This is a genomic window from Thauera sp. DNT-1 (genome assembly GCF_055393985.1).
In genome coordinates, this window is the sequence record NZ_AP043752.1 from 1913104 (window position 1) to 1969537 (window position 56434).

Genomic DNA, 56434 nt, shown 5'->3' on the forward strand with positions numbered 1-56434 from the left:
GCCGATGCCCTGGGCGACCAGGCCCGCGAAGTAGCGCTCGAGCTTGATCGCCTCGCGCCCGATGATGAAGGCGCGGTGCACCACCAGCGCGAACAGCGCCACCACGGTCAGCACGCCGGCGAAGCCGAGTTCCTCGGCGATCACGGCGAGCAGGAAGTCGGTGTGCGCCTCGGGCAGGTAGAAGAGCTTCTCGACGCTGCCGCCGAGGCCGACGCCGAACCACTCGCCGCGCCCGAAGGCGATCAGCGAATGGGAGAGCTGGTAGCCCTTGCCGTAGGCGTCCTGCCAGGGGTCCATGAAGCCGAAGATGCGATCGCGGCGGTAGGGCGAGGTCCAGATCAGGATCACGAAGCCGATCACCGCCACCACCGCGAGGAGCACGAACACGCGCACGTTCACGCCGCCGAGGAAGAGCACGCCGAAGGCGATCGTGGTGATCACGACGAAGGCGCCGAAGTCGGGCTCGCGCAGCAGCAGGAAGCCGACGAGCAGGATCACCGCCATCATCGGCACGAAGCCCTTCACGAAGCTGCCCATGACGTCGAGCTTGCGCACCGTGTAGTCGGCGGCATAGAGCGCCGCGAAGATCTTCATGAGCTCGGAGGGCTGCAGGTTCACCGGCCCGAGCGAGAGCCAGCGCTGTGCGCCATTGACCTCGCGACCGATGCCCGGGATGAGCACCACCACGAGCAATACCACCCCGGCGACGAAGAGCGCCGGGGCGAGCTGCTGCCAGCGCGCCATCGGCAGCTGGAAGGCCATCAGGCCGAGGCCGATGCCGACAGCAAGGAAGACTGCATGGCGCAGGAGGAAATAGTGCGACTGGTAGGCCGTGAAGCGGCTGCCCTCGGCGATCGCGATCGATGCCGAATACACCATGACCAGACCGAGCAGCAGCAGGCCGACCGCGGCCCAGATCAACAGCAGGTCGAGTTCGCGCGCCGGCGCCCCCTGGCGCCCGAGGCGCCCGCTCGCCGCGCGCGCCGGATCGGCCGCGCCACCTTCGCGCTGGAGCAGGCCGGTGAGGGTGCTGGCGAACTTCATCGCGGCTTCACTCCGGGCAGGCGACGCACCGCAGCGACGAACACCTCGGCGCGGTGGGCGTAGTTGCGGAACATGTCGAGGCTGGCGCAGGCGGGCGAGAGCAGGACCGCGTCACCCGCCTGCGCCCAGGCATTGGCGCGCGCCACCGCGGCATCGAGGTCGGGCACGCGCTCGATCGCCACGCCGCATCCCGCCACCGCCTGCTCGATGCGGCCGGCGTCGCGACCGATCAGCAGCAGCGCGCGCGCCTTGCCGGCGAGCACGGGGGCGAGCGGCGAGAAGTCCTGACCCTTGCCGTCGCCGCCGGCGATCAGCACCACCGGGCAGTCCATGCCGGCGAGCGCCGCCACCGTCGCGCCGACGTTGGTGCCCTTGGAGTCGTCGTAGAAACGCACGCCGTCGGCGCGCTCGGCGACCAGCTCGACCCGGTGCGGCAGTCCGCGGAAGGCCTTCAGCCCGGGGATCAGGATCTGCGGCGCAATACCGAGCCCGCCCTCGCAGAGCGCGAGCGCGGCGAGCGCGTTGGCGGCGTTGTGGCGGCCGGCGAGCGGCAGCTCGTCGAGGGCGAGCAGGCGCTCGCCGCCGCGCAGCAGCCAGGCGCGGCCGTCGAGGTCGGCCAGACCGTAGTCGGTGTCGCTCGCCGGCGCCGCGGTGCCGAAGCGGATCGTGCGCCGGCCGGGCAGCGCCATGGCCGCCACGCGCGCGTCCTCGCGAGCGAGCACCTGCACGCCCTCGCCCTGGAAGATCGCCGCCTTGGTGGCGGCATATTCCTCGAGGTCGGCGTAGCGGTCGAGGTGGTCGTCGGTGACGTTGAGCACGATTGCCGCCTCGGCGTCCAGGCCCCGCATGGTCTCGATCTGGAAGCTGGAGAGTTCCAGCACCCAGCACGCGGGCAGCGCGGCGCCGATCTCCAGGCGCTCCATCAGCACGTCGAGCGCCGCCGGGCTGATGTTGCCGGCGGCGACCGCGTCGATGCCGACCGACTGCGCCAGCGCCGCGGTGAGCGCGGTCGTGGTGGTCTTGCCGTTGGTGCCGGTGATGGCGAGGATGCGCGTCTGCGCGCGCACGCCGAGCTCGTCGAGCGCCTGCGCGAGCAGGCTCATCTCGCCGGTAAGCGGCAGGCCGCGCCGACGCGCCTGCGCGGCGACCCCGACGCGCGGGTCGAGCCCGGGGCTGAGCGCGACCAGATCGACCCCGTCGAGCACCTCGTCGCCGAAGCTGCCCATGAAGATCTCGGCCAGCGGCGCGTCCGCCTTCAGCGCGTCGACCCCGGGCGGGACGGCGCGGCTGTCGGCCACGCGCACGCGCGCCCCGCGCAGGGCGCACCAGCGCGCCATGGCCAGGCCCGATTCGCCGAGCCCGAGGACGAGGACGTGTTTTCCGGTGAGTGCGCTCATCGCAGTTTCAGCGTCGACAGCCCGAACAGCACCAGCATGATGGTGATGATCCAGAAGCGGACCACGACCTGGGTCTCCTTCCAGCCACCCAGTTCGTAATGGTGGTGCAGCGGCGCCATGCGGAAGATGCGCTTGCCGCCGGTGGCCTTGAAGTACAGCACCTGCACCATCACCGACAGCGTCTCGGCGACGAACAGGCCGCCCATGATGAAGAGCACGATCTCCTGGCGCACGATCACCGCGATCGTGCCGAGCGCGGCACCGAGCGCGAGCGCGCCGACGTCGCCCATGAAGACCTCCGCCGGGTAGGCGTTGAACCACAGGAAGCCCAAGCCCGCGCCGCAGATCGCGCCGCAGAACACCGCCAGTTCGCCCGCGCCCGCCACATAGGGCACGCCGAGGTACTTCGAGAAGCCGACGTGACCGGCGACATAGGCGAAGATCGCCAGTGCCGCGGCCACCATCACCGTCGGCATGATCGCCAGGCCGTCGAGGCCGTCGGTGAGGTTCACCGCGTGGCTGGTGCCGTTGATGACGAAGTAGGTCAGCGCGATGAAACCGAAGATGCCCAGCGGGTACGCAATCGCCTTGAAGAAGGGCACGATCAGTTCGGTTTCGGCCGGGATGTCTGCGGTGACTCCGAGATAGATCGCCGCGGCGAGCGCGATCGCCGAGGTCCACAGGTATTTCCAGCGGCTCGCCAGCCCCTTCGGATCGCGATGCACGACCTTGCGCCAGTCATCCACCCAGCCCACGGCGCCGAAACCCAGGGTCACCAGCAGGGTCACCCACACGTAGGCGTTCTTCAGGTCGCCCCACAACAGGATGGTGACGCCGATCGCGATCAGGATCAGCGCGCCGCCCATCGTGGGCGTGCCGGCCTTGGTGAGGTGCGACTTGGGGCCGTCGTCGCGCACGGCCTGGCCGATCTTCTTGGCCGCGAGCCAGCGGATGACGGCGGGGCCGGCGATCAGCGAGATCGCCAATGCGGTGAGAGCGGCGAGCACCGTCCGCAGCGTGATGTAGCCGAAGACGTTGAAGCCACGAATGTCCTGGCCGAGCCAGAGAGCGAGTTCCAACAACATGTCAGGAGCCGGTTTCCGTTGAAGGGGCCGGATTGTGCACTGCCGCAAGCGCATCCGCCACCCTTTCCATGCGCATGAAGCGCGAGCCCTTCACCAGCACCACCGAGTCCGCATCCAGGCGCGGCACGAGCGCCTTGACCAGCGCCTCCACCGAAGTGAAATGGCGCGCGCCCTCGCCGAAGTTGTGCGCCGCCACCGCGCTCATCTCGCCGAGCGCGAAGAGGCCGTCGATGCCCTTGCTCTTCGCATAGCCACCGACCTCGTCGTGAACCTGGGCGCTGGTCTCGCCGACCTCGCCCATGTCGCCGAGCACCAGCCAGGTATGGCCCGGCATGGCGGCGAGCACGTCGATGCCGACGCGCACCGAATCCGGATTGGCGTTGTACGAATCGTCCAGGATCAGCGCGCCCCGCGGCCCGGCACGGCGTTGCAGGCGACCGCGGGTGCCGGCGAAACCCGCCAGTCCCTCGGCCACCGCCTCGAGCGGAACCCCTGCCGCGAGGCAGGCCGCCGCCGCGCCGAGCGCGTTGCGCACGTTGTGCAGACCCGGCACCTGCAAGGCGAAATCGATCTTCCCTTGCGGGATGTCGAGTTCGAGCCGCGAGCCGAGGCCGCGCAGGGTACACCGCGCGGACACGTCCGCCGGATGGTCGATACCGAATGTCACAATCGGCCGCCCGGCGTTGAGCGAACGCCAGTAGCCGGCGTGCGGATCGTCGGCGTTGATCACCGCCACGCCTGCCCCGCCCAGGCCTTCGTAGATCGCGCCCTTCTCGCGCGCGACCTCGTCGACCGAGCCCATGCCCTGGAGGTGGGCGCGCTGGGCGTTGTTCACCAGGGCCACCGTGGGCTGGGCGAGCGCGCTCAGGTAGCCGATCTCGCCGGGATGGTTCATCCCCATCTCGATCACCGCGGCGCGATGGAAGTCGCGCAGTTCGAGCAGCGTGAGCGGCATGCCGATGTCGTTGTTCAGGTTGCCGCGCGTAGCGAGCACCGACTCCTCGCCGAAGCCGTCGCGGCTCGCCTGCACGCGCAGGATCGCGGCACACATCTCCTTCACCGTGGTCTTGCCGTTGCTGCCGGTGACGCCGATCAGGGGCAGCGCGAAACGCGCCCGCCAAGCCGCCGCGAGCGTGCCGAGCGCACGCCGCGTGTCGTCCACCACCAGCAGGGGCAGGCCGGCATCGGCCTTGCCGGCGCTCCAGGCGGCATCGACCATGGCCGCGGCGGCGCCCGCCTTCGCCGCATCGGCGACGAAGTCGTGGCCGTCGAAGCGCTCGCCGCGCAGGGCGACGAAGAACTGCCCGGGCGCGAGCGCGCGGGTATCGGTACCGACGCTGTCGAAGCGCCCTTCCCCGGTCGCCCGCGCACCATGGCAGGCGAGTGCGCGCGTGGCGTCGTGCAGGCTCATCATCGGCCATTCTCCCTTGCATGCCAGGCGGCGAGCGCGCGCTTCGCCTGCTCCAGGTCCGAAAAAGGCAGGCGCTGGCCGAGGATTTCCTGGTACGGCTCGTGGCCCTTGCCTGCGATCAGCACGACGTCGTCGGCCCGCGCCTCGCCCACCGCGCGGGTGATCGCCTGCGCGCGGTCGACCACGCATTCGGCCGCGGCGCCGGCGCCGGCGGCAATGGCCTCGACGATGCGCTGCGGATCCTCCGAACGCGGGTTGTCGCTGGTGATCACCACGCGATCGGCGATCGCGCTGGCGATCTCGCCCATCATCGGGCGCTTGCCCGGGTCGCGGTCGCCGCCGCAGCCGAACACGCACACCAGGCGGCCGCGGCGGCTATGCACCGTGCCGCGCAAGGCTTCGAGCACCTTGGCGAGGGCATCGGGCGAATGCGCGTAGTCGATCACCACGAGCGGCTCGCACACCCCGCCGACGAGCTGCATGCGCCCCTGCGGCGGCGCCAGCCGACCGAGCACCGGCGGCAGCTCGTCGAAGGCGATGCCGCGCGCCAGCAGCGCGCCCGCAACCGCGATCAGGTTGGAGACGTTGAAGTGCGCCACCATGCGCACGCCGATCTCGGCCTCGCGCCCCTCCCAGACGAGGGTGAAGCGCAGTCCTGCGGGCGCCGCCTGCAGGCGATCGGCGCGCAGCACGCGCGCGCCGGGCACCGCGTCGGCGTTGGCGGCGTAGAGGGTGCATGCGATCACCGCGCGCCCCTCGACGACGAGCCGGCGCGCCAGCGCCAGGCCCCAGGGATCGTCGATGTTGATCACGCAGGCCGACAGCTCCGGGCGCTCGAACAGGCGCGCCTTGGCCGCGGCGTAGGCTTCCATGGTGCCGTGGTAATCGAGGTGGTCGCGACTCAGGTTGGTGAAGATCGCGACGTCGAACTGCGCACCATTGACCCGCCCCTGGTCGAGCCCGATCGAAGACACCTCCATCGCCGCGGCCACCGCCCCCTGGTTGCGGAAGCGCGCAAACCAGCGCTGCAATTCGAGCGCGTCGGGCGTGGTGTTGAGCCCTTCCTCGAGGGCGTCGGGGAACCCGCAGCCGAGCGTACCGACGATGCCGCAGCGCTCGCCGAGTTCGCCGAGCGCACGCGCGAGCATCTGCGAGACGGTGGTCTTGCCGTTGGTGCCGGTGACGCCGGCTAGCCAAAGCGACTGCGAAGGCCGGCCGTGGAGTTCGTGGGCAAGGTGCCCGGCGAGCTCGCGCAGGCCACGCACGCCGAAACCGGGCACCGCGAGCGCGGGCGCGCAGAATCCGTCGCCATCCTCCCACAACAGCGCGGCGGCGCCATGCACGACTGCATCGGCGAGGAAGCGGCGGCCATCGGTGCGCTGGCCGGGCCAGGCCGCGAACACGCAACCCGGGCCGGCCTTGCGCGAATCGGCGGTGATGTCGTCGGCGTGGACGCCGAGCGCACGCAGTCGATCGAGCACCGCGAGGGCTTGCATGGCGCTCACATGCTCTCCCGGCTGCTGCCTTCGCTCGCTGCCTCGTCGCCGCCGCGGCGAGCGAGCTGGAGCGGGGTCAAGGGCATGTCGGGGGCGACGCCGAGCGTGCGCAGCGTGCCTTCGGTGATGCGCGAGAACACCGGCGCGGCGACCGTGCCGCCGTAGTGCTGGCCTGCGGAAGGCTCGTCCACCATCACCGCGACCACGATGCGCGGATCGCTCGCCGGGGCGAAGCCGACGAAGGACGAGATGTACTTGCGCGCATAGCGGCCATCCTCGAGCTTGTGCGCGGTACCGGTCTTGCCCGCCACCGTGTAGCCGGGCACCTGGGCGCGGATCGCGGTGCCGCCGGGACCCGCCGCCATCGCCAGAACGGTGCGCATCTGGCGCGCGGTGTCGGCCGAGAACACGCGGCGCCCGGAACTCGGCGTGCCGTCCACCCGGGTCAGCGACAGCGGCACCAGCTCGCCCTCGCGCGCGAACACGAGGTAGGCACGCGCCATCTGGATCAGGCTCGTCGAGATGCCGTGCCCGTAAGACATCGTCGCCTGCTCGATCGGCCGCCAGGTCTTGGCGGGACGCAGCCGCCCGGAAGTCTCGCCGGGGAAGCCGAGGTTGAGCGGGGTGCCGAAGCCGAGCTGGTCGAAGAGGTGCCACATTTCCTCTGCGCCGAGCTGCTGCGCCATCTTCACGGTGCCGATGTTGGAGGACTTCTGCACCACCTGCGCCATGGTGATGACGCCGTGGCGCTTGGTGTCGGAGATGGTCGCGGTGCCGATCGTCATGCGGCCGTTGCCGGTATCGATCGGGGTATTGAGTTTGACCTTGCCGCGCTCGAGCGCGAGCGCGGCGATGAAGGGCTTCATCACCGAGCCGGGCTCGAAGGCGTCGGTGAAGACGCGGTTGCGCAGTTGCGCGCCGGTGAGGTTGGCGCGATTGTTCGGGTTGAAGGTCGGCGCATTGACCAGGGCGAGCACCTCGCCGGTGCGCACGTCGAGCACCACCGCAGCCGCGGCCTTGGGCTTGTGCTCTTCCATCGCCTCGCGCAGGGCGGACCAGGCGAGATACTGGATCTTGCCGTCGATCGACAGCGCCACCTCGTCGCCATCGCGTGGCGGACGGATCGCCTCGACGTCCTCGACGATCTGGCCGCGGCGGTCCTTGATCACCCGGCGCGCGCCGGCACGGCCCGACAGGCGCTTGTCGAAGGCGAGCTCGATCCCCTCCTGGCCGCGATCTTCCAGATCGGTGAAGCCGAGGATGTGCGCCATCACCTCGCCACCCGGGTAGTAGCGACGGTATTCCTTTTCCTGGTGGATGCCGGGCAGGCGGAGGTCGGCGACGGCCTGCGCCACCTCCGGCGGCACCTGGCGCTTGAGGTAGACGAAGTCGCGCCCCGCGGCGAGCCTGGCGTTGAGCTCGCCGACGTTCATCTCGAGCAGGCGCGCGAGCTCGCGCACCTGCGCCGGCTCCAGCCGGGCATCGGCGGGCAGGGCCCAGACCGCGCGCACCGGCGTGCTCACCGCGAGGATGTCGCCGTGGCGGTCGGTGATGCGGCCGCGGGTGGCGGGGACCTCGAGCACGCGCGCATAGCGCGACTCGCCCTTGGCCTGGAGGAAGTCGTTATTGACCCCCTGCAGGTAGAGCGCACGTCCGACCAGTGCGAGCGAACAACCCATCAGTGCGAGCATGATGATGCGCGGCCGCCAGGCCGGCAACTCGCGCTTGAGCAGCGGGTTGTGATTGAAGGTGACGGCACGTTGCTTTTTCATGATTGAGGCTCCACGACCAGCACCTGCCCTTCGGGCGGCAACTGCATGTGAAGGCGGTCGCGGGCGAGCTTCTCGATGCGACCGTGCGTCGCCCAGGTGCTCTGCTCGAGCTGGAGCTGGCCCCACTCGACCTCGAGCGCCTGCGCGCGCGCCTGCTCGCGCTCGTACTCGCCATGGAGGCGGCGCGCCTGGTGCTGGGAGGCGACGACGCCGAGCGCGCTGGCGACGGCGAGGGCGACGAGGACGGCGTCGATGCGCACCATCAGGGCGCCTCCGTGCGCTCGGCCACGCGCAGCACCGCGCTGCGCGCGCGCGGGTTGGCCGCGACCTCGGCGTCGCTCGGGCGCATCGCCTTGCCGACGAGCTGCAGGCGCGGCGCGGGCAGATCCGCCGCCCTGACCGGCAGCCGGCGCGGCAGCACCGGCGGACGCGACTCGTCACGCATGAAGCGCTTCACGATGCGATCCTCGAGCGAATGGAAGCTGATCACCGCCAGGCGCCCACCCGGCCGCAGCCGGGACACGCAGACGGGCAGCACGCGGCTCAGCTCCTCGAGTTCCTGATTGATGAAAATCCGAAGAGCCTGGAAGGTGCGTGTCGCCGGGTGCTGCCCCGGCTCGCGCGTGCGGACCGCCTTTTCCACGAGCGCGGCAAGTTGTCCAGTGGTTGCGACAGCCCCCCCTGCCCGAGCATTTGCAATCGCCTTTGCAATCGCATGAGCAAACCGTTCCTCTCCATATTCCCTGATGACCTCCGTGATCTGGCCGACGGACGCCTCCGCCAGCCACTCCGCCACGGTCTGCCCGCGGCTCGTATCCATGCGCATGTCGAGGGGGGCGTCGAAGCGAAAGCTCATCCCGCGCGCAGCGTCGTCCAGCTGGGGCGAAGACACCCCGAGGTCCAGCAGCACTCCATCCACCGCCTGCACGCCCAGGCGCGCGAGCTCGTCGTCGAGCGCGCTGAACGCCGAGTGCACGAGCGTCAGCCGGGCGTCGCCCACCCCCTGCCCGGCAGCGATCGCCAGCGGATCACGGTCGAAGGCGATCAACCGCCCCTGCGGTCCGAGGCGTTGGAGCACCGCGCGACTGTGGCCGCCGCGCCCGAAGGTTCCGTCGACGTAGAAGCCGTCGGCCCGGATCGCAAGCGCGTCGACCGCTTCGGAGAGGAGGACGCTGACGTGGGCATCGGCGAGGTTCACAGCGCGAGGCTCTCGAACCCGGGCGGCAGGCCGGTATTGACCAGTTCCAGCATCGCCTGCTGCTGCTTCTCCCAGCGCTCGTCGGACCACAGCTCGAAGTGCGCACCTTGGCCGACCAGCCAAACCTGCTTCTCGAGCGCGGCGAACTTGCGCAGGGAGGGCGCCACCAGCACGCGACCGGCGGCGTCGAGCGTCTCTTCCTGGGCGAAGCCCACGAGCAGGCGCTTGAGCATCGCCGCCTGCGGATCCAGGCTCGGTGCGCGCAGCACGTGGTCGCGGATCGGATTCCAGGCGGGGACGGGATAGACGAGGCAGCAGCCGTGCGGATGGGCGGTCAGCACCACCTGGCCGTTGTCGACGGCCAGGGCATCACGATGCCGCGCGGGAATCGCAAGGCGTCCCTTCGCATCGAGATTGAGCGCCACCGCTCCCTGGAACATCGAACCCCCTGACGGCTTCGGGAAAGCATCGGAACGACACTTTTCCCCACTTTTTTCCACTTGAACCCACTTTAGAGGAAAGGCCATACCGGGTCAAGGCTGCAAGATCGGAATCCCTTTGTTGCACAATGACTTACCGCTCTGCGCCAAGACACGGATAAATCCTGAAAAATCAAGGGAGATGCGCATGGACGTTCGCGCGGCACGCGAAATCGGGCCGCGCAAAGGGCGCAGTGGGAAAAAGTGGGAATGCCGGTGCAATCCGGCCTGCTCGCACTGGCGGATTCCGAGCGGATGGGGGAGAACGCTGCTGCCTTCCGCTCGCAGAGGGGGCATGCGCGGGCGGAAACAGGGGAAGAAGTGGGAAGTCCGCCGATAAGCCGGGTTCTGTCGAACGCCACCGGCGGACCGGTGACATCGGGCAGTCATTCCTCTGGGCGCCACGTCGCCGTGGCGCTCTAGCAGCCTACCCGGGAGCGACGCGAGCCACGCCGATGCTCCCCTATTTGGCCTTGCCCCGGATGGGGTTTGCCGTGCCAGTCCTGTTGCCAGTCCTGCGGTGAGCTCTTACCTGCCGATGCTTGCGCACCGACCCTCAGCTTGCTCGCGCAAGCCGCGGCACCGTTTCACCCTTACCTGTACCCATTGAAGAGCAAGCTCTTCAAAATGGACTCTGCTGCCTTGCGGCAGCGAAGTCCGGGCCATCGGCGGTCTGCTCTCTGTTGCACTTTCCGTCGCCTCACGGCGCCCGGCCGTTAGCCGGCATCCTGCTCTGCGGGGCCCGGACTTTCCTCCACGCACGACGAGGTGCGCAGCGACTGCCTGGCGGACTTCCGGCCCGGATTATACGCGTGCCGGCAGGGCGTCGCCCGGCTTATTTGGTGGCGGGCGCGGGTACGAAGGCGGGCGCGCCGTCCTTGAGGACGAAGCTGCCGACGAGGGCTCCGGGCGGGCGGTCACCCGGATTGTCCCAGTCCTGCACGCGGCACTCCTCGGTACCGGCGAGATACCAACGCGCGCCCTGGTGCAGCGCCCACAGGCCGTCTCCGGCGGCGTAGATCTTCATCTCGACGAGGGTCGCCGAGCCCGGATGGATGCGGATGCGCTTCTGACAGGCGGGCAGGCGCGACACCACCATCGCCTGACGCAACTCGTCATCCCAGAAGAACTTCTGCTCGCGCACCAGGATCAGCGCGTGCTGGTTGCCTTCGATCATGTAGGCGGTGGCGCTGTTCTCGCAACCCGCCAGCACGGCGAGCAGACCGACGGCAGCGAGACCGCGGCGCAGCGCGCGCCCGGCGCCGCCGCGGACGCCGGGCCGGATCGACATGGGCGCGCCCGCATCCCGGGCGCCCGTCTCAAGCATGCGGACGCCCATCTCAGGCCCCTTCCACCAGCTTCCAGCCCACCTGCTCGCCGGCGCGCAAGGGCACCAGCGGGTCTTCGCCCAGGTAGGGGTAGCTCGCCGGCACGCTCCAGGGCTCGCGCCGCAGCGTGATGGTGTCGCTGCTCGGCGCCAGGCCGTAGAAGGCCGGGCCGTTGAGGCTGGCGAAGGCCTCGAGGCGATCGAGCGCGCCGGCGGCGTCGAAGACCTCGGCGTAGAGCTCGATGCCCGCGTGCGCGGTGTAGCAGCCTGCGCAGCCGCAGGCGTTTTCCTTGGTGCTGCGCGCATGCGGCGCGGAGTCGGTGCCAAGGAAAAAGCGCGCGTTGCCCGAAGTGACCGCGGCGATCAGCGCCTCGCGGTGGCTCTCGCGCTTGAGGACCGGCAGGCAGTAGTGGTGCGGGCGGATGCCGCCGGCGAAGATCGCGTTGCGGTTGAGCAGCAAGTGGTGGGCGGTGACCGTGGCGGCCACGTGCGAGCCCGCTGCGCGCACGAACTGCGCCGCCTCCGCGGTGGTGATGTGCTCGAACACCACCTTGAGCCCCGGGAAACGCCGCACCAGCGGCGACAGCGTGCGCTCGACGAAGACGCGCTCGCGGTCGAACACGTCAACCTCCGCCCCGGTGGCCTCGCCATGCACGCACAGCACCATGCCGAGCTTCTCCATGCGTTCGAGCACCGCATAGATCTTGTCGATCGCGGTGACGCCGGCGTCGGAGTTCGTGGTCGCGCCCGCCGGATAGAGCTTGCAGGCGACCACGTGGCCGCTCGCGCGGGCGCGGTCGATCTCGTCCGGCGACAGGTTGTCGGTGAGGTAGAGGCTCATCAGCGGCTCGAACCTCGACCCGCGCGCCGCGGCGAGGATGCGCTCGCGGTAGGCGAGCGCCTGCGCGGTGGTGGTGACCGGCGGCTTCAGGTTGGGCATGATCAGCGCCCGGCCGAAGCGGGCGGCGGTGTGCGGCACCACCGCGTCGAGCGCGGCGTCGTCGCGCACATGCAGGTGCCAGTCGTCGGGGCGGATCAGGGTAATCGATTGCATCGGGGCGTTCCTCGTGTGACCCGCCGATTATAGGCGCTTCGGCGGTGCGCACGGCCGACGCGGGCGTGCATGCGTCACGCCTGCGGCGAATCCTCGCCCTTGCGCTCGAGCGCGAGCGCGTACAAGGCCTTGCGCGGCGCCCCGGTGATCTCGGCCGCAAGCCGCGCCGCCCCCTTCACCGGCAGCTCGGCGAGCAGCAGATCGAGCACCCGGCGCGCCCGCGCATCCACCACCTCGCCGGCCGGCGCGCCTTCCACCACAAGCACGAACTCGCCGCGCAGGCGGTTGGCGTCGGCGGCGAACCAGGCGGCGGTCTGCGCCAGCGGCATGCGCACGATCTGCTCGTGGAGCTTGGTCATCTCGCGTGCGATCAGCAGCTCGCGTGCGCCACCGAGGACCTGCTCCATGTCGGCGACGCACTCGACGATGCGGTGCGGCGCCTCGTGGAACACCATCGCGGCGCGCTCGTCGGCGAGTTCGCGCAGCGCCGCCGCGCGCGCACCGGCCTTCGCCGGCAGGAAACCGACGAAGCGGAAGCCCCCCTCGGCGAAGCCCGATACCGACAGGGCCGCCACCGCCGCGCACGGCCCGGGCAACGGCACCACCGGATGCCCCGCGGCGCGCACCCGCGCGACCAGGCGGGCGCCCGGGTCCGACACCGCCGGCGTGCCGGCGTCGGTGATCAGCGCGACCTGGCGGCCGGCAGCGAGCTCGGCGACGATCACCCCGGCGGCCTCGTGCTCGTTGTGCTGGTGCGCCGCGAGCATGCGCGCGCGGATACCGTGCGCATCGAGCAGGCGCTGGCTGTGGCGCGTATCCTCGGCCGCGACCACGTCCACCGCGGCGAGCACGGCGAGCGCGCGCAGCGTGATGTCATGCAGATTCCCGAGCGGCGTCGCCACCACATACAATGACGGCGTACTGGAGAGCGGACGATCGGGCAAGGGAGCGGAGACGGTCATGGGCGGGAGATCCGGAGGCTGGACGCGCAGCGCGGGCGAGGACGCCCGGGGCGCGCACGCGGGTGAGGACAGTATCGGCGCACGCCCGACGCCGGCGCAAGCGCGCGGCGCCGCTGCCGAGGCGCTCGCCGCCGAACACCTTGCCGCACACGGCCTGCGCGTGATCGCGCGCAACGTGCGCTGCCGCGGCGGCGAGGTCGACCTGGTCTGCCTCGACCGCAGCCACGTCGTCTTCGTCGAGGTGCGCCTGCGCCGCAACAACCGCTTCGGCGGCGCCGCCGAGAGCATCACCGCGGCCAAGCAGCGCCGCGTGCTGATCGCCGCGCAGTGGTGGCTGGGCGGCGCCGGGCGGCGCTTTCGCGACGCAGCCTGCCGCTTCGACGCGGTGCTGCTCGACGCGCTCGACCCGGCGCGCATCATCTGGCTCCCGGGGGCCTTCGATGCCGGCTGATAGCGCGTGCTAGACTCTGGCGCCCCGCAGACGCCGCTTGCCGCATGAACCTGATCGACCGCATCTCGCACCAGTTCGAAGACAACATGCGCGCCTCGCTCGAGGCGCTCGAGCTGCTTGCCGCGCCGATCGCCGGCGCGGTCGAGCTGATCACCGCCAGCCTGCTCGACAGCGGCAAGGTGCTGGTGTGCGGCAGCAGCGGTTCGGCCGGCGACGCGCGCCGTTTCGCCGCTCAGCTGGTCAATGGCTTCGAGCTCGAACGCCCGGCGCTCGCCGCGATGGCGCTGAGCGCCGACAGCTCCAGCCTCGCCCCGATCGCCGGCGACCCCGATACCCAAGCCTTGTTCGCCCGTCAGATCGCCGCCTTCGGGCAGCCCGGCGACATCCTGCTGACCCTGTCCGCCAACCCCGATTCGGCGCGCGTGCTCGACGCCATCCGCGCCGCCCATGAGCGCGACATGCGAGTGATCGCCCTCACCGGCGCCGGTGGCGGGCGCACCGCCGAGACGCTCGGCCCGGCCGACATCCTGCTCTGCGCACCCGCCGAGCGGATTGCCCGCATCCGGGAAATCCACTTGCTGATCCTGCACTGCCTGTGCGACGGTATCGACTGCCTCTTACTCGGAGTGGAAGACTGATGACCCGACCCCAACACGCCGACAGACCGGCGAAGTCCAGCCGGCGCACCCTCCTCCTGGGCCTTTCCGCAGCCATCGCACTGCCCTTGCTGCAGGGCTGCTTCCCGGTCGTCGCCACCGGTGTCGGCGCGGGTGCGGCGATGGTCTCCGACCGTCGCACCAGCGGCACCTATGTCGAGGACGAAGGGATCGAATGGAAGGTGGCGGCGCGCATCCGCGAGCGCCTCGGCGACAGCGTGCATGTCAACGTCACCTCCTACAACCGCAACGTGCTGCTCACCGGCGAAGCGCCCAACGAGACCGTGCGCGGCCAGCTCGATGGCATCGTGGCCGGCGTCGAGAATGTGCGCGGCGTGATCAACGAAGTCGCCATCGCGCCCAACTCCAGCCTCACCGCGCGCGGCAACGACACCTTGATCACCTCCAACGTGAAGGCGCGCATGATCGACTCCGGGGCCGTCTCGGCCCACAACGTCAAGGTGGTGACCGAGGCCAACGTCGTCTTCCTGCTCGGCATCGTCCCCCGCAGCGAGGCCGACGCCGCCGCCGAGGTGGCGCGCACCAGCCAAGGCGTGCGCAAGGTCGTGCGGGTTTTCGAATACATCAGCGACGAGGAAGCCCGCCGCCTCGACAACCCGACCGGCGCGCGCCGCAACTGAGCGCCCCCGACCGGCATCCCTGGCGGCGGCGTCCTTCCGAACGCGCCGCCCGGGATGCGACTTACGCTCCGAGCGCGTCGAGCAGCTTCTGGTGCACGCCGCCGAAGCCGCCGTTGCTCATCACCAGCATGTGGTCGCCGGGCTGTGCCGCCGCAACCACGGCGGCGACCAGCGCATCCAGGCGATCGTAGGTACGCGCGCGTGCGCCCAGCGGGGCGAGCGCCGCGGCCGCATCCCAGTCCAGCCCGTGCGCATGGCAGAACACCAGATCGGCTTCGGCGAGGCTGGCCGGCAACTGCGCCTTCATGACGCCCAGCTTCATGGTGTTCGAGCGCGGCTCGAGCACCGCCAGGATGCGACCCTGCGGTTCGCGCCGGCGCAGGCCGCCGACGGTGAGCGCGATCGCGGTCGGGTGGTGGGCGAAGTCGTCATAGACGCTCACACCTCTTACCGTCCCGCGCAGTTCCAGCCGGCGCTTGATGCCGGCGAAACGCCCGAGGCTGGCGATCGCCTGCGCGGGCGTGACGCCGACGTGGCGCGCGGCGGCGATCGCGGCGAGCGCGTTGTCGCGGTTGTGGCTGCCGGCGAGCGCCATGCGCACCCGGCCCTGCTCGACGCCATCGAGGCGGAACACCGCCTCGGCCTCGTCCGCCCCGGTGCCCACCGTCCATCGGCCGTCGCCGCCGAACCATTCCAGCTCCGACCAGCAGCCACGCTCGATGACGCGCTTCAGGCTGTCCTCGTGGGCGTTGGCGACGATGCGGCCGCTCGCCGGGATGGTGCGCACCAGATGGTGGAACTGGGTCTCGATCGCGCCGAGGTCGGCGAAGATGTCGGCGTGGTCGAACTCGAGATTGTTGAGAATCGCGGTGCGCGGCCGGTAATGCACGAACTTCGAGCGCTTGTCGCAGAACGCGGTGTCGTACTCGTCGGCCTCGATCACGAAGAAGGGCGACTCGGTCAGGCGCGCGGACACGCCGAAGTTCTGCGGCACGCCGCCCACCAGGAAGGATGGCGACAAACCCGCATCCTCCAGCATCCAGGCGAGCAGCGAGGTCGTGGTGGTCTTGCCGTGGGTGCCGGCGACCGCCAGCACCCAGCGCCCGGCGAGCACGTGCTCGGCCAGCCACTGCGGCCCGGACACGTAGGGCAGGCCGCGGTCGAGGATCGCCTCGAGGAGCGGATTGCCGCGCGACACCGCGTTGCCGACGACGTACATGTCGGGCTCGAGGTCGAGCTGGCTGGTGTCGTAGCCCTCGATCAGCCCGATGCCCTGCTCCTCGAGCTGCGTGCTCATCGGCGGGTAGACGTTGGCGTCGCAGCCGGTGACGGTGTGGCCGGCGGCGCGCGCGAGCAGCGCGACGCCGCCCATGAAGGTGCCGCAGATGCCGAGGATATGGATGTGCATGGGGGTTCGCGCTCCGCTAAGCCTTCATCCGGCCGCAACCGGGGGTGTATTACAATGGGCGCGCATTCTACCCGAGGCCCACCATGCCCTCACACGCCCACGTATCACGCAGCGGCGGCCTGCGGCGCGAGATCGCCGCGCTCGCCGCACGCATGATGGCCGAGGACGGCATCAGCGACTTCGGCTTCGCCAAGCGCAAGGCTGCGAAACAGCTCGGCGCCACCGACGCCGACGCCCTGCCCAACAACAACGAGGTCGAGGCCGAGCTGCGCGCCTGGCTTGCGATCTACCAGGACGAGGAGCAGCCGCAGCGCCTGCTCGAGATGCGCAGCGCGGCGATCGAGGTCATGCGCCTGCTCGCCGACTTTCGCCCCTACCTCACCGGCGGAGCCCTCGACGGCACCGCCGGACGCTACTCGGAACTCGAGATCGAACTCTTCCCCGAGAGCACCAAGGACGTCGAGATCTTCTTCCTCAACCAGGACTTCGCCTACGAGCACCGCGAGCCGCGCCGCCCCGCACCGCATACGCCCGAGGCCATCCTCAGCTTCGACTGGGACGACGTGCCGGTGAAGGTGTCGATCTATCCCTCGGCCGCCGAGCGCAGCCCGCGCCGCGGCCAGGATCGCGCCCGCCTCGCCCAGGTCGAGGCCCTGGTCGCCGCGGCGGTGGAGAGCACACGCGACACGGGGTCGCACGCTCCCTGAGGTTTGCCTGCCCCGCCATGCCGGGCACCCTCCTCGGCTTGCAGCCCACGGCGCACGAGCGCAGAATCCGCGCACGGCGCCGGGTCCCAGGCACCCTCCACGCAAGTCCAGATCACAACCCAAAGTGGACAATTTGCCGCGATTTACGGCAAACTTGCATCCATGAAGCGCTCAAAATGCTTGACGACCCATCTTCACCGGGCGCTCGGGCCAGCCCCCCGGCATGACGGGGCGGTGCTTCACGAGGTCGCTTGCACGCATTCCGCCCGTGGTGGCGAGCCATCCCGGCCGAGCGAGTTCGCGCGCGGCCCCCTCAGCACGAAACGTTTCCGCACCAGTCCGCCGCCCGACCGCGGCGGCCTCGGCGTGTGCGCGAAACCCGAACACTGAATCATCCCGATCGTGGCGCCCGTCGAGGCGATCGCGGTCCCGTCCGGAGAACACCATGGATCTGCGCAAGCTCAAGAAACTCATCGATCTCGTCCAGGAGTCCGGCATCTCGGAGCTCGAGGTGACCGAAGGCGAGGAAAAGGTACGCATCGCCAAGCACACCAGCGCACCTCCGGCAACCTACTATGCCCAGGTCCCCCCCGCACCCGCAGCCGCACCGGCGGCCGTCGTCGCCTCCCCCGCCCTGACCGATGCAGAAGACGAGTTGCCCGACGGTCACGTGGTCAAGTCGCCCATGGTCGGGACCTTCTATCGCGCCGGGGCCCCGGGCGCGAAGCCGCTGGTCGAACTCGGCCAGAAGATCGCCACCGGCGACCGCCTGTGCATCATCGAGGCGATGAAGCTGATGAACGAGATCGAGGCCGACGCCAGCGGCGTCGTCAAGGCCATCCTGGTCGAGAACGGTGAGCCCGTCGAATACGGCCAGCCCCTGTTCGTGATCGGCTGAGTCCGCCATGTTCGAGAAGATCCTGATCGCCAACCGCGGGGAAATCGCCCTGCGCATCCTGCGCGCCTGCCGCGAACTCGGCATCAAGACGGTCGCGGTCCACTCCGAGGCCGACACCCACGCCAAGTACGTGCGACTGGCCGACGAGTCCGTTTGCATCGGCCCGCCGCCCTCTGCGCAGAGCTACCTCAACGTGCCGGCCATCATCTCTGCCGCCGAGGTCACCGACGCCGAGGCCATCCACCCCGGCTACGGCTTCCTCTCCGAGAACGCCGACTTCGGCGAGCGCGTCGAGCAGTCGGGCTTCGTCTTCATCGGCCCACGCCCCGAGACCATCCGCCTGATGGGCGACAAGGTCTCTGCCAAGGATGCGATGAAGGCCGCCGGCGTGCCCTGCGTGCCGGGTTCGGACGGCGCACTGCCCGAGGATCCGAAGGAGATCGTCAAGATCGCACGCGCGGTCGGCTACCCGGTGATCATCAAGGCCGCCGGCGGCGGCGGCGGGCGCGGCATGCGCGTGGTGCACACCGAGGCCGCGCTGCTCAACGCCGTCACCACCACCCGCGCCGAGGCCCAGGCGGCCTTCGGCAACCCCGTCGTATACATGGAGAAGTTCCTCGAGAATCCGCGCCACGTCGAGATCCAGATCCTTGCCGACCAGCACGGCAACGCGGTCTATCTCGGCGAACGCGACTGCTCCATGCAGCGCCGCCACCAGAAGGTGATCGAGGAAGCGCCGGCCCCCGGCATCGACCGCAAGACGATCGCCAAGGTCGGCGAACGTTGCGCGGAAGCCTGCCGCAAGATCGGCTACCGCGGCGCCGGCACCTTCGAGTTCCTCTACGAGAACGGCGAGTTCTACTTCATCGAGATGAACACGCGGGTGCAGGTGGAGCATCCGGTGACCGAACTGATCACCGGCATCGACATCGTGCAGGCGCAGATCCGCATCGCCGCCGGCGAGAAGCTCTGGTTCCGTCAGCGCGACATCGAGTTCCGCGGCCACGCGATCGAGTGCCGGATCAACGCCGAGGATCCGTTCAAGTTCACGCCCTCGCCCGGTCGCATCACCAACTGGCATACGCCAGGTGGGCCGGGGATCCGGGTCGATTCGCACGTTTACAACGGCTACACCGTGCCGCCCCACTACGACTCGATGATCGGCAAGCTGATCGCATACGGCGACACTCGCGAGCAGGCGATCCGTCGCATGCGCATCGCGCTCTCCGAGATGATGGTCGAGGGCATCAAGACCAACATCCCGCTGCACCAGACCCTGATGCTCGACCCGCGCTTCAACGAGGGCTGCACCAGCATCCATTACCTCGAGCACAAGCTCACCCACCGCAACGAAGTGCAGGACTGACGCGCGATGTGGATCTCGGTGACCCTGCAGGCCGAGGCCGACAAGGCCGAGGCGCTCTCCGACGCACTGATGGAGGCCGGCGCGCTCTCTGTCTCGATCGAGGACGCCGACGCCGGCACCGAGGCGGAGCGCCCGCAGTTCGGCGAGCCCGGCCACCTGCCCACCGCGCTGTGGGACCACAGCCGGGTGATCGCGCTGTTCGACGGTGCGGCCGATCCGGCCGAGCTCGGCGCGATGCTCGCCGAAGCCGCCCGCGCGGCGGGTTTCGACGCCGTCCCCCCGTTCTCCACCGAGACGGTAGCCGAGCAGAACTGGGTGCAGCTCACCCAGAGCCAGTTCGATCCCATCCGCATCACCGACCGGCTGTGGATCGTGCCGTCCTGGCACGAGGCGCCCGACGCCGACGCGATCAACATCGAGCTCGACCCCGGCATGGCCTTCGGCACCGGCTCCCACCCCACCACCCGGCTCTGCCTGGAGTGGCTGTGCGAGGTGGTCACGCCCGGCTGCAGCGTGCTCGACTACGGCTGCGGCTCGGGCATCCTCGGCATCGCCGCGGCCAAGCTCGGCGCCGGCGCGGTGCTCGGCATCGACATCGACGAGAAGGCGGTCGAGGCCGCGCGCGACAACGCCGCGCGCAACCACGCGGCCGTACGCCTGCAGCACTCTGCCGTGCCGGTCGGCGACACCTTCGATCTGGTCGTCGCCAACATCCTCACCAACCCGCTGTGCGTGCTCGCGCCGGCGATTTCGGCGCGGGTCGCTCCGGGCGGCCGGGTGGCGCTGTCGGGCGTGCTCGAGACCCAGGCCGCGCAGGTCGTGGAGGCCTGGGCACCGCACATCGCACTGCACGTGGGCGCGGCGCACGAAGGCTGGATCCGCCTCGAGGGACGGCGCCCCGGGCCATGATGATCACCCGCTGCCCCGCCTGCCAGACGGTGTTCCGGCTGCGCCCGGAGCAGCTTCACGCACGGGGCGGCGAGGTCCGCTGCGGGCATTGCTTCCACCCCTTCAACGCGCTCGAGCACACGGTCGAGGTTCGCGACGACGGCGCCGCGACCACAGCGGCGCCCCCACCCCCCGCGGCGAGACCGGTGTATGAAGCACGCCCCGATCCGCTGCTCGACTTCGACATCCCCGAGGTTGCCCCCTCGCCGCCGATCCGGGCGCCGCTGCCCGAGCCGGGTCTCGACGACTACGAGGACTGGCTCGCGCCCGCGCACAAGCCCGCGCTGCGCGGCACCGCGATGGACGACGGGCAGACCGGCACGGCCCCCGCCTTCGACGAGGGCGCCGCAGCGGCCCAGCCCTTTCCGGAAGTCTTGCGCAGCGCCCGGCGAGGCCTGCCGATCGACGAGGACGAGGGCGGAACGCCTGCTCGCGGCAGGGACCTCGCCGCGCCCGGGCCCTTCGCACCGACGATCTCCTACACGCCACCGCCGCCCTTCGACGACGATCCGGCCACCGCAATCCCCGGGCTCTCCACCCCCGTGCGCGAATCCGCGCGGGCCGCACCGGAACCCGCCTCCATCCCTGCACACGAGGATGAACAACCCGCCTCGCCTCACGAGCCCGACCTCGCCCGCCTCGACGCCAACTACGGACGCCCGCGCAAGGAAACCCACCCGCTCGTACGCGCGCTCGCGATGCTGCTCGCGGTCGGCTTGTCCGCGCTGCTCGCGGCGCAGGCCACCTATCTGTATCGCATGGAGCTGGCGCGCGCCCTCCCCGGCCTGCGCCCCGTCCTGAGCGAGGCCTGCGCGCGCTTCGGCTGCGGCGTGCCCTATCCGCGCGATGCGGAACACATCGCGATCGAGGCTTCCGACCTGCAGGCCGAACCCGGGCGGCCCGGCTACTACCTGCTGCAAGCCACGCTCAACAACCGCGCGGACTATCCGCAGCAGTGGCCGCATCTGGAACTCACCCTCACCGACGCCGGCGACAACCCGATCTCGCGCCGCGTGCTGCCATCCACCGACTGGCTGCCACCGAGCCAGCCGCACGAAGCCTTCATGGCACGCAGCGCGATCGAGTTGCGCATTCCCTTCGCCGCACCGGCGCTGGCACCGACGGGATACCGGATCTATGCATTCTATCCGTGAGGAGTGAGGCGTAAGGCATCAGGGGTGAGGAGCGGGAGCGAGCGCGCTCGACCCCGCATGCGCCGGGCTCGCGCCCGGCATCCTTCTCAGCGCGAGACGCGGGTGGTGCCGGCGTCGCGCAGCACGCGGACGCGCTCACCGGGGCGGAAGCCTTCGCCCTCGTCGGCCTGCACCACGGCGAGAAACTGGTCATTGTCCAGACGCACGGTGACTTCCACGCCCGCTTGCCGGGTCGCACCTTCCTCCACCGCAGAGCCGGCAAGCCCGCCGGCCACCGCGCCGATGACGGTGGCCACGGCCTGGCCACGTCCGCCGCCGACCGTGTTGCCGGCGATACCGCCGATGGCCGCGCCCGCGACCGAGCCGATCGGCGTCTTCGTTCCCTCGAGCTGCACCGCGCGTACCGCCTCGATGGTGCCGAACTGCACCGTCATCGCGCGCCGCGCCTCGGTGCGCGCATACGTGCCACCCCCCAGTCCCTGGGCGCAGCCGCCCACCGCCAGCGCCGCGATCATCGCGCCGGCCAGGGCGCGCCACTTCATCCCGCTTCGATTCACCATAGATCCTCTCCGAAAGCCTCGCGATAACGCGCCCCGACGTCTGCACGCGAAGGCGCGTAGTTCTGTCCGCCACGCTGGGCGATCTTGAGCGCGCCCATGACCGCGGCCAGGCGCGCGCTCCTGCGCAGGTCCCAGCCCGCGGCGATACCGTGCAGCAGGCCGGCACGGTAGGCGTCGCCGCAACCGGTCGGGTCGACGATCGCGTCCGCCCTCACCGCCGGCACCTCGAACACCTCGCCGCGCCAAAGCACGCGCGAACCTTCCGCTCCCAAGGTCACCACCAGCGCCTCCACCTCGCGGGCGAGCTCCGCTTCGCTGCGCCCGGTCTTCTCGCACATCAGCCGGGCCTCGTAGTCATTGACCGTACAGTAGCGCGCCTGTTGCAGGCATTTCAGTAACGCTTCGCTACCAAGGATGGGCAGGGCCTGGCCCGGGTCGAACACGAAGGGCACCCCGGCCGCGGCGAAGCCGTCGGCGTGGCGCAGCATGCCGTCGGCGCCGTCGGGCGAGACGATGCCCAGCGTCGCACCGGCCGCGGTGCGCACGTCGTTCAGGTGCGAGTGGAACATCGCCCCCGGATGGAAGGCGGTGATCTGGTTGTCGTCGAGGTCGGTGGTGATGAAGGCCTGCGCGGTGAAGGTGCCCGGCACCTCGCGCACGAAGTCCTCGCGCAGCCCGAGCGCGCGCAGGCGCGCACGGTAGGGACCTGCGTCCTCGCCCACGGTGGCGACGATCAGCGGATCGCTGCCGAGCAGCTTGAGCCCGTAGGCGATGTTGCCGGCACAGCCGCCGAACTCCCGGCGCAGGTCGGGCACCAGGAAAGAGACGTTGAGGATATGGATCTGCTCGGGGAGGATGTGATTCCGGAAGCGGTCGTGGAAGACCATGATCGAGTCGTAGGCGACCGATCCGCAGACGAGGATGGACATGGAAGGCAGGCAGGCGGAGGGTGGGCGAAAGCCGGATTATACGCGGCCCCTCCGCCTTCCCCCGCCGCCGCCGGAGCCGCGGCCAGGTCTTCAGTCCTGACCGGGGAGCGCCTCGCGCAGCTTCGCCGCCATCGCCTCGAGCGCCTCGCGCGGCGGGTTCTTCACCGGCCAGGCCAGCGCCATGCCGTCGCCTTCCCAGCGCGGCAGCACGTGGAGATGGAAGTGGAACACGGTCTGCGCCCCCGCCTTCTCGTTGGCCTGGAGCAGCGTCACTCCCTCGCAGCCGGTCACCTTCTTCGCCACGCGGGCGACCCGCGCCGCAGTGCGGAAGGCCGCGCCGGCGAGGGTGTCGTCGAGCGCGTAGATGTTCGCGCGGTGCGGCTTGACCAGCACCAGCATGTGGCCGGGATTGACCGACTGGATGTCCATGATGGCGAGCGTGTCGGCGTCCTCATACACCTTGGACGACGGCAGTTCGCCGCGCGCGATGCGGCAGAACACGCAGTCGGGGTCGTGGTCGGGCGGGGTCGTGCACTGCATGCGAAGTTCTCCTGGGGCCGGATGTGCGTCATCGCATCGTAACCAGCACGTCACCGCGTCGCAACGACGGGTTTCGAGAATGGTCCGCACCCAACAGGACGGACACAGGCCATGCTCCAGCACCTCCAGCCCCGCCAGCAAACCGCCGCGCGCAAGACGCGCAACCTGCACGTCGGCCTCGCCAGCAGCGAGACCGAGATCCTCGAGGCGCAGAAGCTGCGCTACCGGGTCTTCGCCGAGGAGATGGGGGCCCGCCTGCCCACACGCAGTCCGGGCGTCGACCGCGACCTCTACGATCCCTTCTGCGAGCACCTGATCGTGCGCGACGAGGATGCCGGCCGCATCGTCGGCACCTATCGCATCCTGTCGCCCTCCGCCGCACGCCGGGTGGGTGGCTACTACTCCGAGAACGAATTCGACCTCACCCGCCTGCAGCACCTGCGCGGCCAGCTCGTGGAGATCGGGCGCTCGTGCATCGACGCCGACTACCGCAGCGGCGCGGTGATCGCGCTGCTGTGGTCGGGGCTCGCGCGCTACATGCAGGAGAACGGCTACGAATACCTGATCGGCTGCGCCTCGGTGAGCATGGCCGACGGCGGGCACGCCGCGGCCAGCCTGTATAATCGCCTGCGCGAAAAACACCTCGCCCCGCTCGAGTACCACGTCTTCCCGCGCTGCCCCCTGCCGCTCGCGAGCCTGCGCGGCGACCTCGACGCCGAGGCGCCACCGCTGATCAAGGGCTACCTGCGCGCGGGAGCCTGGGTCTGCGGCGACCCGGCATGGGACCCCGACTTCAACACCGCGGACCTGCCCATCCTGATGCCGATCGGCCGCGTGGATGGGCGCTACGCCCGCCACTTCATGGGACGCAAGGACTGAACGCCCCCCGCCACCCCGACCTCGTGCAGGATCGCGCCATGCATGCCGGTGCCGGCACCGCGCCACCAGCCTCCGCGTCCGGAGCAGCCACCCGCGCGGCCGCGGCGCGCGAGGCGCGCGCCGGTGGGCTGCTGCGCGCGACGCGCTGGACCCGGCTCGCCCTGCACCTACTGCAGGGGGTGCTGACGATCGCGACGATCTATCCGCTCACCGGTCGCGACACTCGCGAGGCCCTGCGCCAGCGCTGGTCTCAGGGGCTGCTGCGGGTGCTCGGGATGCGCCTCGAGCACCGCGGCGAGGCAATCGCACCCGGTTGCATGCTGGTTGCCAACCACGTCTCCTGGGTGGACATCTTCGCGATCAACGCGCTCGCCCCCGCCGCCTTCGTCTCCAAGTCCGAGGTACGCGCCTGGCCGGTGATCGGCTGGCTGGCGGCGAAGAACGACACCATCTTCCTGCGTCGCGGCAGCCGTGGCCACGCCCGCATCATCAACGAGGAAACCGCCGCGCTGCTCGACGCCGGGTGCAACGTCGCCATCTTCCCCGAGGGCACGACCACCGACGGCGCGACCCTGCTGCACTTCCACGCCGCGCTGCTGCAGCCGGCGATCGCCTGCGGCCATCCGGTGCAGCCCCTCGCGCTGCAATACCGCACGCCGGACGACCGCTTCAGCCGCGCGCCCGCCTACGATGGCGAGCTCAGCCTGGGCGAGTGCATCGCCAACATCATCGCCGCGCCGCGCACGATCGCGCGCATCACGGTGGCGGCGCCGATCGCCACCGCCGACGGAGCGGACCGGCGCACGCTGGCTGCACGCACGCGCGGCGAGATCGCCACCGCCATCGGCATCGCGCTCGACGCGCAGACCTGAGACCACCGCCGCAGGCTCAGCCCGGGACCTGGAACACCGCGTCGTCCTCGATGCGCAGCGCGGTCAGCTTGCCGCCCCACACGCAGCCCGAATCGAGCGCGATCAGCCCCGGCTCGCGGTAGAAGCCGAGCGCCGACCAGTGCCCGCAGACGATCGTATGGGTACGGCTGAAACGGTCGGGCACGCGGAACCACGGCAGCATGCCCGACGGCGCCTTGTGCGGCGCGCCCTTGGCACTCAGGTCCATGCGCCCCTGCGCGGTACAGAAGCGCAGCCGCGTCATGGCATTGACGATCACGCGCAGACGGTCCCAGCCCTTGAGCCCGTCCGACCAGCGATCCGGGCGGTTGCCCGCGAGGTGGAGCAGGAACTCGCGCGACTTCGGCCCGGCCAGCACCGCACCCACCTCGGCGGCGAGCGCCTGCGCGCGCGTCACCGTCCACCCGGGCAAGAGGCCGGCATGCACCAGCACGTGGTCGCCATGGACCCGCATCAGGGGCTGGAAGCTCAGCCACTCCAGCAACTCGTCGCGGTCGTCCGCCTCGAGCACCTGGAACAGCGTGTCGTCGCTGTCGCGCCGCTTGTAGCCGGCGGCGACCATCAGCAGGTAGAGGTCGTGGTTGCCGAGCACGATGCTCGCAGCATCGCCCAGACCGCGCAGGAAACGCAGCACGCGCAGGGATTCGGGGCCCCGATTGACGAGGTCGCCGACGATCCACAGCCGGTCGACCGCGGGATCGAAGGCGATGCGGTCGAGCATGCGGTCCAGCGGGGCGTAGCAGCCCTGGATGTCGCCGATTGCGTAGTTGGCCATCGATTCCTGCCGCTGCCGGCCGGCGGGCCGCAGCGCATGGAAGGTTGTAGATCGGGGGGCGGCCGTCGCGCCGGGCCGCCCCGGGCGGATCAGACCCGGTAGTACTCCCGGTACCAGGCGATGAAGCGGCCGACGCCCTCGCGCACGCTGGTCGCCGGGGCGAAGCCGGTCCAGGCGTTCAGCGCGGCGGTGTCGGCGTAGGTGGCCGGGACGTCGCCGTCCTGCAGCGGCAGGAAGTTCTTCTGCGCGGTGGTGCCGAGCGCATCCTCGATCGCGGCGACGAACTCCATCAGTTCGACCGGGTCATGGTTGCCGATATTGAACACACGGTAGGGTGCGCTGCCGGTGCCCGGGTTCGGCTGCATCGGATCGAAGGCGGGATCGGGTTCGGCGATGCGGTCAAGGGTGCGGATCACCCCCTCGACGATGTCGTCGACATAGGTGAAGTCGCGCCGCATGCGGCCGTGGTTGAAGACATCGATCGGACGCCCTTCCAGGATCGCCTTGGTGAACAGGAACAGCGCCATGTCCGGGCGGCCCCAGGGGCCATACACGGTGAAGAAGCGCAGCCCGGTGGTGGGCAGGCCGTAGAGGTGGCTATAGGTGTGCGCCATCAGCTCGTTGGCCTTCTTGGTCGCCGCGTAGATGCTCACCGGGTGGTCGACGCTGTCGCTCTCCGAGAACGGCATCTTCGTGTTGCCGCCATACACGCTGGAGCTCGACGCATAGACCAGGTGCTGCACCTTCGCGTGGCGGCAGCCCTCGAGGATGTTCATGAACCCGACCAGGTTGCTGTCGACATAGGCGTGCGGGTTCTGCAGCGAATAGCGCACCCCGGCCTGGGCGGCGAGGTGGATGACGCGGTCGAACTTCTCGGCGGCGAACAAGGCCTCCATGCCGGCGCGGTCGGCCACGTCCATCTTCACGAAGCGGAAGCCCGCGTGCGGCTGCAGCCGGGCAAGGCGCGCCTCCTTGAGGGTGGGGTCGTAGTAGTCGTTCAGGTTGTCGAGGCCGACCACCTCGTCGCCGCCCGCGAGCAGGCGCAGCGTGGTGTGCATGCCGATAAAACCGGCAGCGCCGGTGACGAGGATCTTCATGGAGGAAATTGGCTGGGCGATGGATTGGACAAATTATCGCATGCCCACGCCAGCGCACAGTGTGAACGGTTTCCTTCATCGCGCGCAGGACCGCGGCCGGCGTCCTTGCTTATACTGCGGCGGTCGTCCTCCCCTTCCACCCGATGCTGACCCGCCTGCCCTATACCTTGCTGTGGATCCTCGCCCTGCCCCTGGTGCTGCTGCGCCTGGCCTGGCGGGCGCGCCACCAGCCCGCCTATCTGCGCCACGTCGGCGAGCGCTTCGGGCGCTACCGGACGCGCGCGCCGGTGGGGGTGATCTGGGTGCACGCGGTCTCCGTGGGCGAGACCCGCGCCGCCGAACCGCTGGTGCGCGCCCTGCTCGCCGAATGGCCGGAGCACTCGGTGCTGCTCACCCACATGACGCCGACCGGTCGCGACACCTCGAAAACCCTCTTCCGCGACGAGCCGCGTGTGCTGCGCGCCTACCTGCCCTACGACCTCGGCTGCTTCGCCCACGCCTTCCTGCGCCACTTCCGCCCGCTGTTCGGAGTGGTGATGGAGACCGAGCTGTGGCCCAACCTCCTCGCCGCCTGCCGGCGCCGCCGCATTCCGGTGATGCTTGCCAACGCCCGTCTTTCGGAGCGCTCGGCGCGTCGCTACGCCCGCCTGCCCGCGCTTACCGCGCTCACCCTGAAGGCACTCGCGGCGATCGGCGCGCAGACCGCCGCTGACGCCGCCCGCCTCGCCCAACTCGGCGCGCGCCGAGTCACGGTCACCGGCAACCTCAAGTTCGACATCGCCCCGCCGGCGCCGCTGCTGGCGCTCGGCCGCAGCCTGCGCGAACGCATCGGCGCGCGCCCGGTGCTGCTCGCCGCGAGCACCCGCGAGGGAGAGGAGGCCCTGCTGCTCGACGCCTTCGCCCGCCTGGCGCCGCCCGCGGCCTTGCTGCTGCTGGTGCCGCGCCACCCCCAGCGCTTCGACGAGGTCGCCGCGCTCGCCCGCGCGCGCGGCCTCGCGCTGCAGCGGCGCAGTGCGGATGAAGCGGTGCGTGCGGACGCGCGCGTGCTGCTCGGCGACTCGATGGGCGAGATGTTCGCCTACTACGCCGCCGCCGACGTCGCCCTGATCGGCGGCAGCTGGCTGGCCTTCGGCGGGCAGAACCTGATCGAGGCCTGCGCGGTCGGCACCGCGGTGGTGATCGGCCCGCACACCTTCAATTTCCAGGCGGTGGCCGAGGACGCCGAGCGCGCCGGTGCCGCGGTGCGCGCGCAGGATGCGGAGGCCGGCATGCGCGAGGCGCTGGCGCTGGTCGCCGACCCGGAGCGACGCGCGCAGATCGCCGCCGCGGGGCGCGCCTTCGCGACCACGCACCAAGGCGCGACCGCGCGCAGCGTTGCGCTGCTCACGGCGCTGGCTGCGAGGCGTGAGGCGTGAGCCGTGCCGTTCAGGGCGCGAGCAGTGCGTTGATCGCGCGCACGTCGTCCTCGCCCAGGGTGCCGGCGGCGGCCTTCAGGCGCAACTGCGCGAGCAGAGTGTCGTAGCGCGCACGAGCGAGCTTCTGCAAGGTGTCGGCGAGCTGGGTCTGGGCGTTCAACACGTCGATGTTGATGCGCACGCCGACCTCGTAGCCGAGCTTGTTGGCGTCGAGCGCCGAGGTGGACGAGACGCGCGCGGCCTCGAGCGCCTTCACCTGCGCCATGCCGCTGGTCACGCCCAGCCAGGACTGGCGTGCGGCGAGCGCGGCGCTGCGACGGGCGTCCTCGAGATCGGCATCGGCCTTCATGCGCAGCGCAGCGGCCTCGCGCGACACCGAGGACACCCGGCCGCCCGCAAACAAGGGCACGTTGAGCTGCAGGCCGACACTGCTCACTTCATTGCGTCCGGCCGAGAGTTGCAGGTCGTTGTTGACACCGTGCCGGGCGACGACATCGACCGTAGGCAGATGGCCGGCGCGGGCGCGTTCGACTTCGCGCACGGCGATCTCGCGCACCAGCTGCTGGGCCTGCACGCCGAAGCCGCCGGATTCGGCCGCGGCCACCCAGTCGACGATGTTCTCGGGTTGCGGGCGCTGCAGCGCGACGCCTTCGCGCAGGCCGGCCAGCGCCTCGGGTTGTTTGCCGATGATCTGCGCCAAGGTCTGGCGCGCGACCTCGAGCAGGTTCTGCGCCGCGATCTCCTGCGCCGAGGCAAGGTCGAAGCGCGACTGCGCCTCATGCACGTCGGTGATCGTCACCGTGCCGACCTCGAAGCTGGTCTTCGCCAGCTCGAGCTGCTCGCCGGCCGCGGTGCGCAGCTGCGTCACCGCGGCGAGCGCGTCCTGGGCGTTGAGCACGTTGAAGTAGGCCTCGGCGACGCGCAGCACGAGATCCTGGCGTGCAATGCCGAACTGGGTCTCGGCGAGCGCAGTCTGCAGCTCACCCTGCTTGAACTGCACCCAGTTCTGCCAGCGGAACAGCGGCTGGGTAAGCTGCACGCCGTAGCCGTTGCTGTTGTAGCTGCCTTCACGGGGCGACGCCCCGACCGGCTTGAGCTTGGCGTCGTTCCGGGTGGTGTTGGCGTCCATGCCCACCTGCGGCAGCAGCCCGGCGCGGCCCTGCACCACCTTCTCCTGCCCGGCCTCGAGCTGGGCGCGCGCGGCGGAGAACTTGGCGTCGTTGGCGAGCGCGTCCTGGTACACCTGCATCAGGTCGGCCGCCGCGGCGCCCCCCGCAAACAGGCCCGCCACCAGAACTGCCAGGACTCGCTTCATCGTGCTCTCCGCTGCTGCTGCGCCGCGCTCAATACTGCGGCATGTTGCGATCGACCTCGTTCGCCCAGCCGGCGACGCCGCCGGACAGGTTGGCCACGTTGGAGAAGCCCTGGCGCTCGAGGAACATCGCGACCTGCCAGCTGCGTCCGCCGTGATGGCAGATGACCACCGTCTCGCGGTCGCGTTCCAGCTCCGCGTAACGCGCCGGGACGCTGCCCATCGGCATCGTCACCGAGCCGGGGATCTGGCAGATCTGCACCTCCCACGGCTCGCGCACGTCGAGCAGCAGGGGTGCAGGCCGTCGCGCGTCTTGCAGGCGCTCGGCGAGCATGGTCGGCGTGATCTGCAGCATCGTCGCCTCAGAAGCTGAAGGCTTCGCGCTGGGGCGCGTTCTTGAGCATGGGCACCACGGTCTCGAACACGTCCTCGGTACGGAAGCGGCCTTCGCCCTCGCAGGTGATCAGGCGCGCCTTCATGACCGGCGCCTCGCCGACGAAGGCGAACAGGCGACCACCCACCTTGAGCTGCTCGAGCAGCGACTGCGGCACGAAGGGCAGCCCGCCGGAGACGACGATCACGTCGTAGGGCGCGCGGCCAGACCATCCCTGCACACCGTCGCCGTCGACCACGACCACGTTGTGCACGCCGTTGCGCTCGAGGTTGGCGCTCGCCAGCTTCACCAGCTCGGGCTCGATCTCCATGGTGCGCACCCACTCGGCACGCGCCGCCAGCAGCGCGGCGAACCAGCCCGAGCCGGCGCCGATCTCGAGCACGGTGTCGGACTTGGTGACACGCAGCGCCTGCAGGATCTTGCCTTCGATCACCGGCTTGAGCATGACCTGGCCACAGCCGATCGGGATCTCGACGTCGGCGAAGGCCAGCTCGCGATGCGCGGCGGGAACGAATTCCTCGCGCTTGACCGTCATCAGGAGGTCGAGCACGTCCTGATCCAGCACCTCCCAGGGGCGGATCTGCTGCTCGACCATGTTGAAGCGCGCTTTCTCGAAGTTCATCAGGGGCTCCCGGCGAAATATTAGCACACGCTAATGGATAGCGTTATCCATGAAGGCAAAACCTCGTCATTCTAGCGCAGTTGCTGCGCTGCGATCCGCCGCCGCGCGCTCCTCGTCCGCCGGCTTGACACGGTACCAGGCGGCGTAGAGCGCGGGCAGGAAGAGGATGGTGAGGACCGTGGCGACGGTCAGCCCGCCCATGATCGCCACCGCCATCGGCCCGAAGAAGGTGCTGCGCGACAAGGGCACCATGGCCAGGATGGCCGCCGCGGCGGTGAGCATGATCGGGCGGAAGCGCCGCACCGCGGACTCGACGATGGCCTCCCACTGCATGCGCCCGGCCTCGACGTCCTGGCGGATCTGGTCCACCAGGATCACCGAGTTGCGCATGATCATGCCCGACAGCGCGATCGTGCCGAGCAGGGCGACGAAGCCGAAGGGCTTGCCGAAGGCGAGCAGGAAGGCGGCGACACCGATCAGGCCGAGCGGTGCGGTGAGCACGACGATGATGGTGCGCGAGAAGCTCTTCAGCTGCAGCATCAGCACCGTGAGCACGGTGAGCACGAAGATCGGCATGCCGGCGCCCACCGAGCCGCTGCCCTTGGCGCTCTCCTCGACCGCGCCGCCGACCTCGAGGCGGTAGCCGAGCGGCAGCTGCGCGGAGAGCTCGGCCATGCGCGGCGCGAGCTGGCCCACCACCACCGCGGGCTGGGTGCCGTCGTAGAGCGAGGCGCGCACGGTCACGGTGGGGATGCGGTTGCGCCGCCAGATCACCCCCGGCTCGAAGTCGTGCTCGAGGCGCGCCACCTGCGCCAAGGGCACGCTGCGCCCGCCGCCCACCGGCAGGGCGAGGTCGGGCAGCTGCGACAGGTGCGCGCGCTCGCTCTCCGCACCGCGCAGCACCAGCGCGATGGTCTTGTTGCCCTCGCGGAACTGGGTTGCGGTCATGCCCTGCAGCGAGGTGGCGAGCAGACTGGAGAGGTCCTGGGTGGAGACGCCGAGCAGGCGCGCCTTGTCCTGGTCGATCGCCACCCGCACCACCTTGGACGGCTCCACCCAGTCCATATGCACATTGGAAAGGTGCGGATTGGCGCGCATCGCCTCGGCCACCGCCTGCGCACGCCGGTGCAGCTCGGCCAGATCCGGCCCGCTCACCCGGTACTGCACCGGAAAGCCCACCGGCGGCCCGTTCTCCAGCCGGACGACGATGCCGCGCAGCGGCCAGGGCTCGTCCTCGAAGAGGTGGATCAGTTTCGCGCGCAGCGCCTCGCGCTCGGCCAGGCCGGCGGTGAGGATCACGAGCTGGGCGAAGTTGGTCTGCGCGAGTTGCTGGTCGAGCGGCAGGTAGAAGCGCGGGCTGCCGGTGCCCACCCAGGCCACGTAGTTCTCGATGCCCTCCTGCCTGTCGAGGAAGGCCTCCAGCCGCTTCACCGCGACCTCGGTGGCGTGGTGCGACGCACCCTCGGCCAGGCGCAGGTCGACCAGCAGCTCGGGCCGCGTCGAGTCGGGGAAGAACTGCTGCGGCACGAAGCGGGCGAACACGAACAGCGCGCCGACGAAGATCGCCACGGTGAGCAGGATCACCCCCCAGCGCCAGCGCACGCAGGCGTTCACCAGCGCCCGCAGCCGGTTGTAGAAGGGCGTGTGGTAGATCGCGAACTCGTCGTGCTGCTCGTGGGCATGGAGGTCGCGCTCCGCCATCCGCCGCCCCAGCGCCGGCCAGACCCTTCCGACCACGCGCGCCAGCCGCGAGGGCTGCCCGGCGCGCTTGCTGAAGTCGGGCAGCAGGTAGTAGCCCAGATAGGGCACGAAGAGCACCGCGGCGATCCACGACACCAGCAGCGCGGTCACCGTGACCTGGAAGATCGAGCGCGTGAACTCGCCCACCGAGGACGCCGCCAGCGCCACCGGCAGGAAACCCGCTGCCGTCACCAGCGTGCCCGAGAGCATCGGCATCGCGGTCGAGGTCCACGCGTAGCTCGCCGCCCGCACCCGGCCCCAGCCCTGCTCCATCTTGCTCGCCATCATCTCGACGGCGATGATCGCGTCGTCCACCAACAAGCCGAGCGCGATGATCAACGCCCCGAGCGAGATCTTGTGCAGGCCGATGTCGAACAGGTGCATGAACATGAAGGTGATCGCCAGCACCACCGGGATGATCACCAACACCACCACGCCGGTGCGGAAGCCGAGCGACAGCAGGCTCACCGCCATCACGATGAGCACCGCCTCGGCGAGCACCTTGACGAACTCGTCGACCGCCCGCGTGACCGCACGCGGCTGGTCGGCCACGCGCTCGAGGCGGATGCCGACGGGCAACTGCGCGACGATCTTCTCCACCGCCGCGTCGAGCTGGCGGCCGAGCGCGACGATGTCGCCGCCGCTGCGCATCGACACACCGATGCCGAGCGCCTCCTGCCCCATGAAGCGCAGGCGCTCGGCCGGCGGGTCGGCGTAGCCGCGGCGCACCTCGGCGATGTCGCCCAGGCGCAGGCTGCGCCCGCCGGCGCGGATCACGGTGGCGCGAATCGCGTCTAGGTCCTCGAACTGCCCCGACGGCCGCAGCCAGATGCGCTCATCCCCGGTCTCGAAGAAGCCGGCGCCGGTCTCCGCGTTCTGCCGGGCGAGCGCGCCGACGATGTCGTCCAGGCGCACGCCCAGGGTGGCGAGGCGCGTGTTGGAGATCTCCACGAAGACGCGCTGCGGCTGCTCGGCGAAGAAGCTCACCTTGGCGACGTCCTTCACGCGCAGCAGCTCGCCGCGGATCGCCTCGGCGTGGCGCTCGAGCTCGGCGTGGCTCACGCCCTCGCCGAGCAGGGCGAAGACATTCCCGTAAGTGTCGCCGAACTCGTCGTTGAAATACGGTCCGCGCACGCCGGTCGGGAAGGTGTGGGCGATGTCGCCGATCTTCTTGCGCGCCTGGTACCAGATGTCGGGGATGTCGCGCGCGCGCGTGGAGTCCTTCGCCACGAAGAAGACCATCGCCTCGCCCGGCTTGGAGTAGCTGCGGATGATGTCGGCCTGGGCGATCTCCTGCAGCTTCTTCTCGATCTTGTCGGTGACCTGCTGTTCGACCTCGCGCGCACTCGCCCCCGGCCACTCGGCGCGCACCACCATGACCTTGAAGGTGAAGGGCGGATCCTCGGACTGGCCGAGCCGGGTGTAGGCGAACATCCCGCTCAGCGTGCACACGATCAGGAAGTACAGCACCAGGGAGCGGTGGGTCAGCCCCCATTCGGACAGGTTGAAGCGCCCGCTGCCGATCGGCCCCTCGCCCTTCATGCTCATCGCCGCACGTCCAGCAGCACCGGCGCGCCTTCCTCGACGGCACGCACGCGCATGCCCTCGATCAGCTTGTACACCCCGGCCACCACGACACGGGCCTGCGCCGGCAGGCCGGCGCGCACCACGACGCCGTCCTCGCGCCAGGCGCCGAGCTCGACCGTGAGCGGCCGCACGGCGTCGTCCTCGCCCACCACCCACACCGTGCCGGCATCGGCCTGGCCGGGTTGTCGCGTCACCGCGGGCAGCGGCAGCAGCACGCCGCCGGCCTCGCCATCCGCCGCGGCGAAGGCCACGCTCGCGCTGGCGCCGAGCGCGAGCGTGGCGTCGGCCCCCGGCACCGCGACCCGCACCGCGTGGGTGCGGGTGGCGGCGTCGGCCGCCGGCGCGACCTCGCGCACGCGGCCGGCGTATGCGCGCTCGGGTGCCGCCCATGGGCGCACCTGCGCGGCGCTGCCCGGCGCGATGCGGCCGGTGCGCCCCTCGGGCACGTGGATCAGCACCTCGCGCTCGTCGGGGCGGGCGAGGCGCAGCACCGCCTGGCCCGCCCCGACCACCTGCCCCGGCTCGGCGAGCACCGCGGTGACCACGCCGGCGGCGGGCGCCTCGAGGCGGGCGTAGCCGGCCTGGTTGGCGGCGACCTCGGCCTGCGCGCGCGCCTGGCGAAGGCGCGCCTCGGCGGCCTGCAGCGCGGTGCGACGGGCGTCGAGCAGCGAGGACGAGACGAAGTTGCGCGCCTGCAGCTCGCGTGCGCGGGCGAATTCCGTGCGCGCAAGCGCGAGGTCGGACTCGGCGGCCGCGGCCGCGGCCTGCGCCGAAGCCAGCGCCAGGCGCACGTCCTGCGCGTCGAGCAGCGCCAGCGGCGTGCCGGCGGCAACCTCGGCGCCGACATCGACGAGGCGCTCGACCAGCTTGCCGCCGATGCGAAATCCCAGGTCGGACTCGACGCGCGCCCTCACCTCGCCGGCATAGACCTGCACGGACGGGGGTGCATTGGCGGCAGCGAAGCTGCGAACGAGGACCGCGGGCGGCGGCGGGGTATGGGGTGCGGGCGCGGAACAGGCGGCCAGCACGAACAGGCCGGCCAGCAGCGTCGGGAGGGTGCGGAAACGCATGGAAATCTCGTGGCGATCGGGAGCGCCCCTGCCGACAACCCGCGGACGCGAGGCGAGGCCGCTAGTGTAGCGCCTCGCCCGTGTGGCCATGATCGCCGACGCCCCGCCGGCGCGCGGACCTTGCCCATCGCGGGTCGTTCCCGCCACCCGATCCGGCCTCCGGGAATCCTGAAGTGCGCAAATGGGGCTCTTCGCGGTCGGACGACGCTCAGCGCGACTCGAGCAGCGGCCGGCCGTTGGTCGGCTGGATCGGCCGGCCGTTGCGCGGGTACAGGCGGGCGAAGACGTCGAGCTGGTCCGCGGAGATCGTCACCGGCTGCTTCATCACCACCCACAGCACGTCCTCGGTACACGGCGGCATCGGCAACGAGCCGGTGTAGAGGTAGTGGCCCGGGTCGGCCGGCACCAGCGCCGGCAGGTCGAGCACGGCGTCGGGAACGAACTCGCGCCCGCGATCGAGCGGCAGGTTGTTCCACAAGGTCTGCAGCGCCGGGCTGGCGTCGCCGCCCGCCGACAGCAGCAGCGAGACGATCGCCATGCGGCCGTCATCGGCGCGATGCTGCAGGTAGATCGCCATGTCGTGCGCCATGCCGCCGACGCGATCCTGCGAGGGGCGGTGCAGGGTGAGGCGCTCGAGCGCGTAACGCACCCCACGCACGGTGATGCCCATGCCCTCGCCAACCTCGACCTGCAAGGTGTTGCCGGTATCGCGGATGCGGAAGCCGGTGCGACGGTAGTCGAAGCGCACCGGCGCGAGATCGACCGCGATGCCGTCGCGCAGGTCGATCGGAGACTGCCGCGTGCCCTCCTCGCAGAGCCACCACTCGGGGCGCATGCGGCCCCAGTGCTGCGGACCGCGCTCGCCCTCGTAGCTCCACTCCGGCACCCCCGGGCCGAGGCGGGTGAGCTCGATGCCGGCCGCGCGCAAGGCCTCCTCGCGGGCCGACGCGGCGCGCTCGGGCGGCGCGGGAGTCGCGTCCGGCGATGCCGGCTGCGCTGCGGCGACGCGTTCCGGACCGGCGGGACGCGGGCGCGGCGGCGTCGGTCTTGCCGGCACGGCGGACGCGGCCCTGGCCGGGGACGCCTTCTCGCGTGCGCCCGCGCGCTCCGGCGCGATCGGCCGCTCCGGCGCTGGCGCCGCCTGGCGGGCCGGCACAGCCGCCTGCGGAGCGGGCGCAGCGCGCCCCTGCGCAGGCGGCTGTTCGCGCACCGGCGGCTTGGGGGCCGGCGCGGTCTTCGCCTCGGGCTCGGCCGTCGCCGACAACTTGGGCAGCGGCGGCAGAATGGACTTGCGAGAGGACTCGGGCGCCGCGGCGCCCTGACCGCCAGGCAGGAACTTGGCCGGGATCTCGACGTGGGTCTCGAAGGCGGGGGGCGCCGCGGCGGGCTGCTCACCGCCGGCACCGGTACGCACCACCTCGGCGGAGACGGACTCCGCGCTCGGCTGGCGCACGCTGCCGGACTGCGCGCGCGCAGACTCCGCGGGCTTCGCCGCAGGCGACTGCACGGCCGTGGCGGCGGCCGCGGCAGGGGGCGTCGAAACCGCCGCAGCCGCGGGCGCTGCGGCGCCCCCAGGGGCCGCCACCGCCGCCGGCTGCGCGCTCGCGATCCGGGCCGCCTCGGCCGCCATCTTCTGCAGCTCGACCGCCGAGGGCGGATCGCACACCTCGCGCCACATGCGCTCGTCCACCGTGTTGCGCGCCACCGCGATCGGCGCCTCGGCCGCCACCGGCTCCTCGCGCACGATGTTGTCGTCGGCATCGACATACACCCGCTTGACCGTGGCGAAGCTGCGGTTGCGGCAGTCGTAGCGGTTGAGCGCCTTGATCATGGCATAGCCGGAGCGCCGCGCCTCCTCCGAGGTCAGCACCACCCGCCCCCAGGAGATCTTGGTGCCGGCGTCCGAGCGGAGGACGCTCGCGCGATCGATCTCGATGCGGCGGTCGCGGTCGCTCAACACGAGCTGCCAGTCGGCGGCGCAGACCGCGCCGGCGACATGGGCGAGCAGCACGGCAAGAAGGAGAGGGCGCGGGTTTTTCATCGGCGTCGGCATGGGATGGCGTTCCATCCTGCTAAACGACCGCGAGGGCGGGATCTTGAGCGGCTTGCCACGCGAAAGTGCATACAGTATCTTCCCACGCTCTCGTTAGGGGTGCCCGCCGCGCACGGGCTGAGAAACACCCTTGGAACCTGATCCGGCTCGCACCGGCGTAGGGAAACGTCGTTCATGAGTTCGTCCGCAAGCTCCGCTGCCCCCGGCAGCGCGCCGTCCGCATCGTCCGGGACGGCTTCCCGCATCCCGAACGTGGTGTCCATCGCCGGCGTCGACCCGTCCGGCGGCGCCGGCGTGTTCGCCGACCTCAAGACCTTTTCCGCGCTCGGCGCCTACGGCTGCGGCGTGGTCGCCGCACTTACCGCGCAGAACACCCGCACCGTCACCGGCGTGCATGTGCCGCCCACCGACTTCCTGCGCCTGCAGATCGACACCCTGTTCGAGGACGTCGCCATCCACGCCACCAAGATCGGCATGCTCGGCAGCGCCGAGGTCACCACCACGGTGGCCGAGCGCCTGGCGCACTGGCAGGCGGCCAGGGTGGTGCTCGACCCCGTCATGGTGGCCAAGAGCGGCGACAGCCTGCTGGCGAAGAGCGCGATCTCGGCGCTGCGCGAGGCGCTCTTCCCGCAGGCCTTCCTGATCACCCCCAACCTGCCCGAGGCCGGCGTGCTGCTCGGGCGGCGCGCACCCGACACGGTCAAGGAGATGTACCGCGCCGCCGAGCGCCTGCGCGAGCTCCTGCCGCTGTCCTCCGAGCGCTGGGTGCTGCTGAAGGGCGGCCACCTGCCCGGCAACGACCTGGTCGACCTGCTGTTCGACGGCGACCGCATGGTCGAGCTGCCGGCACAACGCATCGAAACGAAGAACACCCACGGCACCGGGTGCACGCTCAGCTCCGCGATCGCCGCGCTGCTGCCGCAGGCCGAAGGCCAGTTCCGCCCGGTCGAGACCGCGGTGCGCCACGCCCGCCAGTGGTTGCTGGGCGCGATCGCGCGCTCCGGCGAACTCGCGGTCGGCAGCGGCCACGGGCCGGTGCATCACTTCCACGCGCTGTGGCGCAAGTAAGCCCCCAGGAGACAGCATGAACGCCAACGAAAAATTCATCGCCGCCAAGGCCCACGTCGACGAGGCCGCGATCGCCCCGCTGCCCAACTCGCGCAAGATCCACGTCGAGGGCTCGCGCCCCGACATCCGCGTGCCGATGCGCGAGATCACCCAGGCCGACACCCCGGCCTCCTTCGGCGCCGAGCAGAACCCGCCGATCTTCGTCTACGACTGTTCCGGCCCCTACTCCGACCCGGCGGCGAAGATCGACATCCGCTCCGGCCTGCCCGCGCTGCGCCAGCAGTGGATCGAGGAGCGTGGCGACACCGAGCTGCTGCCCGATCTTTCGTCCGAATTCGGCCGCCAGCGCGCCGCCGACAAGACCCTGGACGAGCTGCGCTTCCCCGGCCTGCACCGCAAGCCGCGCCGCGCCAAGGCCGGTGCGAATGTCACCCAGATGCACTACGCCCGCCGCGGCATCATCACGCCCGAGATGGAATTCGTCGCCATCCGCGAGAACCTGAACCGCGAGCAGTACATCGCCTCGCTGCGCGCCAGCGGCGGCCTCAAGGGCCAGAAGATGGCCGACATGATGCTGCGCCAGCACCCCGGGCAGAACTTCGGCGCCAGCCTGCCGGCGACGATCACCCCCGAGTTCGTGCGCGACGAGATCGCCCGCGGGCGCGCCATCATCCCCAACAACATCAACCACCCCGAGAGCGAGCCGATGATCATCGGCCGCAACTTCCTCACCAAGATCAACGCCAACATCGGCAACTCGGCGGTCACCTCCTCGATCGCCGAGGAAGTCGACAAGATGACCTGGTCGATCCGCTGGGGCGGCGACACGGTCATGGACCTGTCCACCGGCAAGAACATCCACGAAACCCGCGAGTGGATCATCCGCAACTCGCCGGTGCCGATCGGCACGGTGCCGATCTACCAGGCCCTGGAGAAGGTGAACGGCAAGGCCGAGGACCTGACCTGGGAGATCTTCCGCGACACCCTGATCGAACAGGCCGAGCAGGGCGTGGACTACTTCACCATCCACGCCGGCGTGCTGCTGCGCTACGTGCCGCTCACCGCCAACCGCATGACCGGCATCGTCAGCCGCGGCGGCTCGATCATGGCGAAGTGGTGCCTGGCGCACCACAAGGAGAGTTTCCTCTACGAGCACTTCGAGGACATCTGCGAGATCATGAAGGCCTACGACGTGGCCTTCAGCCTCGGTGACGGCCTGCGCCCGGGCTCGATCTACGATGCCAACGACGAGGCCCAGCTCGGCGAGCTTAAGACCCTGGGCGAGCTCACCGACATCGCCTGGAAGCACGACGTGCAGGTCATGATCGAGGGCCCCGGCCACGTGCCGCTGCAGCTCATCAAGGAGAACATGGACCTGCAGCTCGAGTGGTGCAAGGAGGCGCCCTTCTACACCCTGGGGCCGCTCACCACCGACATCGCGCCCGGCTACGACCACATCACCAGCGGCATCGGCGCGGCGACCATCGGCTGGTACGGCACCGCCATGCTGTGCTACGTCACGCCCAAGGAGCACCTCGGTCTGCCCAACAAGCAGGACGTCAAGGAAGGCATCATCACCTACAAGCTCGCCGCGCACGCCGCCGACCTGGCCAAGGGCCACCCGGGCGCGCAGATCCGCGACAACGCGCTCTCCAAGGCGCGCTTCGAGTTCCGCTGGGAGGACCAGTTCAACCTCGGCCTCGACCCCGACAAGGCGAAGGAATTCCACGACGAGACCCTGCCCAAGGACTCGGCCAAGGTGGCGCACTTCTGCTCGATGTGCGGCCCGCACTTCTGCTCGATGAAGATCACCCAGGACGTGCGCGACTTCGCCGCCCAGCAGGGTGTGGACGAGGCCGAAGCGCTGCAGAAGGGCATGGAGGTGAAGGCGGTGGAGTTCGTGAAGAGCGGGGCCGAGGTGTATCGGAACGTGTGATGCGCGCTCCGCTGACGTAAGTATCGACGGGCCGCCATCGCGGCCCGTTTGCATTGTGCGCGCGCATTTTTCCGGCCCGCCGCACACGTGCGCTGCAGGCTGGCGTATAAACTGTCGGGTTCTCCCGTTTATGCCCGCCCCGGGCCTGCCGCGCGCCGATGAACCTGCTCGAAGCTTTCACCCAGGATGACCTGATCGCCGCACTCGGCGTGGAAACCGTGGCCAAGGGCCTGGGCTACGTCAGCCGGGTCAGCGCGCTGTCCGCCGAGGGCGACACGGTGTCGGCCCTGGTCAAGGGTCGCCAGCGCACGCCCTACACCGTCGAGGCCGAGGTGGAAGAGGCGTTCGGCCTTGAAGACGGCGCCTCGATCCTGACCAGCTCGTGCACCTGCCCGATGGGCTACGGCTGCAAGCACGTCGCGGCGATGATGCTGGTGTGGCTGCACCAGCGCCGCCGCCCCGACCGCCCGCGCGAGCAGGTACTAGCCTGGGTGAAGGGCTTTCGCGAGACCGCGGCCAGCCTCGCGAAAGACGAAACGCGCAAGCGCAAGCCCGCCTCGGTCGCGTACGCGCTGCGCTATGTGATCGAACCCAGCCAGTGCGGCGGCGACTTCAGCGTCACCTGCCACAAGGTCCGCCTAGACCAGCATGGAGACATCCGTCAGCGCGAGCCGTGGAGCAACATCGAGCGCGCGCTGCAGACCCCGCCCGCCTTCGTCGACGAAACCGACCTGGACCTGCTGCGCCTGCTGTGGGCGCATCGCCCGCGCGGTCATTTCGACACGGACGACGGCCTGCCGCTCGAGGGGCGCCACAGCGACGAGCTGATGCGACGGCTGATTTCCAGCGGCCGCGCGCATTTCGGCAGTCTCGGCGGCCGCGTACTCGGGCTGGGCGAGGCGCGCTCCGGCACACCCGACTGGACGATCACTTCCGAAGGCTTGCGTGCCCCGGTGCTGCGGGTGGAGCCCTCCGCCGACCGCGTGCTGCCGCTGCTGCCGCCCTGGTACATCGACACCGCCAAGGCCGAGTGCGGCCCGATCACGCTCGAGGTTCCGCCCGAGCTGGTGCAGCGCCTGCTCTGGCTGCCGCCGCTCAGCCAGGCCGAATCCGAGCTGGTTGCCGAGACCCTGGCCGAGGTGGCGCCCAGCCTGCCCGCGCCCACGCAACGCGGCGAGCCGCCGGTCGAACTCGGCGGCACGCCGGTGCCGGTGTTGCGCCTGGAGACGCGTCCCACCTACCACGCGCGCTTTCGCCAGTACGCGCCCCACGGCACCTACCAGTTCGACTTCGCCCTGGTCGCTTTCCGCTACGGCACGGTCACCGTGGATGCCGGCGACGCCCGCCTCTTCCACCCCCTGCCCGACGGCCGCAGCGCGCGCCTGACCCGCGACCAGGAGGCCGAGCGCGCCGCCGCGCAGCGCCTCGCCGCGGCCGGCTTCGCCCGCATCCCGCCGGGTGCGGTGCAGACGAGCTTCGGCAGCCTGCCCGCCGATGCGCTCGGGCTGGCGAGCGAGGCGGCCTGGCCCGACTTCATGGCCGAGACCGTGCCGGCGCTGCGCGCGGAAGGCTGGGAGGTCGCCTTCCCGACCGACTTCCGCCACCACGCCATCGATATCGACCACCTGATGCTCGACATCGACGAGCACGAGGACGGCTGGCTCGGCCTGTCGCCGGGCATCGAGATCGACGGCAAGGCACTGCCGCTGGCGCCGCTGCTCGCCGGCCTGTTCGCGCACGATCCGCGCTGGCTTTCCGGCCGCCTGGACGACATCGACGACCACGAGGCGGTGATCCTGGAGGACGAGACCCTGGGCCGCCTGCGCATCGGCGCGGCGCGCATCAAGCCGCTGGTGCGCGCGCTGGTCGACCTCTTCGACCGCCCGGACCACGACTGGCGGCTATCGAGGCTCGACGCCACCCGCCTGGCCGACCTCGACCTGCCCGGCCGCGGACGCGAGCAGGTCGCCGCGATCGCCGCGCGCCTGCGCGACGCCGAGGGCATCCGCGCCGTCGCCGCACCGGCGGGCTTCCGCGCCGAGCTGCGCCCCTACCAGCTCGAAGGCCTGGCCTGGCTGCAGCATCTCGTACGCCACGACCTCGCCGGCATCCTGGCCGACGACATGGGGCTGGGCAAGACCGCACAGACGCTCGCCCACCTGCTCACCGAGAAGCAGGCCGGCCGGCTCGACCGCCCCGCCCTGGTGGTGCTGCCGACCTCGCTGGTGTTCAACTGGCAAGCCGAGGCCGAGCGCTTCGCGCCCGACCTCGAGGTCCTCAACCTGCACGGCACCGAACGGCAGGCGCGCTTCGACGAGCTGGACGCCGGCAAGAAGGTCGACATCGCGCTCACCACCTATCCGCTGCTGTGGCGCGACGCCGAGCTGCTGCAGGCGCGCGAATGGAGCCTGCTGATCCTCGACGAGGCGCAGACGGTGAAGAACGCCGCCAGCAAGGGCGCGCAGGTGATCCGCCAGCTCAAGGCCCGCCACCGCCTCGGCCTCACCGGCACGCCGCTGGAGAACCACCTCGGCGAGCTATGGGCGCAGTTCGACTTCCTGTTGCCGGGCTTCCTGGGCAGCCACAAGGACTTCACCGCGACCTGGCGCACGCCGATCGAAAAGCACGGCGACACGGTTCGCCGCGATCTGCTCGCGGCACGCCTGCGCCCCTTCATCCTGCGCCGGCGCAAGGAGGACGTGGCCACCGAACTCCCGCCCAAGACCGTGATCGTGCGCAGCGTCGGCCTGGAGGGCGGCCAGCGCGACCTCTACGAGACGGTGCGCGCGGCGATGGACGAGAAGGTGCGCGCGGAGATCGCCGGCAAGGGCTTCGCGCGCAGCCAGATCGTGATCCTCGACGCGCTGTTGAAGCTGCGCCAGGTGTGCTGCGACCCGCGCCTGTTGAAGTCGCCCGCCGCCTTGCGGGTGAAGGAGCGCGCCAAGCTCGACCTGCTCATGGACATGCTCCCCGAGCTGATCGACGAGGGCCGGCGCATCCTGGTGTTCTCGCAGTTCACCACCATGCTCGGCCTGATCGCTGGCGAACTCGACAAGGCGAAGATCGGCTGGGTCGCGCTGACCGGCGACACCCGCGATCGCCGGGTGCCGGTGGAAGACTTCCAGAAGGGGCGCGTGCCGGTATTCCTGATCAGCCTGAAGGCGGGCGGCGTGGGCCTCAACCTCACCGCCGCCGACACCGTGATCCACTACGACCCGTGGTGGAACCCCGCGGCCGAGAACCAGGCCACCGACCGCGCCCACCGCATCGGCCAGGACAAGCCGGTGTTCGTGTTCAAGCTGGTGTGCGCGGGCAGCATCGAGGAGAAGATCCTCGCCCTGCAGGAGCGCAAGGCCGCCCTCGCCGAGAGCGTGCTGTCGGAGGACGCGGACGCGCTCGCCAAGTTCGGCGAGGCCGACATCGCCGCCCTGCTCGCGCCGCTCCCCGCGGACGCGCGCTGAGCAAGAGCGGAAGCCGGGCAAAGCTGTCCTGCAGGAGCGGCGCAAGCCTCGGTGCCGGCGCTCCTCCGCGCCGAAGCGACCGAACGCACGAGTCGCCACTTGCGCCGCCCCCGCAATGAGCACGGGGCTCCAGGAGCCCCGTGGGAGCGACGCGAGTCGCGATTGAAGCGGTCGAGATGGCGCGGCGCGAAATCCCGCCGCAAGCGCTCACCCGACCCCGTCCGGGGTCAGCGCTGCGCCGGCTCCGCGATGAAGATCTCCACGCGGCGGTTCATCGCACGACCGGAGGCCGTCGAGTTGTCGGCGACGGGCTGGCGCGAGCCGCGCCCATCGACCGCGATGCGCTGCGCGAACACGCCACGCTGCACCAGATAATCGCGGGTGGCGGCGGCGCGGTTGATCGATAGCGGATCGTTCACCGCATCCGAGCCGGTGCTGTCGGTATGGCCGATGATGGTCACCGTGGTCACCGGATGCTGGTTCAGCGTGCTGGCCAGACGGTCGAGCACCGGACGCATGTTGGGCTTGATCGCGTGGCGGCCCACGTCGAAGGAAACGTCCGCGGGAATGTCGACCTTAAGCTGGTTGTCGGTCGTCTGGCTGATGCCGATGCCGGTGCCCGCGGTCGCCTGCTCCATCTCGGCGCGCTGCTTCTGCATGTTCTGCGACCACAGGTAGCCGCCGCCCGCCCCGAGTGCAGCGCCGATCGCAGCACCGGTTGCGGCGCTCTTGCCCTTGTTGCCGCCCGCGGTGGCGGCACCGATGAGGCCGCCGGCCACGGCGCCGATGGCGGCTCCCATGCCCGTGTCGCGCTGGGTCTCGTTCATGTTCGCGCAGCCGGAAAGACCGCTCACGGCGAGCGCGACCGCGGAAAGGGTGACGATGATTTTTTTCATTGGATGGGCTCCGTTGCGTTGAGGGGGTGCCACTGGGGATGCAGAACGGCGTGAATTATCGATGTAACGCTCATCCACTCTAGCCCATCGGAGTGAAACAGAAAATGACGCGGCCGCCCGCCTTGCGGCGCAGGTCACGCACGCAGGGCATTGAAAAGCACGTATCCCGCCCAGGTCATCAGCACGGATCCAGCCACATGCACGACCAGGTGGGCACCCAGCCAGCCGATCGCGCCGCGCTGCAACAGGTGGAAGGACTCGGCGGAAAAGGTGGAAAAGGTCGTCAGCCCGCCGAGCAGGCCGGTGGTGAGCAGGAGCTTGAGCGCCGGCGACATCGTCGGCCAGGCCTGCACCGCCGCGAGCACTACGCCCATGAGGAAACCGCCCAGCAGGTTCGCCATCAGGGTGCCGAGCGGGACGAGCGCGAACACCGGGTTGAGCCACAGCCCCAATCCCCAGCGCAGCCACGCACCGCACGCCGCCCCCGCCCCAACCGCTGCGAATGCCGCCAGATTCATCGCCCGTGCTCCATCCCGCCTCCCTGCTGCCGCCCACCGGCCGCACGATTCTACCCCTCCGCGGGCATCGCGCCCCGAACGCCGCACCCCGTGACCGGCCCGCTCCGGCGAGCCCGCACGCCCGATCGGCTACAATCGGTCCATTGCGCCGCCCGCCTCGGGGTCCGGCCCCAGCTGCACACGAACCCCCACCATCCCGCCGAACTTTCCGACCCCTGCCTTCCCGATGAAACCCGAAAAGAAACCCGCCGCACCCGCCGCCGAAGCGCCCGTCGTCTCCAACTTCATCCGCAGCATCATCGACGAGGACAACCGCAACGGCAAATGGGGCGGCCGCGTCGAGACACGCTTCCCGCCCGAGCCCAACGGCTACCTGCACTACGGCCACGCCAAGTCGATCTGCCTGAACTTCGGCCTGGCCGAGTCCTACGGCGGCGTCTGCCACATGCGCTTCGACGACACCAACCCCGAGAAGGAAGAGCAGGAATATGTCGACGCCATCCTCGAGGCGGTGCAGTGGCTCGGCTTCGAGTGGGGCGAGCACCTGTACTTTGCGTCGGACTACTTCGACAAGATGTACGCCTGCGCCATCAGCCTGATCAAGGCCGGCAAGGCCTATGTCGATTCGCAGTCGGCCGAGGAGATGCGCGTCAACCGCGGCACCCTGACCGAGGCGGGCAAGAACAGCCCGTACCGCGAGCGCAGCGTCGACGAGAACCTCGAGCTCTTCGCGCGCATGCGCGCCGGCGAATTCGCCGAGGGCACGCACATCCTGCGCGCCAAGGTCGACATGGCGAGCCCCAACATCAACCTGCGCGACCCGGCGATCTACCGCATCCGCCACGCCACCCACCATCGCACCGGCGACGCTTGGCACCTGTACCCGATGTACACCTTCGCGCATCCGATCGAGGACGCGATCGAGAACATCACCCACTCGGTATGCACGCTCGAGTTCGAGGACCAGCGCCCGTTCTACGACTGGCTGCTCGACGCGCTCGCCACCGAAGGCCACTTCCCGCGCCCGCTGCCGCAGCAGATCGAGTTCGCCCGCCTCAACCTGACCTACGTGGTGCTGTCCAAGCGCAAGCTGATCCAGCTGGTGAACGAAGGCCATGTCGACGGCTGGGACGACCCGCGCCTGCCCACGCTGGTCGGCGCCCGCCGCCGCGGCTTCACCGCCGCCGGCTTCCGCCGCTTCGCCGAGCGCATCGGCGTGTCCAAGGCCGAGTCGTGGATCGACATGAGCGTGCTGGAAGAGTGCATGCGCGACGATCTCAACGAGGCCGCCCAGCGCCGCGTGGCGGTGCTCGACCCGCTGAAGCTCGTCCTTACCAACTACGCCGAAGGCGCCTCCGAGCTGTGCCAGGCACCCAACCACCCGCTCGAGCCCGAGCTCGGCAAGCGCGACATGCCCTTCTCGCGCGAGCTGTGGATCGAGCGCGAGGACTTCATGGAAGAGCCCGTCAAGGGCTTCCACCGCCTCTATCCGGGCAACATGGTGCGCCTGCGCTACGGCTTCGTCGTCAAGTGCACCGGCTGCGAGAAGGACGCCGACGGCAAGGTCACCGCGGTGCTCGCCGAGTACATGCCCGACTCGAAGTCCGGCACGCCGGGCGCCGACGACTACAAGGTCAAGGGCAACCTGCACTGGGTGTCGGTGGCGCACGGTTTTGAAACCGAGGTGCGCATCTACGACCGCCTCTTCGCCCACCCCCATCCCGGCCAGCGCCGCGAAGGCGACGCGCCCGACTTCGAGCGCGACTTCCTCGACGACATCAACCCCGACAGCAAGCGCGTCATCACCGCCTACCTGGAGCCGGCACTGAAGGACGCCCGGCCCGAAGACCGCTTCCAGTTCGAGCGCCACGGCTACTTCGTCGCCGACCGCGTGGACTCGAAGCCCGGCGCGCCGGTGTTCAACCGCACGGTGACGCTGAAGGATTCGTGGGCCAAGGGCGGGAAGTGAGATCGCATCCTTCGCGCGCGGCGACCAGACCTTGACCGCTCCGGCACTCCACTCATGAAGACCCTCCGCCGCCTCTTCGTTCTCGCACTCGTCGCGGCGCTGGTGGGCGCGGGGATCTGGTGGATGACCCGCCCGCAGCCGATCGAGGTGGCGGTGCACGAGGTGGCCCGCGGTACGGTCGAGGCCACGCTGACCAACACCCGCGCCGGCGAGGTCGAGGCCTGCCAGCGCGCGAAGATGGCGACGATCGCGGGCGGGCGGATCGAGTGGCTGGGCGTGGAGGAAGGCGACCGCGTCGAGGCCGGACAGGTGCTGATGCGGCTGTGGCATGGTGACCTCGACGCGCGCGCGGCGGTCGTGCGCGCCCAGCTCGCCACCGCCCGCCAGCGCGTGCAGGAGGCGTGCGCCGTGGCGGCCAACGCCGAGCGCGAGGCCGCGCGCCAGGCGCAGCTGGTGAAGCGCGGCTTCGTGTCCGCCAGCGCCGAGGAGAGGGCCCGCACCGAGGCGCGTGCCCGCCGCGCCGCCTGCGACACCGCGCAGGCCGACATCGCCACCGCCCAGGCCCAGCTCGTCGCGACCGAAACCGAGCGCCAGCGCCTGGTGTTGGTTGCGCCCTTCGCCGGCACCGTGGCCAAGATCAGCGGCGAGCTGGGCGAATACGCGACGCCCTCCCCGCCCGGCGTGCCGATGCCGCCGGCGATCGACCTGATCGACGACTCCTGCCTGTACGTGAAGGCGCCGATGGACGAAATCGACGCACCGAAGATCCGGCCCGGGCTGCCGGTACGCATCACGCTCGAGGCCATCCCCGGCAAGGTCTTCGAAGGCCGCGTGCGCCGTGTCGCGCCGTATATCACCGCGGTGGAGAAGCAGGCGCGCACGGTGGCGGTGGATGTGGATTTCGCGGACCCGGCCGAGGCGCACGGGATGCTGGTGGGCTACAGCACGGACGTGGAGATCGTGCTCGCGACACGTGCGGAGGTGCTGCGCGTCCCGACCGGGGCCTTGCGGGAGGGCGGCAAGGTGCTGGTGGTCGAGGGCGACACGCTGGTCGAACGCACGCTGCGGACGGGCGTGGCGAACTGGGAGTTCACCGAGGTGGTGTCGGGACTGGCTGCGGGGGAGAGGATTGTGACGTCGCTCGAGCGGGAGGGGGTGATGGCGGGGGCGAAGGTGGCGCTGCGGCCGGAAGAGGCGCGGTAGGCGCTGGATCGAAGTGGGCGCCCCGGCTCCCGGATCGCGACTTGCGTCGCTCCCACATCCCTCCCCGAGCGCCGCGGTGTCGCCGCGTGCACGCCAGTCGGCGCACGCATTCCCGGGCGTCGCAGCGTCGCCGCTTCCGGTCCAATCGGCGCCAGCCTCGCCAGGCGCCGCGTCTCGCCTGTGGGAGCGACGCAAGTCGCGATTGCCGCCGCCGAGCGGGCAAGGTCTTCTTTCATTGTCCGCTCGCCCGACACCCCATGCAGGGCGCTGAAAGGTGCCTCATGCCACCTCACGGAAGCCACACCGGCCTGAATTGAAGCTGCAACAGAACACCATGGCCCAGATCGAACTCGAGCACATCGACCGCATCTTCAAGCTCGGCGACAGCGAGGTGCACGCCCTGCGCGACATCACGCTGCGCATCGAGCCCGGCGAGTACGTCGCGGTCATGGGACCGTCGGGTTCCGGCAAATCGACGCTGCTCAACCTGCTCGGTCTGCTCGACCGCCCCGACGCCGGCCATTACCGGCTCGAAGGCCGCGACGTCACCACACTCTCGGCCGACGAGCAGGCCGCGGTGCGCAGCGCACGCATCGGCTTCGTGTTCCAGAGCTTCCACCTCGTCCCCCGCCTCAGCGCGGCCGAGAACATCGGCCTGCCGCTGGTGCTCGCCGGCATCCCCGTCGCCGAGCGCGCTGCTCGCATCGCGCAGGCCTTGCAGGACTTCGGCCTCGAGGGGCGCGCCCGGCACCGCCCCGACGAACTCTCCGGCGGCCAGCGCCAGCGCGTCGCGATCGCGCGTGCCACCATCATGCGGCCGGCGATGCTGCTCGCCGACGAGCCCACCGGCAACCTCGACCGCGCCACCGGCCACGAGGTCACCGCGCTGCTCGAGGCGCTCAACGCCGCCGGCACCACGCTGATCGTCGTCACCCACGACCCTTCGATGGGCGAGCGCGCACACCGCCGCATCCTGATGGAGGACGGCGCGATCCGTCAGGACCTGCGCACCGCCGCACCGCCCCCATGAGCCCCGCCGACACCCTGCGCTTCGCCACCCGCGCCGCCACCGCGTGGCCGCTGCGCGCCGCGTTGATGATGCTGGCGATGTCGATCGGCGTCGCCGCGGTGGTGGTACTCACCGCGCTCGGCGACGGCGCGCGGCGCTACGTGGTGAACGAGTTCTCCGCGCTCGGTGCCAGCCTGCTGATCGTGCTGCCCGGACGCACCGAGACCGGTGGCGTCAACGCGGGCAGCTTCGTCAGCAGCACGCCGCGCGAGCTCACCAACGCCGACGCCGCCGCGCTGTTGCGCTTGCCGCTGGTGCAGCGCGTGGCGCCGCTCGCGGTGGGCAACTCCGAGATCGCCGTCGGCGGCCGGCTGCGCGAGGTCACGGTCGTCGGCACCAGCGCCGACTTCCTCGAGCTGCGCGGTCTGAAGATCGGCCACGGCGGCTTCCTGCCGCGCGAGGACTTCAACCGCGCCTCGGCGGTGGCGGTGATCGGCGACGCACTGCGCAGCGAACTCTTCCCCGGACAGAGCGCGGTGGGCCGCATGATCCGTGTCGGCGACACCCGGCTGCGCGTGATCGGCGTGCTCACGCCATCCGGGCGCGGGCTGGGCATGACCACCGACGAGCTGGTGCTGGTGCCGGTGGCGACCGCGCAGGCGATGTTCGACACCAGCGGGCTGTTCCGCATCTTCGTCGAGGCGCGCGGGCGCGAGGCCTTGCCCGCGACGCAGCGCCAGATCGAGGAGCGCCTGCGCGCGCGCCGCGACGACGAGCTCGACTTCACCGTGATCACCCAGGACGCCGTTCTCGGCACCTTCGACCGCATCCTCGGGGCGCTCACCCTGGGCGTGGCCGGCATCGCCGCGATCAGCCTGGCAGTCGCGGGCATCCTGGTGATGAACGTGATGCTGGTCGCGGTCACCCAGCGCACCGCCGAAATCGGCCTGCTCAAGGCGCTCGGCGCGCGCGCCGGCACCATCCGCGCCGCCTTCCTCGCCGAGGCCGCGCTGCTCTCCGTCGCCGGCGCGCTCGCCGGCTTCGCGCTCGGCCACGCCGGCGCCTGGGGCGTGCGCCTGGCTTTCCCGCAGCTGCCGGCGTGGCCGCCCGACTGGGCGGTGATCGCCGCGCTCGCCACCGCGCTCGGCACCGGGGTGCTGTTCGGCGTGCTGCCCGCGCGCCGCGCCGCCCGGCTCGATCCGGTGCAGGCCTTGTCGAAGCGGTAGCGGCGATGCGCTGGCGCGACGCCCTCCACCTCGCCCTGCGTGCGATCACCGCGCATCGGCTGCGCAGCCTCCTGACCCTGCTCGGCATCGGCGTGGGCATCGCCGCGGTGATCCTGCTCACCTCGATCGGCGAGGGTCTGCACCGCTTCGTGCTCGCCGAGTTCGGCCAGTTCGGCACCAACGTGATCAACCTCCACCCGGGCCGCCAGGGCGCACGCGGCGGCCCGCCCGGCCTGCCGTCCACCGCGCGCGACCTCACCCTGGACGACGCGGACGCGCTCGCCCGCCTGCCCCATGTGCGCCACGTCACCGGTTCGGTGAGCGGCAACGCCGAGGTGCGCGCGCAAGGCCGGGTGCGGCGCAGCACCGTGCTCGGCGTGGGACCGCAGATGCAGGAGGTGTACTCGATGCGGGTACGCGTGGGGCAGTTCCTGCCGCCCGACGAGGCGGCGAGCGCGCGCGCCTTCGTGGTGCTGGGCCCCAAGCTCGCACGCGAGCTCTTCGGCAGCACCATCGCGCTCGGCGAGCACGTCGAGATCGGTGCCGAGCGCTTCCGCGTGGTCGGCGTCATGGAAGAGAAGGGGCAGTTCCTCGGTATCGATCTGGACGACGCCGCCTACATCCCGGTGGTGCGCGGCATGGCGCTGTACCAGCGCGACGGCCTCATGGAGATCGCGTTGACCTACGACCCCGAGGCCCCCGCCGCGCGCGTGGCGGAGGCGGTGAAGAAGCGGATGATCGCGCGCCACGGACGCGAGGACTTCACCGTGCTGACGCAGGAGGACATGCTGGCGACGCTGTCGAACATCCTCGATCTGCTCACCGCGGCGGTGGGTGCGCTCGGGGCGATCTCGCTGCTGGTGGGCGGAGTGGGCATCGTCACCATCATGAGCATCGCGGTCACCGAGCGCACCGGAGAGATCGGCCTGCTGGTGGCCCTGGGCGCACGTCGGCGCACCATCCTCGCGCTCTTCCTCGGCGAGGCGGTGGTGCTGGCGGGCATCGGCGGCCTGCTCGGCCTGCTCGTCGGCGCAGGCCTTGCCCAGCTGGTCGGGCTGCTGGTGCCGGCGATGCCGGTGGCCACGCCCTGGCGATACGCGCTCGCCGCCGAGGGGGTCGCCATCGTGGTCGGGCTCGCCGCCGGGGTCCTGCCCGCACGCAGGGCGGCACGGCTCGACGCGGTCGAGGCCTTGCGCGCGGAGTGAGCCATGCGGCGCGCGCGCCCGTTCCAGCGCCACCCTCGCACGCACGTCGTTCCTGCAAAACCACCGCGCTTCCGGGAGCGCCTGGAGCCAAGCGAGTCGCGAGTCGGACGCTGACGAAGCGCCGCCCCGCCCTCAGCCGACGAGCCTTTCCGCGCGGATCGCCTCGTATTCGTCCTGCCAGAACCATTTCGCCTCGCCGAAGGCGGGCGCGAGCTGGTCGAGCCAGGTGGCCTTTTCGTCGAACCGGGCGAAGAACGGGCGTTGCACCCAGTCGGGGTTGCGGCCCTGGATGAAGCGCAGCACGAAGACCTTCTCGCCGGCGATCTCGGTGACGCCCTGGATCTCGACCTTGCCGGGGCTGGCACTCATGCTCGGGCCGCGGGCGGTGCGGGCGAGGCCGGAGACCTGCTGGATGGCCTGCTGGTAGATCTCCCAGGCGCGCGCGAGCGGAACCTCGAAGTAATGGCGGGCGCCGGTGTCGCGCTCGACGAACATGTAATAGGGGACGAGGCCGAGGCGGACCTCGGTCTTCCACAAGCGCGCCCAGGCGGCGGGGTCGTCGTTGATGTGGGCGATGAGCGGACCTTGTGCGCGGATGACGGCACCGGTGGCGCGGATGCGGCGGATGGCGGCGTGGGCGGCGTCGGTCTCGAGCTCCTTCCAGTGGTTGTAGTGCGCCATCAGCGCGACGTGCTTGCCGGCTTCGACGAGCTGCCGGAGCAGGCGCATGAGATCGTCGGCATCCTCGGCGCCGAGGAAGCGGTGCGGCCAGAAGGTGAGCGCCTTGGAGCCGATGCGGATGGTCTGGATGTGGTCGAACTCGGGGCGCAGCAGGGGTTCGAGGTATTCGCGCAGGTGACGGGTCTTCATGACCATGGGGTCGCCACCGGTGACGAGCAGGTCGGTGACCTCGGTATGGGTGCGCAGGTAGTCGTGCAGCACGCGGGCTTCGGAGCTGGCGATGCGCAGCTCCTTGTCGCCGACGAATTGCGCCCAGCGGAAGCAGAAGCTGCAATAGGCGTGGCAGGTCTGGCCCTGGCTGGGGAAGAAGAGCACGGTCTCGCGATACTTGTGCTGCAGGCCGTCGATGCGCTTGCCGTGCTCGTCGAGCGGCATGTTCATCTGCATCTGGTCGGCGGGGTGCGGGTTGAGGGCGTGGCGGACCTCGGCGATGGCGGCCTCGAGCGCGTCCTTGTCCGCGTCGCCTTCGATGAGGCGGGCGATGCGCTCGTAGTGCTCGGACGCGAGCATGCCGCGCTGCGGGAAGGTGAGCTGGAAGATGGGGTCGCGGGGGACGTCGGCCCAGTCGATGAGCTCGTCGATGACGTATTGGTTGACGCGGAAGGGCAGCACGGCGGCCACGACCTTCATCTCGAAGCGCTGCTCGGGAGAAAGGCGCGCGAGCTGCGGGATGCGGTCGAGATCGCGGGCGGTGAAGACCTTGAAGGACATCGGGGCGAAGCGCTCGGCGGCGGGCGCGGCGCGCGCGTTCGACACTGCGGCGGCGATGGGGGCCGCTCGCGCGGTCGCGGCAGCGGCGGCTGTGCGCGGGGTCGGGGCCGCGAGAGCATGCACTTGTGCGCTCATGTTCGTCTCCTTGGTCTGGTTGTGCTGGGGGTCTGCCGGTGCCGCGGGTTGCGGCCGCGCACCGGTTGCGGTTCGGCAGCGCGTGCGGTGGCCGGGCAAACGGCGGCGCCCGAGGCAAGCATCGGCCGACGGCGGCCAGGCTCCCGGCATCCGTCGACACCCCGGAGTGGGGAATCGCTTGGGGATGTGATGGTATGTCACAAAGTTGTTTTGTGCAAATCTAATAAAGGCATACTCGGAGGAAGCTCTGCTGCCGGCCGCGGCGCCCGTGGCCGCGCCGGTTCTCGACCGCCGCGATCGCGACTTGCGTCGCTCCTACGACACCATCACAGTTGCATCGGGATCGGGATCGGCATCGGGATCGGCATCGGCATCGGCATCGGGATCGGCATCGGGATCGGCATCGGCATCGGCATCGGCATCGGTATCGGGCGATGCGTGGCGCGCTGCCCGGGCGACGATCCAAGGCGATGGCCTTGATTTGGTTCACGTAGGAGCGACGCAAGTCGCGATTCCGGCCTTCGGGCAGCGCGGCGTGGGCGGAAGCGCCGCATTCGCGACTTGCGTCGCGCCTGCCGGAGAGCCGCTGCGCGGATGGCTTGCGCTTGCCTTGCCCCCTCCGCACTCACTAAGCTGAAGAGGTTCCCCACGAATGGAGCGCACCATGGACTTCCGCAACGGCAGGGAGAGCGACAACGTCGAGGACCGCCGCGGACAAGGCGGGCGCGGCCTGCGCGGCGGGGGCAAGATCGGCATCGGGACGATCGTGCTCGCGCTGGTGGCGATGTACTTCGGGATCGATCCGAGCGTGGTCCTCGACACGGCCATGACCGACCCCGCGCCGGTCGAATCCACCCAGACCCGCCCCGCCGCCGAGAACGCGCAGGCGCGCTTCGCGTCGATGGTGCTGGCCGACACCGAGGACACCTGGCGGACGATCTTCCAGCAGGGGGGCGCGACCTACCGCGAGCCCAAGCTCGTGCTCTACACCGGCGCGACGCGCAGCGCCTGCGGGGTCGGGCAGGCGGAGATGGGGCCGTTCTACTGTCCGGCGGACGCCAAGGTGTATCTCGACCTGGCCTTCTTCGACGAGCTTCACCACCGCTTCGGCGCGCCCGGCGACTTTGCCCAGGCGTACGTGATCGCGCACGAGATCGGCCACCACGTGCAGAACCTGCTGGGCATCTCGGACAAGGTGCAGCAGGCGCGCACGCGGGTGTCGGAGCGCGAGGCGAACCAGCTCTCGGTGCGCCTGGAACTGCAGGCGGATTGCCTCGCGGGCATCTGGGCCCACCACGCCAACCGCAGCCGCAGCGTGCTCGAGGCCGGCGACATCGAGGAAGGCCTCGCCGCCGCCACCGCGGTGGGCGACGACCACATCCAGAAGCGCAGCCAGGGTTACGCGGTGCCGGACAGTTTCACCCACGGCAGTGCCGAGCAGCGCCGGCGGTGGTTCGCGATCGGATTGCAGCAGGGGCAGTTCAAGTCCTGCGACACGTTCAGCGCGCCGCGGTTGTAGTTACGCCGTCGCCGCAAAGGCACGGCGCCATCGCCCGGGAGCCCGTCCAGGGCGATGACGCCGATTGTTTTCGCGTAGGAGCGACGCAACACATCGCACCGACGTCACCCGGGAGCCCGTCCGCGGCGCGCGTTCCGGTCCCGCGGTGGCCGGACAAAAAAGAGGCCTGCTTGCGCAGGCCTCGTGCCGACAGGCACCCGGGCGTGGCCCGGGTCTCCCTCCCCATCGATCAAAACGGTTTTCGGGTGGCGATCACTCGAACTCGATGATGACCTCGTCCACCGACAGGCTGGCGCCGGGCTTGGCGACGATCTTCTTGACCTTGCCGTCCTGCTCGGCCTTGAGGACGTTTTCCATCTTCATGGCTTCGATGATGGCGAGCTTCTCGCCGGCCTTGACGTCCTGGCCCTCGGTCACCGCGATCTCGCGCAGCAGGCCGGGCATGGGCGAGAGCAGGAACTTGGAGAGGTCGGGCGGCAGCTTCGCGGGCATCAGCGACAGCAGGTGGGCCGCGCGCACGGTCATCACGACGGGTTCGACCTGCAGGCCGAAGTGCGAGATGCGGTAGCGCAGGCCGCGGCGTTCGATCTGCAGGCCGATCGGGGCGCCGTTGACGGTGCCCGCGAAGAGCAGCTCGCCGAACTTCCAGTCGGAGACGATGTTGTAGGTCCGGCCTTCGCAGGTGACGGCGAGGCCGCCTTCGATGGCGGCGGTGCGCATGGCGTACTGCTTGCCGCCCATGACGACGACCCATTCGCTGGCGACCTTGCGGCCGTGGCCGGCGAGCTGACCTTCGATCTGCACGGCGCGCTCGATGTAGCGCATGCGGGCGAAGGTGGCGACGGCGGCGAGCAGCGCGGGGTCGTCGTGCGGGACCATGGAGGCGTCGAAGCCCTTCGGATACTCCTCGGCGATGAAGCCGGTGTTGAAGTGGCCCGAGCAGAAGCGCGGATGCTGCAGCAGCGCGGCCTGGAAGGGGATGTTGGAGCTGATGCCGCGGATGACGAAGCCGTTGAGGGCGTCGCGCATGCGCTCGATCGCATCCTGGCGGTCCTTGCCGTGCACGATGAGCTTGGCGATCATCGAGTCGTAGAACATCGAGATCTCGCCGCCTTCATACACGCCGGTGTCGACGCGCACGCCGTTGCCTTCGGCCGGGGGCTGGAACTTGATGAGGCGGCCGGTGGAGGGCAGGAAGCCGCGGAAGGGGTCTTCGGCGTTGATGCGGCATTCCATCGCCCAGCCGTCGATCTTGACGTCGGCCTGGGCGAGCGGCAGCTTTTCGCCGTAGGCGACGCGGATCATCTGCTCGACGAGGTCCAGCCCGGTGATGAGCTCGGTGACCGGGTGCTCGACCTGCAGGCGGGTGTTCATCTCGAGGAAGTAGAACTCCTTGGTCGCGCCGCTGACCACGAACTCGACCGTACCGGCCGACTCGTAGTTCACCGCGCGCGCCAGGGCCACGGCCTGCTCGCCCATGGCCTTGCGCATCGCGGGGT

Annotated in this window: 48 protein-coding genes, 1 other RNA gene and 1 riboswitch (2 of these 50 running past the window's edge); of the genes, 20 read left to right on the plus strand and 29 right to left on the minus strand. The window is 70.4% G+C overall.

Going from position 1 to position 56434, the window contains the following annotated elements; all coding sequences use genetic code 11:
* The 13 genes from ftsW to rsmI all read right to left on the minus strand — a co-directional run.
* Positions 1–1044 carry the 5' portion of a putative lipid II flippase FtsW gene (gene ftsW / locus ACZ5PP_RS08885; protein WP_004304320.1) on the minus strand. It extends 186 nt beyond the left edge of the window, so 1044 of the gene's 1230 nt are visible here — the first part of the coding sequence; its start codon is at positions 1042–1044; its stop codon lies beyond the left edge, outside the window.
* Positions 1041–2441 carry a UDP-N-acetylmuramoyl-L-alanine--D-glutamate ligase gene (gene murD / locus ACZ5PP_RS08890; protein WP_464826970.1) on the minus strand — a complete coding sequence of 467 codons (1401 nt, stop codon included), beginning with the start codon at positions 2439–2441 and terminating at the stop codon, positions 1041–1043. Before murD ends, ftsW begins: the two co-directional genes overlap by 4 nt.
* A complete protein-coding gene (gene mraY, locus ACZ5PP_RS08895) occupies positions 2438–3526 on the minus strand; it encodes a phospho-N-acetylmuramoyl-pentapeptide-transferase (RefSeq protein ID WP_464826971.1) in 1089 nt (362 codons plus the stop codon). Before mraY ends, murD begins: the two co-directional genes overlap by 4 nt.
* 1 nt (position 3527) lies before the next feature.
* Positions 3528–4940, minus strand: a complete 1413-nt coding sequence (locus ACZ5PP_RS08900) for a UDP-N-acetylmuramoyl-tripeptide--D-alanyl-D-alanine ligase (protein WP_276662181.1) — start codon at positions 4938–4940, stop codon at positions 3528–3530.
* Entirely contained in the window at positions 4937–6433 is a 1497-nt protein-coding gene (locus ACZ5PP_RS08905) for a UDP-N-acetylmuramoyl-L-alanyl-D-glutamate--2,6-diaminopimelate ligase (protein WP_012585948.1), read from the minus strand. Before ACZ5PP_RS08905 ends, ACZ5PP_RS08900 begins: the two co-directional genes overlap by 4 nt.
* Positions 6434–6438: 5 nt before the next feature.
* Complete coding sequence (locus ACZ5PP_RS08910) at positions 6439–8205, minus strand: peptidoglycan D,D-transpeptidase FtsI family protein (RefSeq protein WP_004304310.1); 1767 nt, start codon at positions 8203–8205, stop codon at positions 6439–6441.
* Positions 8202–8468, minus strand: coding sequence for a cell division protein FtsL (gene ftsL / locus ACZ5PP_RS08915; protein ID WP_004304309.1), 267 nt, complete (start codon positions 8466–8468; stop codon positions 8202–8204). Before ftsL ends, ACZ5PP_RS08910 begins: the two co-directional genes overlap by 4 nt.
* Positions 8468–9403 (minus strand): 16S rRNA (cytosine(1402)-N(4))-methyltransferase RsmH, encoded by a 936-nt coding sequence (gene rsmH, locus ACZ5PP_RS08920; RefSeq protein WP_464826972.1) that lies wholly within the window; start codon positions 9401–9403, stop codon positions 8468–8470. The genes ftsL and rsmH overlap by 1 nt, the downstream gene beginning before the upstream one ends.
* Complete coding sequence (gene mraZ / locus ACZ5PP_RS08925) at positions 9400–9843, minus strand: division/cell wall cluster transcriptional repressor MraZ (RefSeq protein ID WP_004304305.1); 444 nt, start codon at positions 9841–9843, stop codon at positions 9400–9402. Before mraZ ends, rsmH begins: the two co-directional genes overlap by 4 nt.
* 360 nt (positions 9844–10203) lie before the next feature.
* An RNA gene (gene rnpB / locus ACZ5PP_RS08930) (RNase P RNA component class A) lies at positions 10204–10677 on the minus strand.
* A 40-nt stretch (positions 10678–10717) separates the two neighbouring features.
* Complete coding sequence (locus tag ACZ5PP_RS08935; RefSeq protein WP_276662177.1) at positions 10718–11173, minus strand: hypothetical protein; 456 nt, start codon at positions 11171–11173, stop codon at positions 10718–10720.
* 49 nt (positions 11174–11222) lie between these two features.
* On the minus strand, positions 11223–12263 hold the full coding sequence (gene pyrC / locus ACZ5PP_RS08940; protein ID WP_004304301.1) for a dihydroorotase: 1041 nt from the start codon (positions 12261–12263) through the stop codon (positions 11223–11225).
* 74 nt (positions 12264–12337) lie between these two features.
* Positions 12338–13225, minus strand: coding sequence for a 16S rRNA (cytidine(1402)-2'-O)-methyltransferase (gene rsmI, locus ACZ5PP_RS08945; RefSeq protein ID WP_374616623.1), 888 nt, complete (start codon positions 13223–13225; stop codon positions 12338–12340).
* Between rsmI and ACZ5PP_RS08950 the strand changes: the two genes are divergently transcribed.
* From ACZ5PP_RS08950 to ACZ5PP_RS08960, 3 genes are read left to right on the plus strand one after another with little or no spacing between them, the layout of a single operon-like run.
* Entirely contained in the window at positions 13224–13676 is a 453-nt protein-coding gene (locus tag ACZ5PP_RS08950; RefSeq protein ID WP_464826973.1) for a YraN family protein, read from the plus strand. The two genes, rsmI and ACZ5PP_RS08950, sit on opposite strands and share 2 nt — an antisense overlap.
* A gap of 44 nt (positions 13677–13720) precedes the next feature.
* Positions 13721–14314 carry an SIS domain-containing protein gene (locus ACZ5PP_RS08955; protein WP_004304296.1) on the plus strand — a complete coding sequence of 198 codons (594 nt, stop codon included), beginning with the start codon at positions 13721–13723 and terminating at the stop codon, positions 14312–14314.
* Entirely contained in the window at positions 14314–14973 is a 660-nt protein-coding gene (locus ACZ5PP_RS08960) for a BON domain-containing protein (RefSeq protein WP_043743217.1), read from the plus strand. The genes ACZ5PP_RS08955 and ACZ5PP_RS08960 overlap by 1 nt, the downstream gene beginning before the upstream one ends.
* Positions 14974–15034: 61 nt before the next feature.
* Here ACZ5PP_RS08960 and mpl read toward each other — a convergent pair whose 3' ends face one another.
* A complete protein-coding gene (gene mpl / locus ACZ5PP_RS08965; protein ID WP_464826974.1) occupies positions 15035–16381 on the minus strand; it encodes a UDP-N-acetylmuramate:L-alanyl-gamma-D-glutamyl-meso-diaminopimelate ligase in 1347 nt (448 codons plus the stop codon).
* 83 nt (positions 16382–16464) lie between these two features.
* On the opposite strand from mpl, the gene ACZ5PP_RS08970 reads away from it, so the two are divergent.
* From ACZ5PP_RS08970 to ACZ5PP_RS08990, 5 genes are all read left to right on the plus strand, one after another.
* Positions 16465–17088 (plus strand): hypothetical protein, encoded by a 624-nt coding sequence (locus tag ACZ5PP_RS08970; RefSeq protein ID WP_004304292.1) that lies wholly within the window; start codon positions 16465–16467, stop codon positions 17086–17088.
* A gap of 445 nt (positions 17089–17533) precedes the next feature.
* Positions 17534–17986 (plus strand): acetyl-CoA carboxylase biotin carboxyl carrier protein, encoded by a 453-nt coding sequence (gene accB, locus ACZ5PP_RS08975; protein ID WP_004304289.1) that lies wholly within the window; start codon positions 17534–17536, stop codon positions 17984–17986.
* A 7-nt stretch (positions 17987–17993) separates the two neighbouring features.
* Positions 17994–19352 (plus strand): acetyl-CoA carboxylase biotin carboxylase subunit, encoded by a 1359-nt coding sequence (gene accC, locus ACZ5PP_RS08980; protein ID WP_004304287.1) that lies wholly within the window; start codon positions 17994–17996, stop codon positions 19350–19352.
* Between the two features lie 6 nt (positions 19353–19358).
* Positions 19359–20261, plus strand: coding sequence for a 50S ribosomal protein L11 methyltransferase (prmA, locus tag ACZ5PP_RS08985; RefSeq protein ID WP_004304285.1), 903 nt, complete (start codon positions 19359–19361; stop codon positions 20259–20261).
* Positions 20258–21454: a DUF3426 domain-containing protein gene (locus ACZ5PP_RS08990; protein ID WP_273422988.1), complete on the plus strand. Its 1197-nt coding sequence runs from the start codon at positions 20258–20260 to the stop codon at positions 21452–21454. Before prmA ends, ACZ5PP_RS08990 begins: the two co-directional genes overlap by 4 nt.
* An 86-nt stretch (positions 21455–21540) precedes the next feature.
* Here ACZ5PP_RS08990 and ACZ5PP_RS08995 read toward each other — a convergent pair whose 3' ends face one another.
* The 3 genes from ACZ5PP_RS08995 to ACZ5PP_RS09005 form a co-directional block, all read right to left on the minus strand.
* On the minus strand, positions 21541–22014 hold the full coding sequence (locus ACZ5PP_RS08995; protein ID WP_012585951.1) for an outer membrane lipoprotein: 474 nt from the start codon (positions 22012–22014) through the stop codon (positions 21541–21543).
* Positions 22008–22943: a carbohydrate kinase family protein gene (locus ACZ5PP_RS09000; protein WP_273422990.1), complete on the minus strand. Its 936-nt coding sequence runs from the start codon at positions 22941–22943 to the stop codon at positions 22008–22010. Before ACZ5PP_RS09000 ends, ACZ5PP_RS08995 begins: the two co-directional genes overlap by 7 nt.
* Positions 22944–23033: 90 nt before the next feature.
* The gene (locus ACZ5PP_RS09005) at positions 23034–23483 is read right to left on the minus strand and encodes an HIT family protein (RefSeq protein WP_464826975.1); all 450 of its coding nucleotides are present in this window, start codon (positions 23481–23483) and stop codon (positions 23034–23036) included.
* Between the two features lie 111 nt (positions 23484–23594).
* Here ACZ5PP_RS09005 and ACZ5PP_RS09010 point away from each other — a divergent pair, with 111 nt between their 5' ends.
* The gene (locus tag ACZ5PP_RS09010; RefSeq protein WP_464826976.1) at positions 23595–24362 is read left to right on the plus strand and encodes a GNAT family N-acetyltransferase; all 768 of its coding nucleotides are present in this window, start codon (positions 23595–23597) and stop codon (positions 24360–24362) included.
* A gap of 38 nt (positions 24363–24400) precedes the next feature.
* Positions 24401–25234 (plus strand): lysophospholipid acyltransferase family protein, encoded by an 834-nt coding sequence (locus ACZ5PP_RS09015; RefSeq protein ID WP_464826977.1) that lies wholly within the window; start codon positions 24401–24403, stop codon positions 25232–25234.
* Between the two features lie 16 nt (positions 25235–25250).
* On the opposite strand, the gene ACZ5PP_RS09020 is transcribed toward ACZ5PP_RS09015, so the two are convergent.
* Together ACZ5PP_RS09020 and ACZ5PP_RS09025 are read right to left on the minus strand one after the other, a co-directional pair.
* On the minus strand, positions 25251–26048 hold the full coding sequence (locus tag ACZ5PP_RS09020) for a symmetrical bis(5'-nucleosyl)-tetraphosphatase (protein WP_004304272.1): 798 nt from the start codon (positions 26046–26048) through the stop codon (positions 25251–25253).
* Positions 26049–26137: 89 nt separating this feature from the next.
* The gene (locus ACZ5PP_RS09025) at positions 26138–27145 is read right to left on the minus strand and encodes an NAD-dependent epimerase (protein ID WP_374617210.1); all 1008 of its coding nucleotides are present in this window, start codon (positions 27143–27145) and stop codon (positions 26138–26140) included.
* A gap of 143 nt (positions 27146–27288) precedes the next feature.
* Between ACZ5PP_RS09025 and waaA the strand changes: the two genes are divergently transcribed.
* Positions 27289–28560, plus strand: a complete 1272-nt coding sequence (waaA, locus tag ACZ5PP_RS09030) for a lipid IV(A) 3-deoxy-D-manno-octulosonic acid transferase (protein ID WP_273422996.1) — start codon at positions 27289–27291, stop codon at positions 28558–28560.
* Positions 28561–28570: 10 nt separating this feature from the next.
* On the opposite strand, the gene ACZ5PP_RS09035 is transcribed toward waaA, so the two are convergent.
* From ACZ5PP_RS09035 to ACZ5PP_RS09060, 6 genes are all read right to left on the minus strand, one after another.
* Entirely contained in the window at positions 28571–29875 is a 1305-nt protein-coding gene (locus ACZ5PP_RS09035) for a TolC family outer membrane protein (protein WP_043743202.1), read from the minus strand.
* A gap of 28 nt (positions 29876–29903) precedes the next feature.
* Entirely contained in the window at positions 29904–30227 is a 324-nt protein-coding gene (locus ACZ5PP_RS09040; RefSeq protein ID WP_004325263.1) for a rhodanese-like domain-containing protein, read from the minus strand.
* A 7-nt stretch (positions 30228–30234) separates the two neighbouring features.
* The gene (locus ACZ5PP_RS09045) at positions 30235–30888 is read right to left on the minus strand and encodes a protein-L-isoaspartate O-methyltransferase family protein (RefSeq protein ID WP_004325265.1); all 654 of its coding nucleotides are present in this window, start codon (positions 30886–30888) and stop codon (positions 30235–30237) included.
* A gap of 66 nt (positions 30889–30954) precedes the next feature.
* Entirely contained in the window at positions 30955–34176 is a 3222-nt protein-coding gene (locus ACZ5PP_RS09050; protein ID WP_043743200.1) for an efflux RND transporter permease subunit, read from the minus strand.
* A complete protein-coding gene (locus ACZ5PP_RS09055) occupies positions 34173–35285 on the minus strand; it encodes an efflux RND transporter periplasmic adaptor subunit (RefSeq protein WP_276660358.1) in 1113 nt (370 codons plus the stop codon). The genes ACZ5PP_RS09050 and ACZ5PP_RS09055 overlap by 4 nt, the downstream gene beginning before the upstream one ends.
* A 208-nt stretch (positions 35286–35493) precedes the next feature.
* Positions 35494–37326: a carbonic anhydrase gene (locus ACZ5PP_RS09060; protein WP_464826978.1), complete on the minus strand. Its 1833-nt coding sequence runs from the start codon at positions 37324–37326 to the stop codon at positions 35494–35496.
* A gap of 97 nt (positions 37327–37423) precedes the next feature.
* Positions 37424–37519, plus strand: a riboswitch (TPP riboswitch).
* Here ACZ5PP_RS09060 and thiD point away from each other — a divergent pair.
* The 3 genes from thiD (at position 37513) to ACZ5PP_RS09075 (ending at position 43803) form a co-directional block, all read left to right on the plus strand.
* Positions 37513–38406 carry a bifunctional hydroxymethylpyrimidine kinase/phosphomethylpyrimidine kinase gene (thiD, locus tag ACZ5PP_RS09065; protein WP_464826979.1) on the plus strand — a complete coding sequence of 298 codons (894 nt, stop codon included), beginning with the start codon at positions 37513–37515 and terminating at the stop codon, positions 38404–38406. It overlaps the preceding riboswitch by 7 nt.
* 16 nt (positions 38407–38422) lie before the next feature.
* Entirely contained in the window at positions 38423–40342 is a 1920-nt protein-coding gene (gene thiC, locus ACZ5PP_RS09070; RefSeq protein ID WP_004326186.1) for a phosphomethylpyrimidine synthase ThiC, read from the plus strand.
* A 158-nt stretch (positions 40343–40500) separates the two neighbouring features.
* Complete coding sequence (locus ACZ5PP_RS09075) at positions 40501–43803, plus strand: DEAD/DEAH box helicase (protein ID WP_273424542.1); 3303 nt, start codon at positions 40501–40503, stop codon at positions 43801–43803.
* A gap of 227 nt (positions 43804–44030) precedes the next feature.
* On the opposite strand, the gene ACZ5PP_RS09080 is transcribed toward ACZ5PP_RS09075, so the two are convergent.
* Both ACZ5PP_RS09080 and crcB read right to left on the minus strand, forming a co-directional pair.
* Positions 44031–44699: a YiaD family glycine zipper/OmpA-like lipoprotein gene (locus ACZ5PP_RS09080; RefSeq protein WP_464826980.1), complete on the minus strand. Its 669-nt coding sequence runs from the start codon at positions 44697–44699 to the stop codon at positions 44031–44033.
* Between the two features lie 134 nt (positions 44700–44833).
* On the minus strand, positions 44834–45217 hold the full coding sequence (crcB, locus tag ACZ5PP_RS09085) for a fluoride efflux transporter CrcB (RefSeq protein WP_012585966.1): 384 nt from the start codon (positions 45215–45217) through the stop codon (positions 44834–44836).
* Positions 45218–45443: 226 nt separating this feature from the next.
* On the opposite strand from crcB, the gene ACZ5PP_RS09090 reads away from it, so the two are divergent.
* The 5 genes from ACZ5PP_RS09090 to ACZ5PP_RS09110 all read left to right on the plus strand — a co-directional run bounded on the left by ACZ5PP_RS09090 (position 45444) and on the right by ACZ5PP_RS09110 (position 51829).
* Positions 45444–47186: a glutamine--tRNA ligase/YqeY domain fusion protein gene (locus ACZ5PP_RS09090; RefSeq protein ID WP_004325397.1), complete on the plus strand. Its 1743-nt coding sequence runs from the start codon at positions 45444–45446 to the stop codon at positions 47184–47186.
* 54 nt (positions 47187–47240) lie between these two features.
* Positions 47241–48389: an efflux RND transporter periplasmic adaptor subunit gene (locus ACZ5PP_RS09095; protein ID WP_043743181.1), complete on the plus strand. Its 1149-nt coding sequence runs from the start codon at positions 47241–47243 to the stop codon at positions 48387–48389.
* Positions 48390–48723: 334 nt separating this feature from the next.
* Positions 48724–49419, plus strand: a complete 696-nt coding sequence (locus tag ACZ5PP_RS09100) for an ABC transporter ATP-binding protein (protein ID WP_012585969.1) — start codon at positions 48724–48726, stop codon at positions 49417–49419.
* Positions 49416–50624 (plus strand): ABC transporter permease, encoded by a 1209-nt coding sequence (locus ACZ5PP_RS09105; protein WP_138860499.1) that lies wholly within the window; start codon positions 49416–49418, stop codon positions 50622–50624. The genes ACZ5PP_RS09100 and ACZ5PP_RS09105 overlap by 4 nt, the downstream gene beginning before the upstream one ends.
* Before the next feature lie 5 nt (positions 50625–50629).
* A complete protein-coding gene (locus ACZ5PP_RS09110) occupies positions 50630–51829 on the plus strand; it encodes an ABC transporter permease (RefSeq protein WP_004327454.1) in 1200 nt (399 codons plus the stop codon).
* Positions 51830–51961: 132 nt separating this feature from the next.
* Here the strand turns inward: ACZ5PP_RS09110 and ACZ5PP_RS09115 are convergent, their stop codons facing one another.
* Positions 51962–53416, minus strand: a complete 1455-nt coding sequence (locus tag ACZ5PP_RS09115) for a KamA family radical SAM protein (protein WP_273424141.1) — start codon at positions 53414–53416, stop codon at positions 51962–51964.
* 664 nt (positions 53417–54080) lie between these two features.
* Here ACZ5PP_RS09115 and ypfJ point away from each other — a divergent pair.
* On the plus strand, positions 54081–54935 hold the full coding sequence (gene ypfJ / locus ACZ5PP_RS09120) for a KPN_02809 family neutral zinc metallopeptidase (RefSeq protein WP_464826981.1): 855 nt from the start codon (positions 54081–54083) through the stop codon (positions 54933–54935).
* Positions 54936–55187: 252 nt separating this feature from the next.
* Here the strand turns inward: ypfJ and accC (ACZ5PP_RS09125) are convergent, their stop codons facing one another.
* Positions 55188–56434, minus strand: partial view of an acetyl-CoA carboxylase biotin carboxylase subunit gene (gene accC, locus ACZ5PP_RS09125; protein WP_004314673.1) — the 3' portion only. Its footprint extends 742 nt past the window's final position; 1247 of the gene's 1989 nt are visible here — the last part of the coding sequence; its start codon lies beyond the right edge, outside the window — the gene reads right to left on this strand; its stop codon occupies positions 55188–55190.

Bases quoted from the DNA above. Each gene is read 5' to 3' on its own strand.
- ACZ5PP_RS09045 (WP_004325265.1), bottom strand. From the start codon at position 30,888: ATGAACTTCGAGAAAGCGCGCTTCAACATGGTCGAGCAGCAGATCCGC.
- mraZ (WP_004304305.1), bottom strand. From the start codon at position 9,843: ATGTTCCAGGGAGCGGTGGCGCTCAATCTCGATGCGAAGGGACGCCTT.
- ACZ5PP_RS08990 (WP_273422988.1), top strand. From the start codon at position 20,258: ATGATGATCACCCGCTGCCCCGCCTGCCAGACGGTGTTCCGGCTGCGC.
- rsmI (WP_374616623.1), bottom strand. From the start codon at position 13,225: ATGACCGTCTCCGCTCCCTTGCCCGATCGTCCGCTCTCCAGTACGCCG.
- ACZ5PP_RS08935 (WP_276662177.1), bottom strand. From the start codon at position 11,173: ATGTCGATCCGGCCCGGCGTCCGCGGCGGCGCCGGGCGCGCGCTGCGC.
- prmA (WP_004304285.1), top strand. From the start codon at position 19,359: ATGTGGATCTCGGTGACCCTGCAGGCCGAGGCCGACAAGGCCGAGGCG.
- ypfJ (WP_464826981.1), top strand. From the start codon at position 54,081: ATGGACTTCCGCAACGGCAGGGAGAGCGACAACGTCGAGGACCGCCGC.
- ACZ5PP_RS09095 (WP_043743181.1), top strand. From the start codon at position 47,241: ATGAAGACCCTCCGCCGCCTCTTCGTTCTCGCACTCGTCGCGGCGCTG.
- ACZ5PP_RS09100 (WP_012585969.1), top strand. From the start codon at position 48,724: ATGGCCCAGATCGAACTCGAGCACATCGACCGCATCTTCAAGCTCGGC.
- pyrC (WP_004304301.1), bottom strand. From the start codon at position 12,263: ATGCAATCGATTACCCTGATCCGCCCCGACGACTGGCACCTGCATGTG.
- murD (WP_464826970.1), bottom strand. From the start codon at position 2,441: ATGAGCGCACTCACCGGAAAACACGTCCTCGTCCTCGGGCTCGGCGAA.
- ACZ5PP_RS08905 (WP_012585948.1), bottom strand. From the start codon at position 6,433: ATGCAAGCCCTCGCGGTGCTCGATCGACTGCGTGCGCTCGGCGTCCAC.
- ACZ5PP_RS09015 (WP_464826977.1), top strand. From the start codon at position 24,401: ATGCATGCCGGTGCCGGCACCGCGCCACCAGCCTCCGCGTCCGGAGCA.
- ACZ5PP_RS09090 (WP_004325397.1), top strand. From the start codon at position 45,444: ATGAAACCCGAAAAGAAACCCGCCGCACCCGCCGCCGAAGCGCCCGTC.
- crcB (WP_012585966.1), bottom strand. From the start codon at position 45,217: ATGAATCTGGCGGCATTCGCAGCGGTTGGGGCGGGGGCGGCGTGCGGT.
- ACZ5PP_RS09035 (WP_043743202.1), bottom strand. From the start codon at position 29,875: ATGAAGCGAGTCCTGGCAGTTCTGGTGGCGGGCCTGTTTGCGGGGGGC.
- ACZ5PP_RS09115 (WP_273424141.1), bottom strand. From the start codon at position 53,416: ATGAGCGCACAAGTGCATGCTCTCGCGGCCCCGACCCCGCGCACAGCC.
- accB (WP_004304289.1), top strand. From the start codon at position 17,534: ATGGATCTGCGCAAGCTCAAGAAACTCATCGATCTCGTCCAGGAGTCC.
- waaA (WP_273422996.1), top strand. From the start codon at position 27,289: ATGCTGACCCGCCTGCCCTATACCTTGCTGTGGATCCTCGCCCTGCCC.
- ACZ5PP_RS08955 (WP_004304296.1), top strand. From the start codon at position 13,721: ATGAACCTGATCGACCGCATCTCGCACCAGTTCGAAGACAACATGCGC.
- ACZ5PP_RS08970 (WP_004304292.1), top strand. From the start codon at position 16,465: ATGCCCTCACACGCCCACGTATCACGCAGCGGCGGCCTGCGGCGCGAG.
- ACZ5PP_RS08995 (WP_012585951.1), bottom strand. From the start codon at position 22,014: ATGGTGAATCGAAGCGGGATGAAGTGGCGCGCCCTGGCCGGCGCGATG.
- ACZ5PP_RS09020 (WP_004304272.1), bottom strand. From the start codon at position 26,048: ATGGCCAACTACGCAATCGGCGACATCCAGGGCTGCTACGCCCCGCTG.
- thiD (WP_464826979.1), top strand. From the start codon at position 37,513: ATGAGTTCGTCCGCAAGCTCCGCTGCCCCCGGCAGCGCGCCGTCCGCA.
- accC (WP_004304287.1), top strand. From the start codon at position 17,994: ATGTTCGAGAAGATCCTGATCGCCAACCGCGGGGAAATCGCCCTGCGC.
- ACZ5PP_RS09050 (WP_043743200.1), bottom strand. From the start codon at position 34,176: ATGAGCATGAAGGGCGAGGGGCCGATCGGCAGCGGGCGCTTCAACCTG.
- ACZ5PP_RS09025 (WP_374617210.1), bottom strand. From the start codon at position 27,145: ATGAAGATCCTCGTCACCGGCGCTGCCGGTTTTATCGGCATGCACACC.
- ACZ5PP_RS09105 (WP_138860499.1), top strand. From the start codon at position 49,416: ATGAGCCCCGCCGACACCCTGCGCTTCGCCACCCGCGCCGCCACCGCG.
- ACZ5PP_RS08950 (WP_464826973.1), top strand. From the start codon at position 13,224: ATGGGCGGGAGATCCGGAGGCTGGACGCGCAGCGCGGGCGAGGACGCC.
- ACZ5PP_RS09005 (WP_464826975.1), bottom strand. From the start codon at position 23,483: ATGCAGTGCACGACCCCGCCCGACCACGACCCCGACTGCGTGTTCTGC.
- ACZ5PP_RS09055 (WP_276660358.1), bottom strand. From the start codon at position 35,285: ATGCGTTTCCGCACCCTCCCGACGCTGCTGGCCGGCCTGTTCGTGCTG.
- ACZ5PP_RS09080 (WP_464826980.1), bottom strand. From the start codon at position 44,699: ATGAAAAAAATCATCGTCACCCTTTCCGCGGTCGCGCTCGCCGTGAGC.
- ACZ5PP_RS09040 (WP_004325263.1), bottom strand. From the start codon at position 30,227: ATGCTGCAGATCACGCCGACCATGCTCGCCGAGCGCCTGCAAGACGCG.
- ACZ5PP_RS09010 (WP_464826976.1), top strand. From the start codon at position 23,595: ATGCTCCAGCACCTCCAGCCCCGCCAGCAAACCGCCGCGCGCAAGACG.
- thiC (WP_004326186.1), top strand. From the start codon at position 38,423: ATGAACGCCAACGAAAAATTCATCGCCGCCAAGGCCCACGTCGACGAG.
- ACZ5PP_RS08910 (WP_004304310.1), bottom strand. From the start codon at position 8,205: ATGAAAAAGCAACGTGCCGTCACCTTCAATCACAACCCGCTGCTCAAG.
- ACZ5PP_RS09075 (WP_273424542.1), top strand. From the start codon at position 40,501: ATGAACCTGCTCGAAGCTTTCACCCAGGATGACCTGATCGCCGCACTC.
- mraY (WP_464826971.1), bottom strand. From the start codon at position 3,526: ATGTTGTTGGAACTCGCTCTCTGGCTCGGCCAGGACATTCGTGGCTTC.
- ACZ5PP_RS08960 (WP_043743217.1), top strand. From the start codon at position 14,314: ATGACCCGACCCCAACACGCCGACAGACCGGCGAAGTCCAGCCGGCGC.
- ACZ5PP_RS09110 (WP_004327454.1), top strand. From the start codon at position 50,630: ATGCGCTGGCGCGACGCCCTCCACCTCGCCCTGCGTGCGATCACCGCG.
- ACZ5PP_RS09000 (WP_273422990.1), bottom strand. From the start codon at position 22,943: ATGTCCATCCTCGTCTGCGGATCGGTCGCCTACGACTCGATCATGGTC.
- ftsL (WP_004304309.1), bottom strand. From the start codon at position 8,468: ATGGTGCGCATCGACGCCGTCCTCGTCGCCCTCGCCGTCGCCAGCGCG.
- ACZ5PP_RS09060 (WP_464826978.1), bottom strand. From the start codon at position 37,326: ATGAAAAACCCGCGCCCTCTCCTTCTTGCCGTGCTGCTCGCCCATGTC.
- ACZ5PP_RS08900 (WP_276662181.1), bottom strand. From the start codon at position 4,940: ATGATGAGCCTGCACGACGCCACGCGCGCACTCGCCTGCCATGGTGCG.
- mpl (WP_464826974.1), bottom strand. From the start codon at position 16,381: ATGCACATCCATATCCTCGGCATCTGCGGCACCTTCATGGGCGGCGTC.